Here is a 48,754-nt window from a genome sequence, read left to right as displayed (position 1 = left end):
GCACCGACACCTGGTGCGCCGGCGGCGGCCAGAACGACCCGAACTTCTGCGACTCCAATCCCGACAACGTTCGCGCCGTCGTGCAGCGAACCGTGCACGGCAACGTGTTCGCGCGTGCGACCGTCGACGGCGCACCGGTTGCGCTCACGCAGCAGCGCGCGAGCTTCTTCAAGGAAGGCCAGAACGCGCTCGCGTTCGAGAAGATCAACAAGAATACCGCGTCGCCGACCAAGTTCCTCAAGTCGATCAGCAAGGCGCCGGGCAGCTTCAACTGGCTCTACGTGAACAAGAGCGATCTCTTCTACTACCACTCCGGACTGCTCCCGATCCGCGCGGCCGGCGTCGACTACAACCTGCCGAGCTGGGGAACCGGCGAGTGGGAATGGGCGGCCGGCGAGTTCGTACCGACCGAAGCGCATCCGCAGGAGCTCAATCCTCCCAAGGGCTACGCCACGTCGTGGAACAACAAGCCGGCGCACGACTGGCATGCGGCCGACAACAACTACGGCTACACATCCACCTATCGCGTCGCAATGCTCGACAAGGCGATCGAGGAAGCTCTCGTCAGCGCACCGCTCGACGCCGGCGACGTGGTCGAGGTGATGGCCACGGCCGGATACACCGACCTTCGCGGCCAGGAGATCCTGCCGCTCGCGCTCGACATGATCGGCACCGAGCCGGGCCTCGAGACCGTGCTCGACGTGCTCAACGACTGGGTCACCGCCGGCACGCAGCGGCGCGACCGCAATCACGACGGCGAGTACGACAACGCCAGTGCCGTCGCGATCATGGATGCGTGGTTCGAGCCGATGATCGACGCGACGCTCGGCCCGCAGCTGTCCCCGTACTACGGCGACATTCCGATGGGGTTCGACAACAAGCCGTCGGAGATCGGCTCGGCATACCAGTCGGGCTACTACGGCCTGCTCAAGAAGACGTTCAAGATGGCGCTCGGCGAGCCGGTGACGACTCCGTACAGCGTGCTCAAATGTGCGGACGGTACCGAGGCCGGATGCCGTGCGGCGCTGGTCGCGAGCCTTCAGGATGCGGTCGCCGCGCTGACGGCGCAGTTCTCGTCTTCGGATCCCGCCGACTGGACGGTCGACCCGACGGCCGAAGACATCGAGTTCCGTCCGTTCGGCCTCGCCGAGGTCGATCCGATGCCGTGGGTGAACCGTCCGACGTTCCAGCAGGTCGTGCAGGTCCGCTAGAAGCCTGCCCGCTTACGATCGCCGCGCAGCCGCCACAGTCGGCTGCGCGGCGCATCGCTCAGCGCCGCAGCGATTCCAGCCGCGCCATCGTGGCTTCGAGATCGCCGAGCCCGCTCTCGTGTCCTTCGCCTTTCAGCACCGTCAGCGGATCGCGAAGATCGTCGACATAACCGAGCGCGTAACTGCCGCGCTGGTAGCCCATCACGCGCAGCAGCTCGTCCGGCAGCGTGCGCGCAATGTCCTGCGGCACGGCGAGATACTGGTTCTCTTCCTGGCGCAGCCAGCTCAGCGCGTACGTGATGTTGACGCCGTAGCGCACGGCATCCGAGCGATTCGCTCCGCCGCCGTGATACGTCGAGCCGGTGTAGAACAGCACCGACCCCACCGGCATTTCGGTAGCTTCGGTCTGCTCGGGCGTGAACTCGAGCCGGTCCTCGAACTTGTTGCTGCCGGGAATCACGCGCGTGCCGCCGTTGGCCTCGGTGAAATCGCTCATCGCCCACATCGTGTTGCACTGGACTTCGAAACCCGGCGGGAACGGGAAGAAATCGAATCCCCACTGGTCGCGATGGATCACCTGGCCTGCTTCGCCGGGACCGATCGCGATGACCTGCGTCAGGTGAAGCTGCCAGCTCGTCGCGTGCGAGAGCACGCCCGAGACGACGTCCGTGACCTTCGGATGCATGACGAGATCGCGGCACGCGGCCGAGCGCCCGATGAGGCCGCCGGTGCGCCGCGTATGAAATCCGGAAAACGAATCCGGACCGATATCGGTCGCTTCGAGCCACGGCGAAAGCTCTTCGCGTGCGGCAGCCATGTCGCGCTCGGAGACGAGGCGTTCGACGATCGCGCAGCCGAATTCGGCGATGGCGTCGCGGATCGCGGAGGCGTCGGCCGTTGCCTGGAATCTCGGTATCGTCATGGAACGGCCCTCCTCGGGTGCGGGCAGATTGCTCCGCCACCGCCGGGCACTTCATCGGCCGCGCCCGCGGCCTATGCAACCGGCCGCGGGCGCGGCCTATCGCAACCGGCCGCGGTCCGTCGGGCAACGGCATCCCCTTGCCAGACGCCGCGGTCACAGACATGACTGGCGGGGATGGGCCTGTACTCGCGCTACGTGCTGCCGCGGCTTCTGGATTTCGCGATGCGCGACAAACCGATCATGCGCCAGCGCGCGAAGGTGGTCCCGCTCGCCCACGGGCGCGTGCTCGAAGTCGGCATCGGCTCGGGCCTGAACCTTTCGTTCTACGACAAGAGCAAGGTCGACAAGGTGCTCGGGCTCGATCCGTCGCCCGAGCTCAACGTGTGGGCGCGCCAGCGCGCGGCCGAAGCGGGGATCGACGTCGACTGGCTCGCGCTTTCGAGCGAACGCATTCCGCTTCCCGACGACAGCGTCGACAGCATCGTGATCACGTACACGATGTGCACGATTCCCGACGTGCATTCGGCGCTTCTCGAGATGCGTCGCGTGCTGCGGCCCGGGGCGAGCATGTATTTCAGCGAGCACGGCGTCGCTCCCGATGCATCGGTTCGCAAGTGGCAGAACCGGCTCAATCCGCTGTGGGGCAAGCTCGCGGGCGGCTGCAACATCAATCGCAACGTGCCGAAGCTGCTCGAAGACGCCGGACTTCATCTCGACGAGATCGAGACGATGTATCTGCCCGGCCCGCGACCGCTGACTTTCAACTACTGGGGAAGCGCCTCGAAGGCGTAACCCGCTCCGGAGGACGACAACATCATGGGCATCGCTGTTGGTGACAAGGCTCCCGACTTCAAGCTGCGCGACCAGAACGGCAAGGACGTCTCGCTTGCCGATTTTCGCGGGAAGAAAGCCGTGGTGCTCTATTTCTATCCGAAGGATGAGACGCCGGGCTGCACCAAGGAAGCGTGCAGCTTCCGCGATTCGTACGAGGATTTCGTCAAGGCCGGCGCCGAGGTGATCGGCGTCAGCGGCGATTCGGTCGACAAGCACCAGTCGTTCGCCACCCATCACCGGCTGCCGTTCACGCTGCTCGCGGACGAGGGCAACAGGCTGCGCAAGACGTACGGCGTGCCGGCCACGCTGTGGATTCTTCCGGGGCGCGTCACGTACGTGATCGACAAGCAGGGGACGGTGCGCCACGTGTTCGATTCGCAGCTGCAGGCGACGAAACACATCGACGAGGCGCTCGGGGTCATCAAGTCGCTGCCGAACTGACCGATCGGCCGGGCTCGCTTGCGCACGGAGACGCCGGCCGCACCAGCCCGCGAAAACACACAGGTATTTTAAATGTACCTGTCCCCTTTTTCAGTCGGGGAGGCCGAGGATGCGTTTGGCGACGACGCCGAGCTGGATCTCGCTGGTTCCGCCTTCGATCGAGTTGCCGCGCGAGCGCAGCCAGTCGCGCGTAGCCTCGAGCTCGTCGTCGTCGAAGCCTTCGCCTTCCCAGCCGAGAGCCTGCGGGCCGGCGATCGACGTCAGCAGATGATTTCGCCGCATGTTGAACTCGGACGCATACCACTTGAGCAGCGAGCTTTCGGCGCCCGGTTTCTCTCCGGGAGCGCGCTGTCCGGCCAACCTTCGAATGGTGAGCTCGAAGCAGCGCCGGTCCATCTCGCTCTGCGCGATCTCGCTGCGGACCTGGGGCGAACGGATGCGGCCGTCTTCGGTTCCGATGTAACGACGTGCGGCGACGACCAGCGGGCTTTCCTCGGACGTGCCGGCCGTGCTGAAGACCTCTCCGTGCGTCGAACGCTCGAACTCGAGCACGGCCTTGCCGACCGTCCATCCGTTGTTGATGCCGCCGACGACGTTGCGCACGGGGATTCGCACCCCGTCGAAGAACGTCTCGCAGAACGGTGATTTGCCGCTGATCAGCTGCGTCGGGCGGATGCTGACGCCCGGCGATGCGAGATCGAGCAGCAGGAACGTGATTCCGGATTGCTTCTTTGCGGCGGGGTCGGTGCGCGCGAGCAGGAACATCCAGTCCGACTCGTCGGCATGCGACGTCCAGCACTTCTGGCCTTCGACGATGAACTCGTCGCCGTCGCGAACCGCCGACGTGCGCAGGCCGGCAAGGTCCGAGCCGGCGCCGGGCTCGCTGTAACCCTGGCACCAGCGGACGCGTCCCGACGTGATCGCCGGAAGATGCTCGCGCTTCTGCTCGTCGGTTCCGAACGCGAGCAGCGCCGGTCCGATCATTGTAAGCCCGAAGCCGACGAGCGGCGGAGGAATGCCCGCGCGTGCCATCTCTTCGCGCAGGATGCGCGCACGGTCTTCGTCGAGATCGCCGCCGCCGAATTCGGACGGCCATCTCGGCGCGGTCCAGCCGCGCGCGGCCATGCGCTCGAGCCAGAGCTTTTCGTCCGGCTCCCAGTCGTAGCGGCTGCCGCCCCAGCAGCCGTCGAACGGCGTCGTCTCGCGGCCGACGAGGGACCGCGGACAGTTCTCGGCGAGCCAGCGGCGCGTGCCTTCGCGAAAGTCTTCGAGGTCGTTCATCAGCTTCTGTTCTGCATTCCGCGCTACTCGCGCAGGTCCGCGTGAAAAGACAGAGGAATTTTAAATGTACCTGTCCCCTTTTTCAGCTTTCGCGATCGACGCCGAGGCCGGCGCGCAGCGCGGCCACCGCATCGGAGAACGCGCGGCGCGCTTCGCGCACGACGCCGGACATCGAGATGAAACCGTGGATCAGGCTGTCGTAGTTGCGGTACTCGACGTCGACGCCGGCGTCGAGCAGCTTCTGCGCATAGGCCTTGCCTTCGTCGCGAAGCGGATCGTAACCGGCGGTCATCAGGAACGTCGACGGGAGACCCTGGAGCTTTTCCGCGCGAAGCGGTGACATGCGCGGGTCGATGCGCGAGCCGTCGCCGGCGTAGTGGCCTGCGAACCATCGCATCGAGCCGCGCGTCAGGTAGAAGCCGTCGGCGAACAGCTCGTACGACTCGGCTTCTTCGCCGAGATCGGTGACGGGATAGATCAGCAGCTGGAAGTCCGGGCAGCGCACGCCGCGTGCGAGCGTCTGCTGCGCGACCACTGCCGAAAGATTTCCGCCGGCACTGTCGCCGCCGACGGCGAGACGGTCCGGATCGCCTCCGAGCTCCGCAGCGTGCTCCGCGACCCAGGCAAACGCAGCCAGCGCGTCGTCGACGGCGGCGGGAAAGCGGTTCTCGGGTCCCATGCGGTAGTCGACCGAGACGACGATGCATTCGGCCTGGTCGGCGAACGCGCGCGCAACCGCATCGTGCGTGTCGAGCGAGCCGATCGTCCAGCCGCCGCCGTGATAGTAGACCAGGATCGGATGCGGCGATTTTCCCGAGCGCGGCACGTAGATGCGCAGCGGAAGCTCTCCGTCCGGCGTGGGAATTTTCCGATCCGTCACGCGGGCCATCTCGCCGGAGGTCGCGGCCAGCGTGCCCGCCGAATCTTCGAAGTACTTGCGCGCAGCGGCCGGCTCCATCGATTCGAGCCGCGGCAGCCCGGCCGCAGCCAGCAGTCTCAGCAGGAGCTGAAGCTGCGGATCGAGCGTCTGGCCATCGCGCACCTCGGGCCTGCCGGCCAGCAGCGTAACGACCGGATCGGGCAGTCCGACCAGGAAAACGACGACGGAGTTGAGCGCAGTTTCGACCAGGGAAGGCATCGGGCCGGATCTCTGTCGCGATCCGGCACCTTGCGCAACTGACGAGGCCGGCGCGACGCGGCTTGCCGCGCGCTTGCGCAAAAACCAAAGTTCGCGCGACCGGGCTCAGTGGCCGGCTTGCACAGATTGCGCAGCGTGACCGGTCAGAAGAACCAGCCGCGGCGCCGCGGCATCAGCTCCTGCTCGCAGCGCGAAAGCTGCAGGTCGTAGCGGGCTGCTCGCGTCGCCACGCGTTCGGCCGTGCCGAGAAGCCATTTCTTGTTGCGGTGCGTGCCGCGCCGGTATCCCACCGGTCCTTCGTGGTACGCAAGGTAGAGCCGGAACGCATCGTCTTTGGCGATGCCGCACATCTTCGACGTGCGCGCGTTGTACCAGCCGATGAAATCGACGGCGTCGGCGAACTCGTCGCGGTCGGCACCTCGCGCGCCGACCGCCTTGCGGTATTCGTCCCACGTCGATTCGAGCGCCTGCGCGTAGCCGTGCGCGTTCGACGGACGCGAACCCGGAATGAAGCCGAGGATCATGTGCCGTGGCGGCCGTGCATCACCGTCGAACGACGACTCCTGGCGGATGAACGCGAGCTGGATCGGGATCGAGATGCCCCAGCGCTTGCGCGCTTCGAGCGCGTCGCTGTACCAGTCTTTCTTCTCGCGGAAGATCGCGCACGCATCGTCGATGCGGTGCGGTGGTTTGGTGGCGGAGCAGCCGGCGACGAGAATCGGGATAAGCGCCGTAAGCAGCGCGAGCCGGGGACCGGAGCACGCCGCTGCGCGAACGGAAACGAGCCGGCTCGGCACCCTCCTCCACCTCCTCCGCTGCATCCACCGCATACCGCTCCACCTCATCCACCGCGTACCGCGGCACCTCATGCACCGCGTGCCGCTCCACCGGTTGCACCGCGTACCGCGGCACCTCATCCACCGCAGAGCTTAGCGTCCCGATGCCCGGCGTTCCACTCATTCGCGGCGTACCGGCGAAACCTTCCGGGCGATCGCCGGGAATCGGCGACAAACGGTCGCGATCCGCTTCAGGATTTGCGCGCGCGCATCGTCGCGGCGATCGCGTCCGCCGAGAGTCCCGCTTCGCGAAGGACTTCCTCGGTGTGCGCGCCGACGGGCGGTACCGGTCCGAGCCGCGCCGGCGGAAATCGCTCGCCACCGTCGCGAAAACCGACCGGCGAAGCGATCGCACGGAAATCGTTCGCGTCCGCGCCGGTTCCGGCAACGTCGCAGACCGCGCCGTTGGCAAGAGCCTGCGCATCGCAGACGGCTTCGGCCGGCGACTGCACCGGAACCCACCAGACGCCTTCGCGATCGAAGCTGTCTGCCCAGACGTCGCGCGCACGTTCGCGAAAGATGCCGTCGAGCGTGCGGATGAGCTCCCTGCGATTGATGCGGCGCGCCTTCGGCGACGAGAAGCGTTCGTCGGAGGGCAGCTCCGGCCGCTCGATCGCCTTGCACAGGATCGGAAAATGGCGGTCGCCCTCGAGGCCGATCAACCAGAACCACGCGCCGCAGCCGGCCTGGTAGCAGTTGACCATCGGGTTGTCGCTCTCGGTTCGCGGAAGCGTTCCGCGCAGCTTGTCGTAGACGAGCTGGATGCCGAGATCCCAGCCGATGCAGTACATCCCGGTTCGCATCAGTGACGTCTCGACGAGACGCCCGCGTCCGGTTTTCGCGCGCTCGAGCAGCGCACCGAGAATTCCGGCAACGGTCGCGATGCCGGTGACGTGATCGCCGAAGCCCCCGCGCAGCGCGAGCGGCGGCTCGCCGCCGACGCGGAACAGGTCGGCCACGCCGGTGCGCGCCCAGAATGCACCGACGTCGTAGCCGGCGCGGTCCTTCTCGCTGCCTTCGAGGCCGTAACCGGTCACGCTCGCGTAGACGAGGCGGGGATAGCGCGACAGCAGCGACTCGTGATCGAGCCCGAGACGCGCGAGCGCGCCGGGGCGCATGTTCGAGACGAACACGTCGGCAGTTTCGAGAATGGCGCCGAGGGCGGCCTTGCCCGCATCGGTCTGGAGGTCGAGAACCACGCTGCGCTTGCCGCGGTTGTCGAGGTCAAACGGAGGATTGTGGGCGGCGTCCGATCCGATGGCCGACTGGAAGAACCCTCGCATCGGGTCTCCGGCCGGAGGCTCGACCTTGATCACGTCCGCCCCCCAGTCCGCCAGGATTCCACCGGCCGCCGGACCGGCCACCCAGACCCCGAGCTCTACTACCCGCACGCCATCGAGCATGAATTTCCCTTCTTCTTCCGTCGCCCGTGCGGCAGACGGCACGGATTTGCGACAGTCGCTATGCCGGCACTTGCGCCGGACCCGCCGCATTCCATAAACCGTGCTGACGATGCCGAGTCGAACCGATGCGTTTTCGAGCGCGACCTATCCTCGACTGCGGGGGTATGGTAAGGATTCCGCGTTCGGAGGCTCGGGCTCCCGCGGAGCCCGGTACGCCTTGCTTTCGCGCGCGAAGTTTCGCTTCGCGATGCCTGTCAAAACCGGTTCCGAAAGCGAAGGAGACGCCCTTTGAACGTCGACCGCCAGCCGATCGTGATCCTCATCGCCGACGACGATGAAGAAGATCAGATGCTCACCCGTGAAACTTTCGAAGACCGGCGCCTGGCCAACGAGCTGCGCTTCGTCAAGAACGGCCAGGAAGTCATGGACTACCTGCGCCGTCAGGGTCGCTTCGCCGAGCCGTGGACGTCACCGCGGCCGGGCCTGATCCTTCTCGACCTCAACATGCCGCGCAAGGACGGGCGCGAGGTGCTTGCCGAGATCAAGGCGGATCCGTCGTTCCGCGACATCCCGATCTTCGTGCTGACGACGTCGCGGGCCGAGGAGGACGTGCACCAGACCTACGAGCTCGGCGGAAGCTCGTTCATCAGCAAGCCCGTCACGTTCGACGCGTTCATGGAGCTCGTCACCACCGTGACCGGATATCGCGTCGAGATCATCACCGGCGCGTAATGGCCCGCGTCCTCATCCCGCTGCCTCGCCGCGACTTCGATCCGACCGAAGCGGCCGTGAGCTGGAAAGTTCTTCGCAGGCTCGGCCACGAGGTGTCGTTTGCGACGCCCGATGGTCGTGCGGCCGTTGCCGACGACGTGATGGTTACCGGCGAAGGACTCGATCCGTGGGGACGAATCCCGCTGCTAAAGAAGCTGAGGCTCGTCGGCGCAGTTCTTCGCGCCGACTCCGAAGGCCGGGCTGCTTACGCCGCGATGACGGCCGACCCTGCGTATGCGGCGCCGCTTCGATGGGATTCGCTCGACGCGAACGCATTCGACGGGCTGATCCTGCCCGGCGGCCACCGCGCCCGCGGAATGCGCGAGTATCTCGAAAGCGACGTTCTCCAGCGACTCGTCGCCGCATTTTTCGCAGCTGGAAAACCGGTGGGTGCGATCTGCCACGGTGTCGTGCTTGCGGCGCGCAGCATCGATGCGCGCTCGGGAAGGTCCGTGCTGTTCGGCAGAAAGACGACGGCGCTGACGTGGGCGCTCGAAAATGCAGGCTGGAAGGTCGGCCGCATCGCCCGTTTCTGGGATCCGAACTACTACCGGACGTACATGGAGAATCCCGGCGAAGCGCCCGGATACCGGAGCGTCGAGGCCGAAGTCACGCGCGTGCTGTCGTCGCCGTCCGACTTCCTCGACGTCGCCCCGAACGACCCCGATGCGAAGCGGAAAACCGGCGGCACCAGCCGCGATCGTTTCGACGACGAACGGCCGGCGTTCGTCGTGCGCGACGGAAACTATGTTTCCGCGCGCTGGCCGGGCGACACGCATACGTTCGCGAAGACGTTTGCGGCGCTGCTCGGCTGACTGCTTTCCAGCTTCACGCTCAGGGCGGCGGCACCTACGGGAGGACGCAGTCCCCGTTGTTGTCGCAAGCCGTTACGGAACAGGTCCCGCACGTTCCATCGGGTAGTCCTGTCAACTCCAGGATGCACGCACCGCAGCTACCGTCGCACGCGGTCCTGCAGCAGACTTCGCTGACACAGTGGCTGCTGCTGCACTCGCTGTTTGCTGAGCAACCCTCGCCGATGTCGAGCAGTGTGACCGTCGTCGTCGTAACCGTCGTCGTCGTGGTCGTACTGACCGTCACGACTGCTGCCGGATGGGTGAGGTCGCACGACGCACCGTTCGCCAGCGTGCAGCTCGTGGTGGTGATGTCGAAGTCGGTTTCGCTGGCACTGCCCTGGAAGCGGCAGAACGCCAGCGCCGAGCCCGAAGGAATCCCGTTCGGGTTGGAGATGTGGATGGTCAGCTGACCGCCGTCCGAGTTCGAATCGAATTCGGGCTTTCCGCTGCCGATCGTCGTCGTGGTCGAAGACGTGCTGGCGGTCGTGTTGGTGGTGTGCGTCGTCGTCGTCGTGCTGGTCGTGGTCGTGGGCTCTTCGGTCGACGTGGAAGAGGAGCTGGCCGCAACGAGCCCACTGGAAGTCGCTACGGCAACCGTCGCCGCCGAAGACGATCCGGCAATCACGATGTTCGTGCCGGCCGCCGCATTGCTCGGATCGCAACCTCCGTCGGATTTCGTGAAGTTTCCCGACGAAGCGTTGACCTTGAAATCGATGCTCTTGATGCGACCCACGTTGCGGTCGAGCACGAACCCGACGGTCTCGGTTGCATCGCTCGGCCCGCACTGCGGAAGCAGCACGCCAATGCCCAGGATAGCCAGCGGAAGAGAAAGCCGCGCGGCGGCGGCCAGACGACTCACGAATGCGTTTCGATTCACTGCGATACCCCTTCCGTGCGTCGCGCCCGCCCGACGGACCCGGGCCACTACGGCGCGGCAGATTGCCTCATCCACCGAAGAACGCCACCGATCGCGACGCGAACGACACCAGTGCGTCCGGCCACAGCCCGATGCCGATCGTCCCCGCCAGCAGCAGCGCGATCAGCAGCATCGCGTCGGCGTCGAGCTCGACGGGGCGCTGTCGCCGACGGCCAGGGTCCGCGTCCTCTGCGCCGGTTCGCTCGAACAGCATGGCGCTGACGCGCACGCTGCAGACGAGGCCCAGCACGCTGTTGAGACCGCCGATCGCGGCAAGCAGCAGGTCGTTCGAACCGAACACCGCGGTGAACAGCCGCGCCTTGCCCGCAAATCCGGCCAGCGGTGGCACAGCCGCGAGCGACAGGAAGAATACGACGAGCGCGGCCGACAGCATCCGGCAGCTTCCTCCACGCCGCGCAAGACCGCGCAGCACGTCGATGTCCGGTCCGCCTGCGTGCCCGACCTGCTCGAGCACCGGCGCCAGGCACGCGAGCGCTCCCATCAGCATCAGCGCGTACACGACACCGTGCGTGAGCATGGCCTCGAGGCCGCGATCGCTCGCGGCCGCCAGTCCCATCATCAGGTAGCCGGACTGCGCAACCGACAGCCATGCGATCATGCGGCGCAGATTGTCGGCGCGAACGGCGGCCAGGTTGCCCATCGTCATCGTCACCATGGCCGCGACCGAGATCACGTGCGGCCAGCGGATTCCGGGAAGTGCGATCCAGTAGCCGCTTGCGAACGACGCGACCAGCGTGGCGCGCAGGAAGCGCGCGATCATCGCGAGCACGGCGATCGTGCCGGCCGTCTCGAGCCACGCCGATACCGCGAGCGGTGCATTCTCCGTCAGATCGGCCCGCCATGGCTGCCAAGCGACGACCGCGATCCGTGATGCGAACCCGGCCAGCACCAGAACCAGGCCCGTGTAGAGCACTGCCCTGCCGCCGGGCATGGCGAGCGCGAGCGGCAGCCTCGAGCCGAGGCCCGCGTATTCGAGCGTGCCGGTCAGCCCGTAGAGCAGCGCGAAGCCGAGCAGCGCCGTCGCGGATGCCGCCACGGCCTGCAGCAGGGCTGCGGCCGCTTCGGCGAGCGCGGCGCCGCGCTGCGTGCCGATCCACAGCGCCCACGCCATGCTCACCATTTCGAATCCCAGCCATGCCGTAACGACGTTGGCCGCGCTGACCATCGTGAACATTCCAAGCAGCGATGCGGCAAGCGCCGTTGCCGACCAGCGCGACGTTCCCGCCGGCTCCGCACGCGAGCGCGCGGCCAGCCATACCTCTGCCATCGCCATCATCGACAGCGTGAATTGGAAGAACGACCCGAACGGATCGACGACGAGCATTCGTGGAACCGCCCAGCCCGGCTGCGCGTCCATCGATGCGACCGACGCGACGGCGGTCGCCGCGAAGACGAGCAGCGCAACGTCCGCGCTGCGCGCGCGAAGCGAGACGACCTGCGCGCACACCACCAGCGCAAGAATGCCCGCGCACAGAACGAGGTCGGCGAGCAGCGGCTGCAGGGTTTGCGGAACGCCGGTGATCACCACGTGTCCGTCAGAAGAGCGATGGTGATTCCGACGAGGGCTCCGGCCAGGCCATTGGCGAATCGCCCGGCCGCCTTCGCATCGAGATCGAGGCTGCCGAGCCGGATGGCCACGAGCGGCGCAACCGACGACATCACGACCACGAGCGCTGCCAGAAGCCGTCCGTCGCCCGCACCGCCGACGAACCGCGCGACGGCGGCAATGGCCAGCACCGACGCGCCGCTCATCAATCCCACTCCGATCCATGCCGCGCGCGCGGTGCGCTGGAGCACGATCGCGAGCATCCCGATCGTGAACAGCAGCAGGCTGACAAAAACGTAGTGCGAGAGACTCACGTGCTGCGGGCCGGCCGCCGCGCTCATCGGATCGAGCGGCCAGCGCGCAATCAGGAGCGCGTGGGCTGCAAGGGCGAAGAATGCGAGCACGAGCGCGACACTGCCCAGGCTTCGCGCGCGCGGCGTTTCCGCGTCGTCCCGAAGCATGGGGACATTCGTCGACTCGACGGCGTTCGCGTCCGCACGCCGCTGCAGCGCAGCGGCAGCCAGGACGACAAAGGCCTGCAGCGCGGCGGCTGCGAACGCGCCGAGCGCCGCCAGCATCGCGGCGAGCGTGAGCCCGCATGCATAAACGGCATTCGCTCCGCGCCGAGTGTCCGCAACGAACGTCGCCGCCAGGGCCGCGCCCACGAGAGCGGCTGCAAGGATGGCGAACGCGACGTCGGCGGCGTTCATTCGGACGATTCCCGTTGCCGCCCGCCTTCGGCTGCACGAGCCATGCCTCGACGCAGCGGAAGCACATTCAGGTGGCCCGTCAGATGATTGCGGTCGACGTAAACGTCGGTATCGAAAACGGCTCGCACGTTCGCGTATGTGATCACGTCGTCCGGCGCGCCGTACGCGAAGATGCGTCCGTCGCGGATCATCGCGACGTCCTCGAAATAGAGCGCCGCGAGATTGAGATCATGCAGCACGGAGACGACGGTCAGTCCGGCCGCGCGGCTGCGCTCGAGCAACACGTCGTAGAGCTCGATCTGGTGCTTGATGTCGAGGAACGCACCGGGCTCGTCGAGCAGCAGCAGCTCCGGCTGCTGCGCGAGCGCGCGCGCAACCGCCGCACGCTGGCGCTCGCCGCTCGAAAGGCTGTCGAAGATCCGGTGGGAGAGATGCGCGACGTCGAGCGCCGTCATCGCGTCGCGCGCAATCGCCACGTCCTCGTCCGACTCGAGCCCGTAGCCTTCGACCCACGGCGCGCGCCCCATCAGCACGACTTCCTCGACCGTATACCCGAAGCCGACCGACGCGTGCGCTGCAACGACTGCGATGCGCCGGGCCATCTCGCGGCGCGGCGCCCGCGACGGATCGAGCCCGCAGATCTCGATGCGGCCCGACGCGGCCTTGATCTCTCCCGCCGCGAGCCGCAGCAGCGTGGTCTTGCCGGATCCGTTCGGTCCGACGATGGCAAGGCTTCGACTTGGCTCGACGGACAAGCGGATGTCCGAAAGGCACGGCGGCGCTCCGCCGCGCCTCTGCGCTTCGTGCGAGTAGCAGACAGCATCAAAGTGCAGCCTGCCGCGCGTCATCGGGGATCGCTCCCGGCCATCGGAACGCTGCGAACATTGGACGCAGCGTGGCTCATGCCAGGCCTCCGTGCTTCTCACGGCCGCGACGCAGCAGGTAGACGAAGAACGGCGCACCGGCGAGCGCCGTGATTGCGCCGACCGGCAGCTCGGCCGGCGCGGCGACCCATCGCGCAAGCGCATCGCATGCGACGAGAAACGCAGCGCCGCCGAAGAACGATGCGGGAAGCAGCAGGCGGTTGTCGCTTCCGAGCAGGCGGCGCAGCACGTGCGGAACGACGAGCCCCGCGAACGTGATGATGCCGCAAAGCGAGACGACCGCACCAACCAGCAGCGACGATGCCAGGAACACGCGCCGGCGCACCGAATCGGCGTCGGCGCCGAGCGAACGCGCGGCTTCGTCGCCGAGCGCCAGCAGGTCGAGCGAGCGGGCGTCGCGCAGCAGCGCAAACGTCGCTGCTGCGACCAGCGCAGCCGCGAGCGCGACCACCGGATACGGCTCGATCGCGATGCCGCCCATCATCCAGAACACGATCGAGTGGGAGCGTTTGAGATCGACGAGCGCGTGCACGAGCAGGATCAGCGCCGCCGCGAACGTATTGAACGTCACGCCGACAAGCACCTGCGTGTACGGGTCGAGCCGTCCGCGCACGTGCGCGAGCTGGAACACGAGCAGGCTCGATGCCGTTGCACCGGCGAACGCGATGACCGGCACGAGGCCGTTCGACATCGCTCCGGCCGGAAGAAACGCCAGCGCAAGCACCGCAGCGATTGCGGCTCCGCCGGAGACGCCGATGATCTCCGGGCTCGCGAGCGGATTGCGCAGGGTCGGCTGCAGCGCTGCGCCGGATACGGCCAGCGCTGCGCCGACGATCGCCGCGAGCAGCACGCGCGGAAGCCGCAGGTCGAAGAAAATCGTGCGCATGCCGGGATCGCCCGCGACGAGCGCGTGAAAGTCGACGGGCACGCTCCCGACCGTGAGCGCGATCGCGATTGCAACGGCCGCTCCGAGCGCCGTCGCCGCCACACCGCTCGCAAGCCTTGTCGGGGTCAGACGGCCGGGCATCCGGTCAGCGTCCTGCCGTGTCGCCGGATGCGTCGGGAACGGGTGCAGAGGTTCCAGGCATCGTCGCTGCGTCGCTTCGCAAAGCGGGATGCAACGCCGCGAACAGCGTGTCGGCCGCATCGGCCATCCGCGGGCCCGGGCGCAGCATCATCGAATCGCGCTCCGTTATGATGCGGCCGTTGGCCACCGCGGGAACGGACCCGAGCTCGAGCCATGATGCCGCGGGATTTTGTGCGGTGGCGTCTGTTTCCGCGGCTTCGCTGTTCTTCGCGGTTTCGCTGGTCCTTGCAGCTGCGGTCTCCTTCAGAGCTCCGCCCATCGCCGAGGTCAGATCGATCAGCACGTCGGGTCTGGCTGCGACCAGGAACTCCATTCCGACGCGCGGCCAGCGACCCCCGATTGCTGCCGCGACATTGACGCCGCCGGCAAGCTCGACAAGCTCGCCGAGGTAGCTCGCCGGACCCGCCAGCACGAGCGGCTCGCGGCCGATCACTACGGCAGCACGCAGGTGCGGAAGATCGCGCGCGCGGGCCTTCAGTGCCGCGAGACGCGCGTCGAGCTCGGCAACGAGGCGGTTGCCTTCGTCGATCGCGCCGACGTTGCGCGCAATGTCGAGCATGGCGCTGCGTGCTTCGGCAATTGCTCCTTCACTCTGCACCACCGCCACGCGTACGCCGGTGCGCTCGATGGCGCGCACGGCAGTTTCGTTTCCGGGGCTCGGAGAAGTCAGAACCAGATCGGGGTGGAGCGCGACGATGACTTCGGCGACCGGCTCGGTAAACGTTCCGACCTTCGGAAGCGCGGCTGCGTCCGGCGGATAATCGCAGTACGTCGAGACACCGACCACCCGGGCGCCGAGACCGAGCGCGAACAGCGTCTCGGTAATCGCGGGCGCGAGCGAGATGATCCGCTTCGGCGCGGCCCCCTCAGCGGCGCGGGCGCATGTCACGGCTGCAAGATTCCACGTGACGACTGCAGCAGAAGCGAGAGCGGCCGCGGTCACCGCACGCGTCGTAAAACCCCGAAAAGCCGGGAAAACTGCACGCTCGCGGCGCGGCGTCGTCGAAAAAATCGTTTCTGTCATCGAATGAAGCCCTGCTGCTCCCGTCTACGTTCCCGAAGCCGGACGAGTGGGAGTTTCCCCTCCTTTATCTTCCACCGACCGGCACTGAGAACGGCGTCCCCGCACGCCGTTCTTCGACCGGGAAAAAAGGCCGTTGGGAGGGTCCCTCCCCCTCACCCACGGTCTCCGGTTGCCAAGCCGGGCAGTTGTCTTCCCCCCAGCAACTGCCCGGCTTTTTTATTTGCGGACGCCGCCCGGCACGCATCGTCCGCCACAGCCCGTCTTGCTGCTCAACTTTCCGGTCGCGCCGGCCGCCCGACGTGGCTCTGCCTCGAATCGTCACGCAGGATTTTGCGCGGCGCGCAGACGGATTTCCGATTCGACCTGGTGAATCCGGTCCTGGCCCCACGTGCAGAAATCCGCATGGCCGGCGGGGCCGCGCAGGCGATAGCTCGGCACGCCCCACAGGCCCATCGCGAGCATCTCTTCGCGGTTCGTTTCGAGCTCGGCGCGCCAGCCGTCCTGGTCGGCGTGGCGCATGGCATCGGCCCACGGCAGGCCGGCTCCTTCGATCACGTGCCGGAGTCCTTCATCGGTGCCGGTCGCCACGCCTTCGGCGAACGCTGCGCGGCAGAACGAGTGGAGGTATTCGGCGGCGCGCCCTTTCGACGCAGCGTACGGATAGAGCGAGAACGCGCGCTCGACCGGACGTCCCACGGGATCGGCGATCCTTCCGAACGGAACGCCGATCGAATCGGCTTCGCGCTTGGAGTCGAGCGTGATGTACCAGCGTTTGGCCGCGGGAACGGCGAGCCCGCGCATGACCATCGGAAGCACCGGCCGGAGCTTCAGCTCGACGCCGGTCCTCGCCGCCAGCGCATACGTGCGCGGCATCGAGATGTAGCTGTACGGGCTGCGCAGCGAGACGAAATATTCAAGCGTCATCGCCGCGCCGCCGGCGCCGATGGTATCGCCCGTGACGTCGATGCGCGGTGCGAGCAGCAGCGCGTTCGCATCGCGCGCGGCGCCGAGGCCGACGAGCCGGTTCTCGAGATACCCGAGCCGGTCGACACCCCAGTACGATTCCCCGCCGTAACAGAACACCGCGCCCAGATAGTGCCCGAGACTGGTCCGAAGCTGCTCGCCGGCAGCGAGGACCGACCGGACGTCCACCGACGCTGCGCGAGGCTGATCGCGGACGAGCGCGTGGAGCGTCTCGTCGTCGTGATCCCACAGCGCTTCGCCGACCTTGGGGGCAAGCGCCGCGAACGCCCGCGGCGACGGCGCTGTCGCCAGCAGGCGCGTTGCAAGCATGACGAGAGCATCGGCCGGCTGCGCGCCCGGATCGCGAAACACGAGGCCGCGTTCCGCGGCGACGCGCGAGGCGTCCACGCGGGAATACTCGACGAGACGCTCGCGATCGGGAGCTGCCGCATCAGCCGGAGGACCGACCAGGTGCACGTCGAGCTCGACGTCGTACCGTTCGAGAAACGGCTCGAGGAGCTGTGCGGCAAGATGGCTGTACGGATCGTCGACCTGGTGAAAATAGTGGACGCGGTGCCGGCCGCCGCCAAGGTAACGGCGGAGCTCGACGGCACGGCGCCGCAGGTCGCGCGTGCGCGTGCTCGTGATCATCCCGGCGACGCGAGGCGCGATGGTCGACTTCAAAGACATGCTCGCTCCGGTTTACAGCGCCGTGCCTTCCACGTCGACCCGGCTGCGCGGTCAGTCGGTGACGATCGCATCGACTTCGATCTCGACCACATACTCCGGAGCGACGAGGCGCGACACTTCCACGGCCGTCGCTGCGGGATCGATGCCGGAGAACACTTCGCGGTGGGCGCGTGCGAACTCGTCGAAGCGCGACAGGTCGGTAAGGAAGCATCGGGTGCGGACGACGTCGCTCATGCCGGCGCCGAGCTCAGCGAGCGCCCGTTCGATCTTCGCCAGGGCGTAGAGCGTCTGGGCATGGACGTCGCCCGGCGCGACTGCGTTGCCGTGCTCGTCGGCGGCGACGGTACCGGAGACCGCGATGAAGCTTCCGACGCGCTTTGCGCGGCAGTATGCAACCAGCGGCTCCCACCGGGTTCCGGAATAGACGCTGCGGCGTTCGGTCATGGCCGCGGCAGACTAGCGGGTTCCGAATCCGGTGCGACCGGTTCGGGCGCGACGTCCGCTTGGCCGCCCGTCCGCCCACCGCTATGCACCGCCAGCCGACCTGCGCAGCGCCGTCCCGGCGCGCGCATCCGTCGCAGAGGACGTCATGGAACAGAAGGCTCGTCTTTCGAAGCTCAGCCGCTCGGTCGCGGGAAAAATTGCGCTGGTTACCGGCGCTGCATCCGGCATGGGGCGGGCCACCGCGCACCTGTTTGCCGACGAAGGCGCGCATGTGATCGTGACCGATGTCGGCAGCGACCGCGTAGCAGCCGTTGTCCGCGAGATCTCGTCTGCGGGCGGTTCGGCGAGGGGCTGGGAGATGGACGTCACCGACAGCGCGGCCGTCGCGAAGGTCGTCGGCGAGGGCGCGGCACATTTCGGCGGCCTCGACATCGTCGTCAACAATGCCGGCGCCGTCTGGATGACGCCGATCGATGCGACCGATTTCGAAGAGAACTGGGCGAAGTCGCTCGACGTGTTGCTGACCGGCCAGACCCGCGTCGTGCGCGCGGCGCTTCCGTTCCTGCGCAAGTCGGCGACCCCGCGCATCGTCAACATCGCGTCGACCGAAGGCTTCGGCGCGACCAAATATGGAGCCGCGTACACCGCCGCCAAGCACGGCGTGATCGGCCTGACGCGATCGCTTGCGGTCGAGCTCGGAAGCGAGGCGATCACCGTCAACTGCATCGCGCCCGGCCCGATCCGCACCGGCATGACCGATGCAATCCCGGACGAAGCCAAGATGATCTTTGCGAAAAGGCGCACGGCGCTCGGACGTTACGGCGAGCCGGAAGAGGTTGCGCACGCAACGCTCAACTTCTGCCTGCCGGCGATGACGTTCGTGACAGGCTCCGTGCTCGTCGTCGACGGCGGCGTGCTGATCCGCAACGCGTAGCTCGGTCCGGGCGCGTCTGTTTCCGTGCGCGACGCGAACAGCCGGCGGACCGCTCAGTGCGCCGCCGGTTTCACCTCGACCGTGACCTTGTCGATCCTGCCGGTAAACGCGCTGTCCTTCGCGTAGGTTTCGACGACCGGTGTCGCATCATCCACGCCGACGTCGGCGGTCTCATCGGCGGAAAAAATCACCGCCTGCGTGCGTTCGAGTCGCTTCTGGCCGACCGGCTTGCCGTTGACCGAAAGCGAAGCCATGCCGCCCTTGCCGAGTCCGCCGCCGTCGTACGCGAAGTCGAAGCGCACCGTGGACTTACCTGCACCGAGGACCGCGGGCGCCTGCACGGTGGAACGCTCCAGGCCGAGATAGTTGTACGTGTAGGTCGGCTTGCCATTGTCGAGGTAAAGGCTCCAGCCGCCAAAACGTCCGCCTTGGGCGATAATGACGCCGTTCGCCTTGCCGCGCGGCACCTCCACCTCGGCGGTGATCGTATGCGAGGTGTCCTTGACGTTGATGAAGACGTTCTCGGACATTCCCTTCATGCCGGCATGAAGCGTCAGGGTAGTGCGGCCGTCCATGAGGTCCGGGCGTCCGGCGAGCTTCGCCACACCGCGCTCCATGGTGCGGTCGTCGAGCGGCAGCACGCGGTATTTCTCGGCCTCCTTGAGAAACAGCTTCTCGAGCTCCTTCGCCTTGCCGGGATTCTCCGCCGCCACGTCATGCGACAGGCTGAAATCGCTGCGGGTGTCGTACAGGGCCCATGTGTCGTTCTCGAGAGTGGCCCGCGGTTTCATCTCCCATGGCGCGCGGTGGATCACGCGTGCAAACCAGCCGTCGGAGTAGATCGCGCGATTTCCGAACATTTCGAAATATTGCGTATGCCGCTTTGACGCCGCGCCGGCGTCGTCGAACGAGTAGACCATGCTGACGCCTTCGATCGGCGACTGCCTGGTGCCGTTGACCGATTTCGGCTCGGGAAGAGAGGCGGCTTCGAGGATCGTCGGCGCGATGTCGATCACGTGGTGGAACTGGCTGCGGATCTCGCCTTTGGCCTTGATGCGGCTCGGCCAGCTCATGACCATGCCGTTGCGCGTTCCGCCGAAGTCCGATGCGACCTGCTTCGCCCACGTAAACGGCGTATCGCCGGCGATCGCCCAGCCCGCCGCCATGTGGGGATACGTCATCGGGCCTCCCCACTGGTCATAATACTTGAGCTGATCGGCGACGGTCTCGGCAACGCCGTTGAAATACGTGTACTCGTTGAACACGCCGTCCATGCCGCCTTCGGCGCTCGTCCCGTTGTCGCCGACGATGTAGACGATCAGCGTGTTGTCATACTCACCGGTCTCCTTGATCGCATCGACGAGACGGCCGGCTTCGGTATCCGCGTACTCGGCAAAGCCGGCGAACGTTTCCATCTGGCGCGTAAACAGCTTCTTTTCGTCGGCATTCAGCGTGTCCCAGTCCTTGATGCCGGGCGGCTTGGGCGCGAGCCTGGTATCCGCCGGGACGATGCCGAGACGGATCTGACGGGCAAGCGTCTCTTCGCGCATCTTGTCCCAGCCGCCGTCGAACTTGCCCTTGTATTTTTCGATCCACGACTTCGGCACGTGGTGCGGGGCGTGCGTCGCTCCCGGCGCGAAATACAGGAAGAACGGCTTGTCCGGCGTCAGCGCCTTCTGGAACTGCATCCAGGCGATCGCCTTGTCGGTCATGTCGGTCATGAAGTTGTAGTTCGCGGTATGCGGCGTCTCGATCTGCGTCAGGCCGTCGTAGAGCATCGGCGCCCACTGGTTGGTTTCGCCGCCAATGAAGCCGTAGAACTTGTCGAAGCCGGAACGCGTCGGCCAGCGGTCGGTCGGACCCGACGGGCTGACTTCCCACGCCGCGGTCTCATGATTCTTGCCGAAGAAACCGGTGCTGTAGCCATTCAGGCGCAGCATCTCGGCAAGCGGCGCGACGTCGTTCGGCCGCTGTCCCGTGTAGCCGGGGAAACCACTCGCGAATTCGGTGATCACGCCCATGTTGTTCATGTGGTGATTGCGTCCGCTGAGCAGCGCGGTGCGCGTCGGCGAGCACAGCGACGTCGTGTGAAACTGGTTGTACCGCAGACCCTCGGCGGCCAGATGCTCGACCGTCGGCATGTGGAGCGGGCCGCCGAACGCGCCCGACATGCCGAAGCCCATGTCGTCGATCAGCACGATGAGGACGTTGGGAGCTCCCGCCGGCGCCTTGACCTGAAAGCGAGGCGGCATTTTTGCATTTCGCGCATCGAAAACGTCGCTGTGCGGGTAGTCCGGCTCGGCGATCGGGAGAACCGTGCGATCCAGCTTCGGATCGGCAGCGTGCGCAGTCGCAGCGGACAACACGAGAGCGACCAGCGTTGCCTGCGTGATGAACGCGGCAAACACGTGCAGAATGGACTTGGTTTTCATGCTTCCCCCGGACCCGGTGCGGGTCCTGATCGATTGAGCGCGATACTTCTGGTTGCCGCGAACGATGTCCATCGCGGACGCGCGCATTCGACGCGGTTGTCCTATTCCGGCCGTTGTCAGACCGGCAAACCCGGATGCAGCGGGAAACGTCAGTTCGCGGAGTCTCCGGCCGCGGCGAGCTCGGCCACATCGCTCGCGAATGGCCGGAGAAGCTCGATCCTGCTCAGCTCGTTCGCAGCAGCGGCAAGTTGGGCGACGAACGGCCGGTAGACGGCTGCATTGAAATCGTCAGCAAAACGAGTCCTCGCAGCGCGATTCGCGCGCGAAAGCGCCAGCATCGCGTCGACGGCTTCGCGCCGGATGCGCGGATCCTTCGATTCGTATCCGAGGATCGCCCACGCGGCGCCGCGCATGTCCCCGCCGTCGCGCAGTGCTCGAAGAAGAAGCAGCGCGCCATGCCGGTCTTCAGGAAGTGCAGCCGCCTGCGCTTCTTCCGGCGTCATCGATTCCATCCATCGCCACGCGGCCTGGCGGCGCCGTTCGAGGTTCGGCTGGATGACGCTGTCGCGACCCGAGGCGGTTCCCGCGGGCATCGGTGAAATGTCAGGCAGCGAAGCATCGCCACCGATCACGTCGCGCCTGCCGAGAATGTCGTAGCGCCCGTAACGCGCGGCCAGCCCATATTCGCGCACCACGAAGGCTCGAAGCTGCGAGAAATACGCGGGCGACTCGTCGAGGAAATTCCATCCCTTGTTCAGCGTGACGATGAAGCGCGGACGCGCGATCGCGAGCAGCCCGAGCACGCGCGCCTCCTCGGCCCGGTCGGGGCGGCCGGGGTACCAGTAATCGTGAGGCGCGACGTTTGCCCGGCCGGCCGCGAACAAGAGCCCGCTCGTCGCCGGGAACGACCACAGCGCCTCGCCTTCGTCGGTTCGGGCACGAAGGAACGCGACGGTCGATGCGATCGACTCGACTTCGTCGCCGGCGGCGGCTTCGACGCGAACGTCGAGTCGCGCAGGCATCGGCGTTACCGGCGCGGCGCGCATCATCGACTGGATCGGCCCGCCGAGATTGTCGACGAAACCGATGGCGACGGTCGCGGCCGCAGCCGTGAGCACCTTGAGCCGCACGATGAATTCCGCGTTCCAGCGGTTCGGCCAGTGGCCGCGGCTCCACCACGCCGCCGTCCGGTCGAGAAGGCCGCATGCGACAACCATCGTCAGCGGCACCGACGTGATCTGGTGCATGAAATCGCTGCGCGGGAACATCTGCATGTACATCGCCGTCGCGATCGGCGTCAGCACCAGCAGCGCGCGCGTGCGCGGCGAGCGCCCGAGCTCGTCGGCGCCGACCCGCCACAGCCAGCCGGCGGCGCCGAAGCTGGTGACCGCGGCAAGCCAGAACGACGCGTTCTCGAGTTGCGCGACGATCGAATGAACGAGGCCTTCCGGAGCGAGACCCTCGCGGAATACGACCAGCTTCGTGATTGCGCCGACGGCTGCAACCGTGAGCAGAATCGGCAGCGGCCGTACGCGTCGCGCGGCGACGAAACGGCCGCCGACCGCGACTGCGATCAGCGTCGCCACGATCAGCAGAGCGTACGGCTCGGCCGGCGGATGCGGTTTGTAGTACAGCGTCTGGTAGTCCGCGCCGACGAGAAAGACTTCGTACAGGAAACGGTCGCGGCCGAGCGACAGCCACAATGGGAGCGCCCACGCCAGAGTCGGGATCGCGAACGCCGCACCGAGGCAGGCCAGCGATGCCGCTGTGCCGGCTGTATCCCGGCGTGGAAGTCGCCGCGCCACCGGACCCGCGAGCAGCGCAGCGATGGCAAACATCGGCACCAGGTGGACGAGCGCGTCCATCCCCGCCACGCGAAATTCGAACGTGTACCAGACGCCGGCCGCCATGAACACCGCTGCCAGCGGCGCGGCAATCCGGTCGAGCAACGAACGTCGCGAGCTTGCTGCAACGACGAGCCACGTCGCGGCGGCGAGCGCGAACGCGCCCGAGTTCGGGCGGAACCACATCGCGAGCGCCGCGGCTGCGCCGGCGCCGACGAGCAGCGCGGCCTGGCGAGACTCGATCCACGCGAGCATGGCAAATGCGAGCAGAGCCCATGCGAACGTGACCGCCCACGTCGGATAGGGGACGTTGAACGCCGCGAACTCCCCGGTGAAGACCGGCACGAACGCGAGCCACAGCAGCGGCGGTACCCACGCGATCCACGATCCGGTGATACGGCGCGTAAGCTCGGCCATGCCGGCCGCTGTCAAAGCGTTGACGACCGCCAGCACCGCGCGAAGTGCCGTCGCCGACTCGCCGAACAGCGAGAACACCGCCTTGCCGAACGCGAAGAAGCCGGGCGTGTAGCCGGTGTGGAAGTCGACGTACGGCTGCTGGCCGCGCATGACGCGGTCGAACCAGAACAGGTGCGTGCCTTCGTCCTCGAGCTGGAATCCGTAGGGACGCAGAACGAGAAGATACGCGAGCGCGACCAGGAAGACGCCGGCGGCCGGGGCAAGGTCACGACGGGAGGTCACGTGCGACTGCTATGGCTCGGCAGGATCTAATGCCATCGCCGTCGTCGGCGCGGCAGGGCCTACCCTGCCAGCACGTTCTTGAACACGCGCGCCACCGCTCCGAGGATTCCCGCCGGCACGACGCCGGCGACGACCGTGACGACGGTCGCGACCGAAACCACGGCGCACGCCAGCACCGACGGCCTGGCAAGCACGTTGCCTTCGGCCGGCGCTTCGAAATACATCGTGCGCACCACGCCGAGGTAGTACGCCGCCGACAGCACGCTGTTGAAGCATGCCACGACGACCAGCACGACGAGGCCGTGCGCAAGCGCGGTCTGGAACAGGTAGAGCTTTCCGACGAAGCCGAACAGCGGCGGCATGCCGGTCAGCGACAGCATCGAGATCGTCATCGCCGCGGCGAGCATCGGATGCGCCTTCGAGAGCCCGGCGTAGTCGGATATCTTCTCGGCCGACCGGGGCCCATTGGCGAGCGCGATCATCACGCCGAACGCGATCATGTTCATCGCGCCGTACGCGACCAGGTAGAAGAGGACAGCTTCCGCACCCGCGGACGTGCCGGCGACGACGCCCATCAGCAGGTATCCGGTGTGCGCGATCGACGAGTACGCGAGCATGCGCTTGAGGCTCTGCTGGCGAAGCGCGATCAGGTTGCCGGCCGTCATCGTGATCGCCGACAGCGCCCACAGCACGCCTTCGAGATCCGGATGCAGCGGCGCGAGGCCGACCATCGCCGTGCGGAGCAGCGCCGCGAAACCGCCCGCCTTGACCGCAGTGGCCATGAACGCGGTAACCGACGTGGGCGCGCCCTCGTAGACGTCCGGCGTCCACAGGTGGAACGGCACGGCGGCGATCTTGAAGCCGAGCCCGACCAGCACGAAGCCGGCGCCGAGAACCATCACGAGGTGGTCGTTCGGCGAGATGCCGGGACGGGCGAGAGACGCCGAGATGTCCGCCAGCGTCGTCGAGCCGGTCATCGCGAACAGCGTCGCGATTCCGTAGAGAAGAATCGCCGACGCGAAAGCCCCGAGCAGGAAGTACTTGAGCGAGGCCTCGTTCGAGCGCACGTCGTTGCGCAGGATGCCGGCCAGCACGTAGACCGCCATCGACATCGTCTCGAGCCCGACGAACATCACGATCAGGTCGGTGGCCGCAGCCATGATCACGACGCCGAGCACGGCGAACAGCATCAGCGGATAATATTCGCCCTTGTTGATGCCGGCCGCTGGAAGATAGTCGATCGACAGCACCATCGCCCCGATTCCGAACGCGCACGTCAGCACGGTGAAGAACGTCGTATAACTGTCGTAGGCAAGCGCGTTTACATAGACGCCCGGCGGATACGGCTGCAGCGCCAGCGCGGCGATTCCGACCAGGCCGAGGATCGACAGCCACGCGACGCCGGTGAACCGCCGGGACGTCGAAAACATCTCGACGACGAGCACGAGCATGGCCCACGCGCTTCCCGCAAGCAGCGGAAGCACGGGCAGAAGCGACTGGAATGACATCGGCTGCGGCATGTTACTCCGTTGCTCCGGCGGCGTGCCCGGCGCCCGACGGCGCTTCGTACGTCACGGATGTGGGCGTGCCCGGCAGGCGCACTTTTGCAGGACGTGCATCGCCGACGTGTCCGGCCGCGGCCATCGCCGCCGGCGGAATGCGGTGGATCGCCGTCGCCACCGACGCATGCATCGTGTCGAAGAACGGCTTCGGGTAAACGCCCATCACGAACGCGAGCACGATCAGCGGGACGATCACGGCGAGCTCACGCCCACTCATGTCCTTCATCGCCAGGTTCTTCTCGTTGGTGACCTCGCCGAACATCACGCGCTGGTACATCCACAGCATGTAGGCTGCGCCGAGCACGACGCCGCTGGCGGCGATCGCGCCGAGCACGTGGTCGAAGCGGAACCCGCCGAGCAGGATCAGGAACTCGCCGACGAATCCGTTCATGCCCGGAAGCCCGATCGACGACAGCATGATCAGCAGAAAGCAGACGGCGTAGACCGGGAGCGGCTTCCACAGGCCGCCGTACTCGGAGATCAGGCGCGTGTGTCGCCTTTCGTAGACGACGCCGACGAGAAGGAAGAGTGCTCCGGTCGAGACGCCGTGGTTCAGCATCTGGTAGACCGCGCCTTCGACGCCGGGCGTGTTCAGCGACGCGATCCCGAGCATCACGAAGCCGAGGTGACTCACCGAAGAGTACGCCACGAGCTTCTTCATGTCGGGCTGGACCATCGCGACCAGCGCGCCGTAGACGATGCCGATGACGGCCAGCACCGCGATCCAGGTCGCCGAAGCTGCCATCACGTTCGGGAACAGCGGGATCACGAAGCGCAGGAACCCGTACGTGCCCATCTTGAGCAGCACGCCGGCGAGGATCACCGAGCCGCCGGTCGGAGCCTCCACGTGCGCGTCGGGGAGCCACGTGTGCAGCGGAAACATCGGCACCTTGACCGCGAACGCGAGGAAGAACGCAAGGAAGCACAGCGTAGCCGCCGACGTCGGCATCGCCGTGCCGTAAAGGTCGGTGAGCGCGAAGCTCGGCACCCCGGCCGCCTGCGTATGCGCGAAGACGAGGTAAAGGATCGCGGCCAGCATCGGCAGCGACCCGACCATCGTGAACAGCAGGAACTTGATCGACGCGTACATGCGCCGCTCGCCGCCCCAGACGCCGATGATCAGGAACATCGGCACCAGCATCAGCTCCCAGAACACGTAGAACAGCAGCAGGTCGAGCGCGACGAGCGTGCCGAGCATCGTGGTCTCGAGCAGCAGCATCGCGACCAGGTAGCCTTTGACCTTGGTGTGGACGGTGTCCATCGCCGAAACCAGCACGAGCGGCGTCAGGAACACGGTCAGTGCAACCAGCAGCAGCGAGATGCCGTCGATGCCGACGAAGTAGGACGCTCCGATCCCCGGCAGCCAGCCGAAATGCTCGACGAACTGGAAATCGCCGTACTTGCGGTCGAACAGGTTCCACAGCTCGAACGCGAAGAACGCGGGGACGAGCGAGACGGCGACGGCCAGCCAGCTCATCAGCGCGCGCGAGCGGTTCGGTACCAGCGCGACCAGAAGCGCGCCAATGGCCGGGGTGAACACCAGAAGCGTCAGCAGATGCCTGGTCACTGGCCACCTGCCATCGAAAGCGCGAACACGGCGATCGCAAGACCGACGAGCACCGTCAGCATGTAGTGCTGCACGTTGCCGGTCGACCAGCGGCGCAGCACGCCGCCGAAGCCGACCGCGGCGGCAGCGGTACCGTTGGCCGCGCCGTCGATCACCGCGACGTCGACATCCTGCCACAGCGCTTCGCTGCCGCGCATGACCGGCTGGACGACGACGTGGTCGTAGAGCGCGTCGACATCGTATGCGCGCTGCACGCGCGGATAGACGCTGCGAAGCGAGCGCGCCATGCCGCGGTCGGCGCGCGGATCGCGCGAGTACATGATCCAGGCCGTGCCCATGCCGAGCAGCGCCGCACCCACCGAGACGGCCATCAGCAGCCATTCGGTTTCGTGCGAAAGCCCGAGCTCGTGGTGGCCGACCGACGGCGCGAGGTAGCTGGCGAACGCATCGTGGCCGCCGAGCGAGGCCGGAAGACCGACGTATCCGCCGACGACCGACAGCACCGCGAGGACGATGAGCGGCAGCGTCATCACGCGCGGGCTCTCGTGCGCGTGCGACCACGTGTGATGGTCGCCGCGGAACTCCCCGCGGAACGTCAGCACGTACAGCCGCGTCATGTAGAACGCGGTCAGCATCGCGCCCACCACGCCGCAGATCCACAGGTTGGTGTGGCCGGTCGCGAACGCGGACGCGAGGATCTCGTCCTTCGAGAAGAAGCCGGCAAAGCCGGGGATGCCGGAGATCGCGAGCACGCCGATCGCGAACGTCCAGTGCGTGGTCGGCATCTTTTCCATCACGCCGCCCATGCGGCGGATGTCCTGCTCCTCGTGCAGGCCGTGGATCACGCTGCCGGCGCCGAGGAACATCAGGGCCTTGAAGAACGCGTGCGTCATCACGTGGAAGATGCCCGCACCGAACGCTCCGACGCCGAGCGCGAGGAACATGTAGCCGAGCTGGGAGACCGTGGAATACGCGAGGACTTTCTTGATGTCGTTCTGCGTGACGCCGATCGTCGCGGCCATCAGTGCCGTGGTCGCACCGATCCCACCGACGATTTCGAGCGCGAACGGCGAGGCTTCGAACAGGCCGTGGAGCCGCGCGACCATGTAGACGCCGGCGGTGACCATCGTGGCCGCGTGGATCAGTGCGGAAACCGGCGTCGGGCCGGCCATCGCGTCCGGCAGCCAGACGTAGAGCGGAATCTGCGCGGACTTGCCCGTTGCGCCGACGAACAGCAGCAGCGCGGCCGCGGTCGCGATGCCGGGGCTGAGGGATGCGGCCGATGCATTGATCGTCTCGAACGAAAGGCTCGCCGAACCCATGTCGGCCAGCGACCAGAACAGCGTGAACATGCCGAGCAGGAAGCCCGCGTCCCCGATGCGGTTGACGAGGAACGCTTTCTTGCCGGCCGACGCCTTGTCCGGATCGGTGTACCAGAAGCCGATCAGTAGGTAGCTGCACAGGCCCACGCCTTCCCAGCCGACGAACATGACCGGAAGGTTGCCGGCCAGCACCAGCACGAGCATCGCGGCCATGAACAGGTTGAGGTACGCAAAAAAGCGCGCGTAGTCCTCGTCGTGCGCCATGTAGCCGGTCGAATAGATGTGGATCAGCAGGCCGACGCCCGTGACGATCATGACCATCACCGACGAGAGCGCGTCGACGCGGAAGCTCATGTTGACGGCGAGGTCGCCCGAACGCAGCCATTCGTAGCCGGGATCGAACAGCGCAAGCCCGGCCGGCCCGTTGAACACCGCGAGGAATGCGGTGGCCGCGAGCACGAAGCTCGCGAGCACGCTGGCGCACGCGACCAGCCCGACCGCGCGGCGGCCGAGGCGATTTCCGAGCGCGACATGGAACAGCACGCCCACAAGAGGCGCCAGCGGAATGTAGCGGAGGTAGGTCGCGGCTTGCGCGACGGGTGCGGCGGCTTCTGCGTGCATTCCGGAATACCTGTCAGCTCACCACTTGAGCAGGGCGATTTCGTCGGCGGCGATGGTCTGGCGATTGCGGAACAGCGCGAGGATCACGGCGAGGCCGACGGCCGCTTCCGCGGCTGCGACCGTCATCACGAAGAAGACGATCGACTGTCCGTTCATCGCCCCGGTGTTGTGGGCCGCGGCCACGAACGCGAGGTTGGCCGCGTTCAGCATCAGCTCGACCGACATGAAGATGATCAGCACGTTCCTGCGCACGACGACGCCGATGGCGCCGATCGCCATCAGGATTGCCGACAGCACCAGCCAGTGCGTGAGTCCGATGGTACCGGCGGCGCTCAATGTCCCGTGACCTCCTCGGCATTCTCGGCCGCGCTGCGCTTGGCGAGCACGACCGATCCGACGACGGCAACCAGCAGCAGCAGCGACGTGAGCTCGAACGCAACGAGGTAGCGCCCGAACATCTGCCGCGCGAGCACGACGGTGGTGCCGAATTCGGCCGGCAGCAGCGCTCCGGCCGGCTGGACGACGCGCGCCATCGCGAGTGCGAGCCCGCCGGCAATGATCGCGCCGGCGGCGAAGCCCGCCGCCGTGACCTTCGGCTTCTCGCCGATGCCGTGGTCGGACTCGAGGTTGAGCAGCGTGATCACGAATAGGAACAGCACCATCACGGCGCCGGCGTAGACGATGATCTGCAGCGCGGCCAGCAGATGGGCCTGCAGGAACGCGAAGAAGACCGCCAGCAGCGACATCACCGCCACCAGCGCGAGCGCGCTGCGCACGGGGCTTTTCGCGAGCACGACGGCAAGTGCGAAAATGACCGAGGCGGTCGCCATCGGATAGAAGAGGAACGGGCTCATACCGGTTTCTCGAAATAGAGGATGAGCGCGGCGGTCAGGATCAGGTTGGCGATCGCGATGGGGACCATGCCCTGCCAGCCGAGGCGCATGAGCTGGTCGTAGCGGAAGCGCGGGATCGTCCAGCGGATCAGGATCTGCAGCCAGCAGAAGAACAGCACCTTCAGCATGAACGCGCCGACCTGCAGCAGCGTCACCGCCAGCGCCGGAACCGCAAGCGTCGCCATGCCGGGAAGCGCGAGGCCGGCCTTCGAGAGGTACGGGACCTGCCAGCCGCCGAAGAACAGCGTCGTCACCAGCCCGGCGACCATCACGCTCTCGGCGAAGTCGGACAGCATGAACGAGGCCTGCTTGCCGCCCGAATATTCGGTGAAGTAGCCGGCGATCAGCTCGGACTCGCACTCGGGCAGATCGAACGGCACGCGCTTCGACTCGGCGATGCCGGCGACGAAGATGATCAGGAACGCGACCGGCTGGTAGAAGATTCCCCAGTTCGGGAGAAACCCGAGAAACAGCCCGCCCTGCTGGCGCACCATCGCCTGAAGATCGAGCGACCCGTAGAACAGGATCATGCTGACCAGCGCGACCCCCATCGCGAGCTCGTACGAGATCATCTGCGCGCTGCCGCGGATGCTTCCGAGAAGCGCCCAGCGGTTGTTCGACGCCCAGCCGGCAAGCGCGACGCCGTAGACGCCCATCGACACCAGCGCCGAGACGTACAGCACGCCGACGTCGAGGCGCACCGCCTGCAGCTCCACCGTCCTGCCGAAGATCTCCGCGGTGTCGCCGAATGGAACCGCGACCATCGTCACGACCGCCGGAAACAGCGCGAGGAACGGCGCAATCGCGTGCACGAACTTGTCGGCACCTTCCGGCACGAACTCTTCCTTGGTGAAGAGCTTCATCGGATCGGCGATCAGCGTGTTCACGAAGCCGAGATTGAACGGCATGATGCCGAGGATGCTGGCGCGGTTGGCGCCGACGCGGTTCTGGATGAGCGCGCTGCCCTTGCGCTCGATCCACAGCAGCATCGCCGCCAGGTTGAGCACCATGAAGATCACGATGAACGACTTGGCGCCCGGAATGATCCAGTCGAAGAGGAGGGTGTCGCTCACGCTGCTATTTCCCGCCTCTATCCAGTTTGTCGATCAGCGCGACGGCGCTCTCGACCGTGAGGTTCTCGACGTAGCGGTCGTTGTTGAGCTGCAGCATCGGCGCGGTGTCGCACGATCCGAGGCACTCGGCGCGCTCGATCGACCATTTGCCGTCTGCCGAAACTTCGCCCGCGGCAACGCCGGTGCGCCGGCAGACCGCGTCATAGATGTCTTCGGCGCCGCGCAGGTAGCACGACAGGTTGGTGCAGATCGCGATGTGCGAGCGTCCCATCGGGCGCCGCCAGTACATCGTGTAGAAGCTGACCACGCCTTCGACCCAGGCCTGCGGCAGATCCATCAGGCCGGCCACGTACGTCTGTACGGATGGGCTGATCCAGCCGAACTCGCGCTGCGCGAGCCACAGCACCGGCATCAGCGCGGCGCGGCGCTCGGGATACCGGGTGAGGATCTCGTTGTACTCCGCCATCGCCCTCGGGCCGAAGGAGACCGGGCCCGTGTCCACGGCGGCGTCGGTTGTCGAATGCTGAGCCATCGGTTGTCCGTTCGATCCGCGACGCGCGTCAGCGGTCGCATTCCCCGCCGATCATGTTGACGAGTCCGAAGATCGCCGTGAGGTCCGAGACCATGTGGCCGCGGCACATCTCTTCGAGCGCGGCCATTCCGTACCAGCACGGAGGACGCACACGCACGCGATACGGGCGCCCGCTGCCGTCGCTGACGATGTAGAAGCCGAGCTCGCCGTTGGCGCCTTCGCCCGCGAAGTAGATCTCACCGGCGGGCACGCGCACGCCCTCGATGACGATCTTGAAGTGGTTCATCAGGCCTTCGATGTTCTCGTAGACGTCTTTCTTGTCGGGCAGCACGTAGCGCGGGTCGTCCACGCTGACGCGTCCCGCCGGCATCTGCTTGAAGGCCTGGTCGATGATGCGGATCGACTGCTTCATCTCCTCGAAACGGACCGAGAAGCGGTCAAAGTTGTCGCCCTTGGTGCCGACCGGAACCTCGAAGTCGAAGCGGTCGTAGAGCATGTACGGTGCGGCCTTGCGCACGTCGTAGGAAACGCCGGTCGCGCGCAGCAGCGGGCCGGTCAGGCCGTACGACAGCGCTTGCTCGCTGGTGAGCACGCCGATGTTGTTCATGCGGTCGGCGAAGATGCGGTTGCGCTCGAGCAGCTTCTCGCTGTCGATGAGCACTTCCTCGGTGCGCTTGATCGCCGCGCGCACTTCCTGCTCGAAGTTCGGCGGCACGTCGCGCGTCAGGCCGCCGACGCGCCCGTAGCTGACCGTAACGCGCGCACCGGTCACGTGCGCGTTCAGGTTGTAGTACATCTCGCGCGCTTCGTTCATGTAGAAGCCGGCCGAGATCGCGCCGAGCTCGGTCACCGACATGCCGAGGCAGGTCAGGTGATCGGCGATGCGCGAGCATTCCGACAGGATCACGCGGATGTACTGCGCGCGCTCGGGAGCCTGGATTCCGCAGAGGCGCTCGACGCCCTCGCAGAAGATCATGTTGTTGATCTGCGGCGACGCGTAGTTGAGACGGTCGGTGTACGGGATCGCCTGCGTCCACGTGCCCTGCTCGCACATCTTCTCGAAGCCGCGGTGCAGGTAGCCGAGCGTCGTGTCCATCGAAATAATGTTCTCGCCGTCGAGGCGAAGGTCGAACTTGACGGTCCCGTGGCATGCCGGATGCGAAGGGCCCATCTGCAGCTCCATGATCTCCGACAGCGGGTCGGAGGCCATGGCGAGATTCTTTCGGGTTTCTTCGGTGCTCATCGTTCGCGCTCAGTGATCTCGCGTGCCGTCACTGTTTTCTGGGCCACGGATTGGCCAGCGGATCGCGCTCGGGCGTGAGCGGCTGGCGCTTCTGGTACGGGTAGCTCTTGCGAAGCGGATGGCCCTCGAACTCCGGGTACATCAGGATGCGACGCGGATCCGGGTGGCCTTCGAAGACGACGCCGAACATGTCCCAGATCTCGCGCTCGGCCCAGTTGACGCCGGCGTACACGTGGGAGGACGTCGGCATGACCGCCTCGGCCGCATCGACGACGGTCTTGACCACGACCATGGCCGACCAGTCGCTGATCGACCGCACGATGTAGACGACTTCGAGAAGGCCCTGCGGGGCCTCGCGGTCGATCGCGGTCGCATCGACGAACAGCTTGAACTCGAGGCCGGGGGCGTCGCGAAGGTACCGGAGGACTTCGGGCATCTCCGTCGAGCCGACGAGAATCATCGGCATGAGCGATCCTTCGACCGCACGGGCGTCGCTGGCAGGAACGGCGGCGGCCACCTTCGCGGCCAGATCCTGGACGTCTAGCGCCATTCGAGCGCTCCCTTGCGCCACGCGTAGGCGTAACCCACGAGCAGGATCGCGACGAACGTCATCATTTCGACGAAGCCGAACATCCCGAGCTCCCGGTAGATGACCGCCCACGGGTACATGAACACGACCTCCACATCGAAAACGATGAAGAGGATGGCCACCATGTAGAACTTGATCGAAAAACGCCCCCACCCCGGCCCGGTCGGCTCGTTTCCGCATTCGAAGGCCGCGCTTTTGATGTCGGTCGGACGTTTCGGGCCGAGCAGGCGATTGAGGTTCGTCATCGCACCGACGATGACGCCGCCGATGATGAGCGAAATCAGTACCGGGATGTAGTCGGTCATCATTGCGATCGGGTACCAGTGGAAAAGCGGGCAGTTGTGCCCCCTTTCGACCGGCGGCAACCCGGCCTTATCGCCAGCCCGTGACACGATGTCAAAAAAGCCGGGGCGCCATCCGAACCGGCGAGGATTGCGCAGAACACAGGCTTGCCGCGCCGGAGGTGGCTGTGTACGAAACCCGCGAGATGCCTGCCAAGATGGTTCCCAGAATGCCGCCCAGCATGCCTCCCAGTATGCCTCCCGCGACGCCTCCGATCATCGCTCCGGTCGCCGGCCTCGAAGACGCGAGGGAGTTCTGCGACCGCGTCGCCCGGCAGACGTGGCCGGGAGCCCGAGTCGCATCGATCGCTCCGATGCGCGGGGATGCATCGACGCGAAGCTACGCCCGCGCCCACCTCGCGGGCGGCGCCGCGCCCCACAGCGTGGTCGTGATGATTCTTCAGGATGCTGCGGTCGCGCTTTCGTCCGAGGAGCTCGGCGTTTTCGGCAAGGATGGCCCGAAGGAGCTCGCGTTCGTCAACGTCGGCCGTTTTCTGGCGGGCCGGACCGAGGCCGTCCCCGCGATTCATGCCCTTTCGCAGGATCGGCGATTCCTCGTACTGGAAGACGTCGGCGATGTTCCGCTCTGGGACGCGGCCGGCAGTGATCCGAAGCGCACCGAAGAGCTCTTCGCGAGCGCGCTCGACCTGCTCGCCGATCTGCAGGCACGCGCCGTGGACGACGGCAGCGGCTGCTATGCCTTCGCACAGTCCTTCGACGAGCGGCTCTTCGCGTGGGAGTTCGAGCATTTCCTCGAGTACGGCATCGACAGGGACGCACCGCAGGCACTGGTCGCGGCGAGCCGGCAGGAGCTTGCCGCCGTCGCGGCGCGCCTCGCCGCGCTGCCGCAGGTGTTCTCGCACCGCGACTATCATGCGTGGAACATCCACGTGCACGGCGGAAAGCTTCGGCTGATCGATTTCCAGGATGCGCTGCTCGCGCCCGCGCTCTACGACGTGGCGTCGCTGCTGACCGATCGCATCACGCCCGAGCGCATCACGCCCGATCTCGAAGAGACGCTGCTCGCGCGCTACTTCTCCCGCCAGCAGGCGGGACGGCTCGCGAGCATCGATGCGACGCGCGCCGCGTACCGCCTCGTCGCGCTTCAGCGCGTGCTCAAGGTCGTCGGTCGCTTTCACTATCTGAACGAAGTGAAGGGCAAGCCGCACTATCTCGGTTTTCTACCGGCGGTCTGCCGGACAGCGCGCCGCCTGCTTGCAACCAGCGAAGGCGTCGGTGCGACGGCCGAGCTCTTCGAGATCGCCGGACGCGATCCCGCGCGCACGCCGGACCAGCCGCGCACCGCCGCCGGAAAACGGATCTAGGTTGGCCGCACGCAGCAACGGCAAAAGCGGCAATGCCGACGAAACCGGCGGGCTTCGCGCGATGATCCTGGCGGCCGGGCGCGGCGAACGGCTTCGCCCGCTTACCGACACGACGCCGAAACCGCTCGTGGTCGTCGGCGGAAAACCGCTCATCGAATATGCGCTCGATTCCGTGCAGCGCGCCGGAATCGACGAGGTCGTGATCAATCTTCATCATCTCGGTGAGCAGATCCGCGCGCACGTCGGCGACGGGTCGCGTTTCGGCGTTCGCGTACATTACAGCCAGGAAGACATCCTGCAGGACACCGGCGGCGGAATTCGTGACGCACGCCGTTATCTCGACGGCAGCACTTTCGTCACGATGAATTCGGATACGATCGTGGACGTCGACCTCACGGAGATCGTGCGCGTTCACCGTGCGAGCGGCGCAATCGCAACGATGCTCCTGCGCAAGGACCCCAGGATGGAATCGTTCGGTATCATCGAAACCGAGAGCGACGGACGTGTCGGACGATTTCTCGGACGCGCGCGGCAGGGAATGCAGGCGCCGCTCGAGCCGTGGATGTACACCGGTGTCCAGGTGCTCGAACCGGCGGTTTTTCGATATCTCGACTACGAAGGTCCGTTTTCGATCACGAAACTTTCCTATCCGGCCATGCTCGATGCCGGAGAGAAGATTACCGGCCTGCCGTTCGACGGCGCATGGATCACGGTCGGAACTCCGGCCGAGCTCGAACAGGCGGCAAAACGGATCGGTGCAATGCAAAAACGGTCGCTGGACAACGCGTAGCGTCGAACGTTAAGATCAACGCTCAGGTTGGGGGTTTGGGCACGCGATCGGGACGAAGGGGGCCAAATGGGAATCACGATCATTCAGAAGAGTGACCTGTCCACCCGAAAGAAGAATCCGAAAGTTGCGCTGGTGCTGGCAGGGGGTGCCGTCACCGGTGGAGCATTCAAGCTCGGCGGACTGAAAGCGCTCGACGATTTCCTCATCAATCGCAAGACGACGGATTTCGATCTTTACGTCGGACTGAGCGCAGGCGCGCTTCTTTCCGCGCCGCTCGCGGCCGGCGTGCCGCCTTCCGAAACACTGCGCGCGCTCGACGGATCGTCGTCGATCGTCTCGCAGTTCATGCCGCGCCACTTCTACAATCCGAACTACGAAGAGCTTCTGAGAAAGCCGGCCGAATTCATCGCCGACCTTGCGCTGTTCATGCCGCGCACGCTGCAGAAGATGATTTCGCGCTCGCCGCACCTCGTCGACCGCCTGCGTCCGGCGCTGCGCGTGTTTCAGAAACAGCCGTCGCTTTCGACGCTTCAGGATGTCGCCGCGCCGATCGTCCGCGAGATCCTCGCCAACCGCATCCCGATGCCGCAGGACTACCTGCCGTCGGGCCTGTTCGACAACTCGACGATCGAGCACTACCTGCGCGACAATTTCGAGCGCAACGGCATCCCGAACGACTTCAAGCAGTTCCACGATCGCATCGGCAAAGAGCTCTATATCTGCGCGATGAACCTCGACACCGCCGAGCGCGTCGTCTTCGGCCACAACCAGGACGCATCGGCGAAGATCTCCGAGGCCATCCAGGCGTCGACCGCCCTGCCCGGCTTCTACAAGCCGGCGCGCATCAACGGCACCGACTACGTCGACGGCGGAGTGCGGCACACCGCCAACATCGACGTTGCCATCGAGCAGGGTGCGGATCTCGTCATCTGCTACAACCCGTTCCGCCCGTTCAACAACCGCGTGCACCGCAGGTTCGACATGGAAACCGGCCAGTGGGTCACCGAAGGTACGCCGATCGCCGACAGCGGCATGACGGGCGTGATCAACCAGGTGTTCCGCACGCTGCTGCACACGCGCCTGCAGTACGGCATCCGCCAGTACCAGGAAGATCCCAAGTTCCGCGGCGACATCATCCTGATCGAGCCGGCGGAGACCGACGTGCACATGTTCTCGATGAATCCGCTCGCGCTGTGGGACGGCCCGCGCGCCGGCCGCTACGGCTACTCGTCGGTCACGCAGACGATCGACACGCACTACGACATCGTCAAGCAGATCCTCGGCTCCTACGGCATCCTGATGACCCGCCGCGAAGTGCGCGCAGGCCTCGAGAAGATGAACAAGGGAAGCTTCGGGGAAACGACGGTCGAGGTGCTGCTGCGCGACGTGCCGCGGCGGAGTCTGGGCGTCGCGTAATACCGGCGTAGCGCATCCGGGCTTCCTTGCCTTGCTGCCACCGCCCGCTAAACTCCGCCCGCTTTGCGAATCCTCGTCACAGGCTCGAGCGGTCTGATCGGCTCGGAAGCCGTGCTGTGGTGCGACGGCCAGGGCCACACCGTCCACGGCATCGACAACAACATGCGTCGCGACTTCTTCGGCGAGAAGGGCGACACACGCTGGATGCTCGCGAGACTGCGCGAGAACACGAAGCGCTTCACCCATGTCGACGCCGACATCCGCGACCGCTCGCGCATGATGGACCTTTGGCGTGAGATCCGCCCGGAGCTCGTGATCCACTGCGCGTCGCAGCCGAGCCACGATCTCGCTGCGACGCGTCCGCTCGACGACTTCGACGTCAATGCGGTCGGCACGATCAACCTTCTCGAAGCCACGCGCCTTTGCGCGCCGGAGGCCGTCTTCGTGCTGATGAGCACGAACAAGGTCTACGGCGACAGCCCCAACACCCTGCCGCTCGTCGAGACCGAGACCCGCTACGACTACGCCGATCCGGCCGACTACGACGGCATCCGCGAAACCCAGTCGATCGACCAGAACCTGCACAGCGTGTTCGGCGCCAGCAAGGTCGCGGCCGACGTGATGACGCAGGAGTACGGCCGCTACTTCGGGCTGCGCACCGGAACGTTTCGCGGCGGCTGCCTGACCGGCCCCTCGCATTCCGGCGTCGAGCTGCACGGCTTCCTCAACTACCTCGCGAAGGTCGCCGTGGCGGGCGAGCACTACCGGATCTTCGGCTACAAGGGCAAGCAGGTCCGCGACCAGATCCACAGTTACGACGTGATGCAGGCGATCTGGGCATTCGCGGAGAATCCGCGGCCCGGCGAGGTCTACAATCTCGGCGGCGGCCGCGACAACGCGGCGAGCGTGCTCGAGTGCATCGCAAAGATCGAAGCGATGCTCGGCCGCCGGATGGACACGAGCTACCACGACGAGGCGCGCAAGGGCGACCACATCTGCTACATCTCGGACCTGTCGAAATTCCGCCGCGACTATCCGTCGTGGCAGCTCACGCGCAGCTTCGACCGCATCCTCGAGGAGCTGGTCCCCGCCGTTTACGATGCTGCCAAAGTCTCGTGACCGCCACCGGTAGCGACACGTGAAGCTGTCGGTCATCATTCCGGTCTACAACGAAGAGAAGAACCTGCCGGGGACGCTCGATGCGTTTCTTCCGGTGCTGCGCGGTGAACGGATCGACTTCGAGCTCGTCGTCGTCAACGACAACAGCCACGACCAGACCGAAGACATCGTCCTCGAGCGCATGAAGACCGATCCGGAGATCGTGCTCGTCAACAACCTTCCGCCGAACGGGTTCGGCCGTGCAATCCGCGCCGGTCTCGAGAACTTCTCCGGCGACGCGGTCGCGATCGTCATGGCCGACCGGTCGGACGAGCCGGCAGACCTCGTGCGCTGCTTTCGCGAGCTCGAAAAAGGCTACGACTGCGTGTTCGGTTCGCGCTTCCGTCAGGGCAGCACGGTGGTCGCCTACCCGCCGGTCAAGCTGGCGGTCAACCGCATCGTCAACCGCGCGCTCCAGGTAATGTTCCTGACGCGCTTCAACGACCTGACCAATGCATTCAAGGTCTACCGCCGCGAAGCGATCGAAGGGCTCGGCCCGCTGCAGGCGTGCCATTTCAACATCACCATCGAGCTGTCGCTCGGCTGCGTGATCCGCGGCTACCGGATCTCGGAGATCCCGATCAGCTGGTCGGGCCGGACATGGGGAGTCTCCAATTTGCGGCTACGTCAGATGGGACGAAAGTATCTCGCGACGCTGCTCAAGGTCTGGCTCGAACGCCTGCTGATCGCCGACGACATCCACGCCGAGATGGTGAAGGGCCGCACGCGCACGAGGCGCCACGGATGACCGACATCTCGAAGCTCTACAGCGAGCGCTTTCCCGAATCGGATCACGCCGGCCGACAGAGGATCTGGCAGGCACTGTGCGAAGGCTTTTTCGATGATCTCGTCGGTGCCGATGCGACCGTCCTCGACATCGCGTGCGGATACGGCGAGTTCATCAACGCGGTCCGCTGCCGCGAGCGCATTGCCATCGACATCAATCCCGACGCGAAGAAGTTCCTGCGGCCCGACGTCACGTTCTTCAACCAGTCGTGCCTCCGGATGGATTCGATCGCGGACGAATCGGTCGACGTCGCATTCGAATCGAACTTCTTCGAGCATCTCGCAAGCAAGGACGAGGTCCGCAGCGTGGTCGAAGAAGTCCGGCGCAAGCTTCGTCCCGGGGGACGCTTCATCATGCTGCAGCCGAACGTCCGCTACGTGGGCGGCGCGTACTGGGACTTCTGGGATCACCTGGTCCCGATGACCGAGCGGAGCCTTGCCGAGCTGCTGGTCAACTCGGGCTTCCGCATCCACAAGATGATTCCGAGATTCCTGCCCTACACGACGAGGAGCCGCATTCCGCAGCATCCGTGGCTGGTGCGTCTGTACCTCAAGGTGCCGGCGGTCTGGAAAATCCTCGGCAAGCAGTTCCTCGTGGTTGCCGAGAAGTAGAAACGATGCGGCCGGCGACCATCGTCGTGACCGGCGGCGCCGGGTTCGTGGGATCGGCGCTCGCGCTCGATCGCAAGCAGAGCGACCCCGCCGCGCGCGTGATCGCGTTCGACAACCTCCGGCGCAAAGGCTCGGAGCTGAACCTTCCGCGCCTCGAGGCCGCCGGTGTCGAATTCGTCCGTGGTGACGTGCGCAGCACCGACGACATCGCGGCGCTTCCAGCGTGCGACCTGCTGATCGAATGTGCTGCCGAGCCATCGGTTCTTGCGAGCTACGGGCCGGACCTGCGCTACGTGCTCGACACCAACCTGGTCGGCACGCTGAACCTGCTCGAGTACTGCCGCGAGCACGGCTCGAAAATGCTCTTCCTGTCGACGAGCCGGGTCTATCCGGTGGCCACGCTGTCCGGACTTCGGCTCGTCGAAACCGCGACGCGCTTCGAGCTCGACGGCGAGCAGACGATCGCCGGAGCGTCGGCTCGCGGCATTTCGGAGGAGTTTCCGCTCGGCGGCGTGCGCTCGATCTACGGCGCGACCAAGCTCGCGTCGGAAATGTTCATCGAGGAATACGCGGCGGCCCACGGCCTCGATGCCATCGTCGATCGCTGCGGGGTCCTTTCGGGTCCGTGGCAGATGGGAAAGATCGATCAGGGCGTCGTCGTGCTCTGGGTAGCCCGCCACGTCTACGGCGGCAGGCTCGACTACATCGGTTACGGCGGAACCGGCAAGCAGGTGCGCGACGTGCTGCACATCGACGATCTCTGCGATCTGGTCGAGATCCAGCTCGCGCGCTTCGAGTCGCTGCGCGGAGGCGTGTTCGCCGTCGGCGGAGGCCGCAGCTGCTCGACCTCGCTGGTCGAGCTGACCGATCTTTGCCGGCGCATCACCGGACGCACGATCGAGATCGGATCAACGGCCGAGAACCGTCCCGCGGATGTGCCGGTCTACATCACCGACAACTCGCGCATTCGTTCGGCGACCGGCTGGACGCCGGCGCGCTCGATGGAACAGATCGTCACCGATGTGCACGACTGGATTCTCTCGGCGAAGGACGAGCTGGCGCCGGTTCTGGGCGGCTGACCTTTCTTTTCGGGATCAGCTTGGAAAAAGCCTTCTTGATGTCGACCGACTTGCCGGTGATCGACTTGCCCGATCCCGGGCGTGTTTTCTTCGACGGTGGATTCCGCACCTCCGCCCCCTTCGCAGACGCCGCCGCCCTGGCGGCCGCGGCGAGCTCCGGATTGCCGCCGGTGTGGTCTTTGAGGAAGGCCGCGCAGCCGTTGTCGTCCTTGTCGCCGATGCCGATATCGAAAGGCGTCAGCAGCCCGACGATCGGCGCGAGCAGGTAATCGACCTTCTCCATGAAGCCGCCGACCGGCCCGAGCCGGAGCGGATCGGGATAGTAATCGAGATTGGCAAGCCGGCCCTCGACGCGAAGACGCTGGCGAAGCGCCAGCAGGCTGATGTCCTTCGGATGCGGCGAGATCGACATGTCGAGCTTCTCGGTCGCAAGGTTCAGGTGCACGTCGGCCGTGATGTTGGTGTCGTCGGTATCGATGACGAACATGTTGCTGCGGACGTCGCCGTCCTTTGCGGTCAGGTCGAAGGCGGCACAGCGAACCGGGATCGGCTCGTCGCCGCGGAAAACCACACCGAGCGACTGCATCACGTCGAGCCCGGCCAGCTCAACCAGAAGATGGCTGACGCGTGCGTCGGCGAGTGCCAGGCGGATGCTGCCGTCGGCGGTGGCAGCCATCTCGCGCACCGATCGGCCGCGCATGGCGAGCTTGATCTGTCCGCCGAGCGACCCGTGCGTCTCGTCGGTAAACGGCGTGTCTCCGAGGATGCGGGCGATGCGTACGCCGCGCGCGCTGAGGTCGCCTTCGACGCGCGGCTGGCCGCCGTCGGCATGCAGGGTTGCGTTGAGCTCCACGCGGCCATTGGCGACGTCGAACGTCGCCGGCGCTGCTTGCAGGACCCCGTCCTTCAGAAGGAATTTGAGGTCGAGCTTGTCGATCGGCAGATGGTTCGGCGGATTGACGTGATCGGCACGCAGCCGTGCATCGATATCCATGGCCTGCAGTCGCGGCACGTCGATCGACGTGTCGGGCAGCACGAGGCCCGAACGCACCTGCTGGGCAACCTCGGCCTTCTGCTCGGCCGATGCCGTCTCGCCCGGCTTCGCGCTCGGAGGCGCGCCGACGAGTCCGGCAAGGTCGTCGAAGTCGAGATTCTTCGACCGGAAGTCGGCGGTCATGATCGGCCGCTTGCCGCCGAGCGCGACCGCGAGATCTCCCGACAGATCGCTGTCGCCCATTTTTCCGTTGAAGTCCCGGTAGCGCCACGTGCTGGTCTCGTGCTCGAGCCGGCCGGCGAGGCTGTACGGCGGAGAATCCGGGAGCACCACGCCGATCAGCGGAAACAGCTTCGCCATCGAGCTGCCCTTGATGTTCATCTGCACGTCGAGACCGCCCTGGTCGAGCGGTCCGCGGAGATGTCCCTTGATGGTCGCCGACGTGTCGCCGGCCGTAATCGAAACGTCGAGCGGATACGGCGTCTTCTCGTCGTGCAGCGCGGCGATCGAGCCGGCATTGAGCACCAGCCTCGCGTCCATTTTCTGGTAGCGCCCGCGGGCATCGAGCCTCACGTTGGCTGCCACCGTGCCCCTGGCCTGGCTGAGCTGGAGGTCGATGTCCGACTCGGGCGCACCTTGACGAAAGTACGTCAGGTGCGCGCTGCGGATCATCACGTTCTTGATCGCCGGTACTTCGGTGCGGTCATCCGGCGTCGCCGCTTTGGTCGGCCATAGCGTCCAGTTATTGGTTCCGTCCTTCTGCGCTTCGAGGCGGACGATTGCGCGGTCCAGCATGAGGCGCGGGAAGACGATGTCGCCGTGCAGCAGGCGGCGAAGCGCGAGCCCGATCCGGAAGCGGCCGACCTCGACCATTTCCTTCTGCTTGCTCCACGGAGCGTTGCCGAACGTGACGTCTTCGAGCACGAGGTGAGGATGCCAGGTCAGGATGCGCAGGTGCCCGGGCCCGCGAATTACGAACTCCCGTCCGGTGGTCGACGTGATCAGATACGGAAGGGCACGTTTCCAGTTGGCTGCGAGTGCGATGACAACGACGAGCACAGCGGTGAAGAGAACACCGAAGATTCCAAGAACGACGCGCAGGGCGCGCGATCGCCCGCTGCGGTTGCCGGCAGGCATCGAACAGTACGACGCCTCGCGATCGGGGCTGTTCGACGCGGTGGTGGATTGAGCGCATGCGCGCGACGAATAGATCGCAGCCGGGGCGCGTAGCGGCGCAGGTGCCCGCAGAGCTGCGCTACGGAGTCGACAGATCTCCGCAGCGAGCTTCTATGACCGCTGCCTAGCGACCGACGTCGGCATTGTTTGTCGTGCCAAGTCGCCGGCCGACATCCGCGTTGGTCGTCGTACCGAGATGCCGGCCGGGATCAGGGCTGGTGGTGCCGAGACGCCGTCCAAGATCGGAGTTGGTCGTTGCACCAGGAGGATTCTGCATGCCGGGTGCGGTGCCGGACAGTCCCGGAGTCGCTCCGAGCGGCGGAGGCGCGCCGAGCTGGCCCGGAGCGCTGTTTGGCGCAGTTCCGAGCTGTCCGGGAGCGCCTCCGGGTGCTGTTCCCATCGTGCCGGGGGCACTGCCCATGGAACCGGTGCTGCCGGCACCGGATGCTCCGCCGCCCGTCGTCTGCGCAAATGCGGCGGAGCCGGTCGCGAGAACGCCCGCGAACGCCGCGGCCAGAATTCTGCGTTGGTGAAGATGCGTCATGGGGACCTCCGTGCGCCGTAATGTTCAGGAGGGACGCCCGTCAAGAAACGGCCATTCAAGAAGCCCGGCGCAGCGGAGCGCAAAAAAAGGGAGCTTCCTTCGAAGCTCCCTTTCTTTGCTTGCTGTCCCGATTGCCGGCGCGCCGAGCGGTGCGCCGCAAACAGTCGGTTGTCAGGCGTTCGGGAAGATCTGCTGCATTTTGAGCGCGAGGCTCATGTCGCCCTTGATCTTCAGCTTTCCGCCCATGAATGCCATCTGCGGATTGAGCTTGCCCGTGATCATGTCGAGGTAATCGCTCGCCGCCATCGTGATCGTGATGTTCGGCTTGTCGTTCGGCGTGCCCTGCGCGACGTTGCAGGTGCCGTTGGCAACTGCGACCTGCCAGGTTCCACCGTTATCGCCGGTGAGGTCGAACTGGTACGTGGCGTTCACGCCGGACGCCGCCGCCGCGTTGAAACGCGAGGGCATCATGTCGAAAACTTGCTGAGCGCTGGTAGGTACGTCTGCCATGGTATCTCCTGATCCTCCGAAGGGGTCGAATTTCCGGCTTTCCTAGGGGACGCTTCGGATCTTGTCAAAGCGGGAAGTAGAACTTCCGATGAACGGGCGTCCCGGCATGCCATGACAGGAAGCCGGATTGAGGCGATTTTCACTCCCGCTGCCCCAACAAAAAGCCCCCCGGGGTTCCGGGGGGCTTCTTGCGAACCCTTTACGGGTTCGGTGTTCGCCTGTGAGGGTGTTTGGCGGTGGTACGAACCGGGCGGACGTACCTTTTTTGTTAACGGATCAGGTCGTTGTTCTTTCGGACCAAGTCCTACTTGCGGGACTTCGCTTTCTTGCGGCGCTTCGGGGCAGCACCCTCGGCAGCGGGTGCAGCGGCCTTCTTCGCCCTGCGCTTGCCGGCCTTCTTCTTGCCGGCCTTCTTCTTGGTGGCCTTTTTCTTGCCAGCCTTCTTCTTGGTCGCCTTCTTCTTGCCGGCCTTTTTCTTGCCAGCCTTCTTCTTCGATGCCTTCTTTCTTCCAGCCATTGGTTTGCCTCCTTCAGCTGTTATCCGCGATCACCCTCGCAGGCGAAGCATCGAACGCGTATGCACTCCCGTGCATACAAAACGAATTATAGTGAGCCTGTGACAAGGTAGTCAACAAAAACACACCCGAGAACGTGCATTCGTGCACGTGCATGACGATTCCCGGATGTGATGTGCGCAAAGATGACGTCATGCGAAGGCGTCGCGACCCGGATAAACCGCTCGCTTCCCGAGTGCCTGCTCGATCCGCAGAAGCTGGTTGTACTTTGCCGTTCTCTCACCGCGTGAAAGCGATCCGGTCTTGATCTGACCGGCTCCGACAGCCACCGCGAGATCGGCGATCGTGGCATCTTCGGTCTCGCCCGACCTGTGCGAAATCATCGATGTATACCGGGCTTTTTTAGCAGTCTGGATTGTCTCGAGCGTCTCGGTGAGCGAGCCGATCTGATTCACTTTGATCAGGATCGAGTTGGCCGCGCCGGCCTCGATGCCGCGTTCGAGACGCTCCCGATTGGTCACGAAAAGGTCGTCGCCGACGACCTGGACCTTGCGTCCGATCTTCTTCGTGAGCTCGATCCAGCCGTCCCAGTCGTCCTCGGCGAGACCGTCTTCGATCGACAGGATCGGATATCGGCCGACCAGTTTTTCGTACAGCTTGACCATCTGGGATGACGTCAGGCGGGCTCCGGTCGACTTGTGGAAGACGTAACGTCCGTCCTTCCAGAGCTCGGTGGCCGCCGCATCGAGAGCGAGGGAAATGTGCTTTCCAGGCTTATATCCGGCCTTTTCGACCGCCTCGAGGACGACGCCGATGGCGGCGTCGTTGCTCGCGAGGTCGGGCGCGAAGCCGCCCTCGTCACCGACGTTGGTGCTCTGTTTGCGCCCCTTGAGAACCGCCTTGAGCGCGTGGAATACCTCGGCGCCCATCCGGAGCGCGTCGGCGAACGTCCGCGCGCCGTGCGGCACGATCATGAACTCCTGGAAGTCGAGCCGGTTGTCCGCATGGGCACCGCCGTTGACGATGTTCATGAGCGGAACGGGCAGGATCCTCGCCTTCGCGCCGCCGATCGAGCGGAACAGCGGCTGCCCGGTCGCGGCTGCGGCCGCGTGCGCCGCGGCAAGCGAGACGCCGAGGATCGCATTGGCGCCGATACGGCCTTTGTTCGGCGTACCGTCGAGGTCGATCATCTTGCGATCGATCGCCCGCTGGTCGCGCACGTCCATGCCTTTGACTGCCGGGGCGAGAATCTTCGAGACGTTCGTGACCGCCTTGAGGACACCCTTTCCGCCGTAGCGCTTCTTGTCGCCGTCGCGAAGCTCGAGCGCTTCGTGGGCACCGGTCGATGCGCCCGACGGGACACATGCGCGCCCGACGAATCCACCGGCGACGCGGACCTCGGCTTCGACGGTCGGGTTTCCGCGCGAATCGAGAATCTCACGCGCCGTTACGGACTCAATCTTCATCTTTCGCTGGTCTCCTTGTGTGGGCGCGGCTCGCAGACATTGAACATGGAGGCGGCCGCACGCTATCTTGAGCGTCCCGCAGCCGCCCGACGGGTCGCGGGCGAAACCGATGCGCTCGTCTCACACATTCTTTCTCTGGATGGTTCGCGCCCTTGGCGTTTTCGCGATGGTTCTCGCTTATTCCCTGTTTCTCGGCCCGTTCGGCTTTCGCGGCCTGCGTGCCCAGCAGGGAAGCGTCGCCGAGAGATCCACACGCGTGTTCGAGCGCGTTCAGGCCAACCGCGACCTCGAGAAGCGTCTGGACGCGCTTCAGAACGACCCGCGCGCGCTCGATTCGGAGCTGCGCGCTTCCCAGAACTGGGTCCGTCCCGGCGAGGTCATGATCGTGCTCCCGTCGGACGGGAGCACGACCGCGGCCCGCTAGCCTGCCGTCTTCCGCGCGTCGCTCTTACGATTCCCCTGCACGTTCGCCCATCGGCGATTGCTTACGAGCAACCGCTGGTGGCTCCGCAGTTGTGGCACTTATAGCAGGCGCCGTTGCGGATCATGATCGAGCCGCAGTCCGAGCACGTCGGCGCATCGCTCTGCGACAGGATGAAGTCCGTCGGTTTGCCCTGCTGTCCGCCTTCGAGAAGCTCGAGCTTCGGGCGCGCCGGCGCAGCCGCCTGACGGGCCTGCGCAGCGTGAGCCACTGCCGTTTCCGCCGCGACTGCTGCCGCCGCCGTCGCCGCGCCGGCCTCTCCACCGAAACGCGTACCGAGGAAGCGGAAGATGTAGTCCGTCAGCGACTTCGCGACCGGGATGTCCGGGTTCTTGGTGAAACCCGACGGCTCGAAGCGGACGTGGGCGAACTTGTTGACGAGCGCCTCGAGCGGCACGCCGTACTGCATCGACATCGACGTCAGCGTCGCGATCGTGTCCATCAGGCCCGAGATCGTGCTGCCTTCCTTGGCCATCTTGATGAAGATCTCGCCAGGCGCGCCGTCGTCGAAGAAGCCGACGTGGATGTAGCCTTCGTGCCCGGCCACATCGAATTTGTGCCGGATCGAGCGGCAATCGGCCGGCAGGCGCCGCCGCTGCGGCCTTACCGCCTCGTCGGCCGCGGCCTTTTCGGCGGTCGCGCCGGTGTTGAGCGGCTGGCTCTTCTTGCAGCCGTCGCGATAGATCGCGACCGCCTTGAGCCCGAGCTTCCACGACTCCAGGTAGATGCGGCTGACGTCTTCGACGGTCGCCTCGGGCGGCATGTTGACGGTCTTGCTGATGGCGCCGGACAGGAACGGCTGGACCGCGCCCATCATGCGGACGTGGCCGCCGGGCTCGATCGAGCGCACGCCGGAGCGCGGCTTGAACGCGCAGTCGAAGACCGCGAGGTGCTCGGCCTTCAGATGCGGGGCGCCTTCGATCGTGTCGTTCTCGTCGATGTGCTCGAGGATGTCGGCGACCTCGCGGGTCTCGTAGCCGAGCTTGCGAAGCGCGCGCGTGACCGTCGTGTTGACGAACTTGAGCATCCCGCCGCCGACGAGCTTCTTGTACTTGACCAGCGCGATGTCGGGCTCCACGCCGGTGGTGTCGCAATCCATCATGAACGCGATCGTGCCGGTCGGCGCGAGCACCGTGACCTGGGAATTGCGCACGCCGTGCTCGCGGCCCATCGTCGCAGCTTCGTCCCACACTTCCCGGCTGGCCGACAGCAGGTCGAGCGGCACGTAGGCCGAGTCGATCGCGCGCGACTTCTCGCGGTGCTTGTCGAGGACGCGGATCTGCGGCTCGCGGTTGGCGGCGAAGCCGGCGTAGGGGCCGAGCGCACCGGCGATCCGCGCCGACTGCACGTACGCCTCGCCGCACATCAGCGACGTGACGGCCGCCGAGAACGTGCGGCCCGCGTCGGAATCGTACGGAAGACCCATCGACATGAGCAGCGCGCCGAGGTTTGCATAGCCGAGGCCGAGCTGGCGGTACTCGTGCGAGGTTTTCTCGATTTCCGGCGTCGGATAGCTGGATTTCGCGACCACGATGTCCTGGGCCGTAATGATGACGTCGACCGCGTGCTTGAAGCCGTCGACATCGAAGCGGCCGCTCGGGTCGGTGAACTTCATGAGGTTCAGCGACGCCAGATTGCAGGCCGAGTTGTCGAGATGCATGTACTCGCTGCACGGATTGGATGCGTTGATGCGTCCCGTGTTCGGGCACGTGTGCCAGTCGTTGATGGTGGTATCGAACTGCAGTCCGGGATCGCCGCAGAAATGCGCCTGCTCGGCGATCAGCTGCCACAGCTGCCGGGCCCGGATCGCTGCGTTCGGCTTGCCGTCGGTCACGTTCTTCGTGTGCCAGTTGGCGTCGTTCTCGACGGCCTTCATGAACTCGTCGGTGACGCGCACCGAGTTGTTCGCGTTCTGGAAGAACACCGACCCGTACGCTTCGCCGTCGATCGCGCCGTTATAGCCCGCGTCGATCAGCGCCCAGGCCTTCTTCTCCTCGTCGCCCTTGCAGCGGATGAAGTCCTCGATGTCGGGATGATCGATGTTGAGAACGACCATCTTCGCCGCGCGGCGGGTTTTGCCGCCCGACTTGATGACGCCGGCAGAGGCATCGGCTGCGCGCATGAACGAAACCGGACCGGAAGCCGTTCCGCCGCCGACCAGCGGCTCACGCGACGAGCGGATGTTCGAAAGGTTCACGCCCGAGCCGGAGCCGCCTTTGAAGATGACGCCTTCCTTGCGGTACCAGTCCAGGATCGACTCCATCGTATCGTCGA

Annotated in this window: 45 protein-coding genes; 14 read left to right on the top strand and 31 right to left on the bottom strand. The window is 65.9% G+C overall.

The genetic code is table 11. The features are described from left to right. The coding region (locus VN634_09530) for a penicillin acylase family protein (protein ID HXC51111.1) at window positions 1–1,211 on the top strand (1,211 nt) is incomplete at its 5' end. Window positions 1,212–1,269: 58 nt separating this feature from the next. On the opposite strand, the gene VN634_09525 is transcribed toward VN634_09530, so the two are convergent. Then, on the bottom strand, window positions 1,270–2,133 hold the full coding sequence (locus VN634_09525) for a phytanoyl-CoA dioxygenase family protein (protein ID HXC51110.1): 864 nt from the start codon (window positions 2,131–2,133) through the stop codon (window positions 1,270–1,272). A gap of 174 nt (window positions 2,134–2,307) precedes the next feature. Between VN634_09525 and VN634_09520 the strand changes: the two genes are divergently transcribed. Both VN634_09520 and VN634_09515 read left to right on the top strand, forming a co-directional pair. Next, window positions 2,308–2,925, top strand: coding sequence for a class I SAM-dependent methyltransferase (locus VN634_09520; protein HXC51109.1), 618 nt, complete (start codon window positions 2,308–2,310; stop codon window positions 2,923–2,925). A 24-nt stretch (window positions 2,926–2,949) separates the two neighbouring features. After that, complete coding sequence (locus tag VN634_09515; GenBank protein HXC51108.1) at window positions 2,950–3,408, top strand: peroxiredoxin; 459 nt, start codon at window positions 2,950–2,952, stop codon at window positions 3,406–3,408. 90 nt (window positions 3,409–3,498) lie between these two features. On the opposite strand, the gene VN634_09510 is transcribed toward VN634_09515, so the two are convergent. The 4 genes from VN634_09510 to VN634_09495 form a co-directional block, all read right to left on the bottom strand. Further along, window positions 3,499–4,689, bottom strand: coding sequence for an acyl-CoA dehydrogenase family protein (locus VN634_09510; GenBank protein ID HXC51107.1), 1,191 nt, complete (start codon window positions 4,687–4,689; stop codon window positions 3,499–3,501). 82 nt (window positions 4,690–4,771) lie between these two features. After that, window positions 4,772–5,827, bottom strand: coding sequence for an alpha/beta hydrolase (locus tag VN634_09505; protein HXC51106.1), 1,056 nt, complete (start codon window positions 5,825–5,827; stop codon window positions 4,772–4,774). Between the two features lie 143 nt (window positions 5,828–5,970). After that, a complete protein-coding gene (locus VN634_09500; GenBank protein ID HXC51105.1) occupies window positions 5,971–6,624 on the bottom strand; it encodes a hypothetical protein in 654 nt (217 codons plus the stop codon). Between the two features lie 230 nt (window positions 6,625–6,854). After that, window positions 6,855–8,066 carry a CoA transferase gene (locus VN634_09495; GenBank protein HXC51104.1) on the bottom strand — a complete coding sequence of 404 codons (1,212 nt, stop codon included), beginning with the start codon at window positions 8,064–8,066 and terminating at the stop codon, window positions 6,855–6,857. A gap of 288 nt (window positions 8,067–8,354) precedes the next feature. Between VN634_09495 and VN634_09490 the strand changes: the two genes are divergently transcribed. Together VN634_09490 and VN634_09485 are read left to right on the top strand one after the other, a co-directional pair. Further along, window positions 8,355–8,798 carry a response regulator gene (locus VN634_09490; protein ID HXC51103.1) on the top strand — a complete coding sequence of 148 codons (444 nt, stop codon included), beginning with the start codon at window positions 8,355–8,357 and terminating at the stop codon, window positions 8,796–8,798. After that, window positions 8,798–9,652 carry a DJ-1/PfpI family protein gene (locus VN634_09485; GenBank protein ID HXC51102.1) on the top strand — a complete coding sequence of 285 codons (855 nt, stop codon included), beginning with the start codon at window positions 8,798–8,800 and terminating at the stop codon, window positions 9,650–9,652. Before VN634_09490 ends, VN634_09485 begins: the two co-directional genes overlap by 1 nt. A 34-nt stretch (window positions 9,653–9,686) precedes the next feature. On the opposite strand, the gene VN634_09480 is transcribed toward VN634_09485, so the two are convergent. The 8 genes from VN634_09480 to VN634_09445 form a co-directional block, all read right to left on the bottom strand. Next, on the bottom strand, window positions 9,687–10,568 hold the full coding sequence (locus VN634_09480) for a hypothetical protein (GenBank protein HXC51101.1): 882 nt from the start codon (window positions 10,566–10,568) through the stop codon (window positions 9,687–9,689). A 67-nt stretch (window positions 10,569–10,635) separates the two neighbouring features. Next, on the bottom strand, window positions 10,636–12,153 hold the full coding sequence (locus VN634_09475) for a proton-conducting transporter membrane subunit (GenBank protein HXC51100.1): 1,518 nt from the start codon (window positions 12,151–12,153) through the stop codon (window positions 10,636–10,638). Beyond that, the gene (locus tag VN634_09470) at window positions 12,150–12,884 is read right to left on the bottom strand and encodes a hypothetical protein (protein ID HXC51099.1); all 735 of its coding nucleotides are present in this window, start codon (window positions 12,882–12,884) and stop codon (window positions 12,150–12,152) included. The genes VN634_09475 and VN634_09470 overlap by 4 nt, the downstream gene beginning before the upstream one ends. Then, window positions 12,881–13,732, bottom strand: coding sequence for an ABC transporter ATP-binding protein (locus VN634_09465; GenBank protein HXC51098.1), 852 nt, complete (start codon window positions 13,730–13,732; stop codon window positions 12,881–12,883). Before VN634_09465 ends, VN634_09470 begins: the two co-directional genes overlap by 4 nt. Before the next feature lie 52 nt (window positions 13,733–13,784). Beyond that, window positions 13,785–14,795: an iron ABC transporter permease gene (locus tag VN634_09460; GenBank protein HXC51097.1), complete on the bottom strand. Its 1,011-nt coding sequence runs from the start codon at window positions 14,793–14,795 to the stop codon at window positions 13,785–13,787. A 4-nt stretch (window positions 14,796–14,799) separates the two neighbouring features. Next, window positions 14,800–15,879 (bottom strand): helical backbone metal receptor, encoded by a 1,080-nt coding sequence (locus tag VN634_09455; GenBank protein ID HXC51096.1) that lies wholly within the window; start codon window positions 15,877–15,879, stop codon window positions 14,800–14,802. A gap of 318 nt (window positions 15,880–16,197) precedes the next feature. Further along, window positions 16,198–17,532, bottom strand: a complete 1,335-nt coding sequence (locus tag VN634_09450; GenBank protein HXC51095.1) for a DsbA family protein — start codon at window positions 17,530–17,532, stop codon at window positions 16,198–16,200. A gap of 51 nt (window positions 17,533–17,583) precedes the next feature. Then, window positions 17,584–17,976 carry a RidA family protein gene (locus VN634_09445; GenBank protein ID HXC51094.1) on the bottom strand — a complete coding sequence of 131 codons (393 nt, stop codon included), beginning with the start codon at window positions 17,974–17,976 and terminating at the stop codon, window positions 17,584–17,586. A 145-nt stretch (window positions 17,977–18,121) separates the two neighbouring features. Between VN634_09445 and VN634_09440 the strand changes: the two genes are divergently transcribed. After that, window positions 18,122–18,910, top strand: a complete 789-nt coding sequence (locus VN634_09440; GenBank protein ID HXC51093.1) for an SDR family NAD(P)-dependent oxidoreductase — start codon at window positions 18,122–18,124, stop codon at window positions 18,908–18,910. 53 nt (window positions 18,911–18,963) lie between these two features. Here VN634_09440 and VN634_09435 read toward each other — a convergent pair whose 3' ends face one another. The 12 genes from VN634_09435 to VN634_09380 form a co-directional block, all read right to left on the bottom strand. Then, window positions 18,964–21,342, bottom strand: coding sequence for an arylsulfatase (locus VN634_09435; protein HXC51092.1), 2,379 nt, complete (start codon window positions 21,340–21,342; stop codon window positions 18,964–18,966). Window positions 21,343–21,491: 149 nt separating this feature from the next. Then, on the bottom strand, window positions 21,492–23,885 hold the full coding sequence (locus tag VN634_09430; protein ID HXC51091.1) for a glycosyltransferase family 39 protein: 2,394 nt from the start codon (window positions 23,883–23,885) through the stop codon (window positions 21,492–21,494). A gap of 59 nt (window positions 23,886–23,944) precedes the next feature. Continuing rightward, the gene (locus tag VN634_09425; protein ID HXC51090.1) at window positions 23,945–25,405 is read right to left on the bottom strand and encodes an NADH-quinone oxidoreductase subunit N; all 1,461 of its coding nucleotides are present in this window, start codon (window positions 25,403–25,405) and stop codon (window positions 23,945–23,947) included. Window position 25,406: 1 nt separating this feature from the next. Next, on the bottom strand, window positions 25,407–27,014 hold the full coding sequence (locus VN634_09420) for an NADH-quinone oxidoreductase subunit M (GenBank protein ID HXC51089.1): 1,608 nt from the start codon (window positions 27,012–27,014) through the stop codon (window positions 25,407–25,409). Next, window positions 27,011–28,957, bottom strand: a complete 1,947-nt coding sequence (gene nuoL, locus VN634_09415) for an NADH-quinone oxidoreductase subunit L (protein ID HXC51088.1) — start codon at window positions 28,955–28,957, stop codon at window positions 27,011–27,013. The genes VN634_09420 and nuoL overlap by 4 nt, the downstream gene beginning before the upstream one ends. Window positions 28,958–28,975: 18 nt before the next feature. Next, window positions 28,976–29,293: an NADH-quinone oxidoreductase subunit NuoK gene (gene nuoK / locus VN634_09410; GenBank protein ID HXC51087.1), complete on the bottom strand. Its 318-nt coding sequence runs from the start codon at window positions 29,291–29,293 to the stop codon at window positions 28,976–28,978. Next, the gene (locus tag VN634_09405; GenBank protein HXC51086.1) at window positions 29,290–29,811 is read right to left on the bottom strand and encodes an NADH-quinone oxidoreductase subunit J; all 522 of its coding nucleotides are present in this window, start codon (window positions 29,809–29,811) and stop codon (window positions 29,290–29,292) included. The genes nuoK and VN634_09405 overlap by 4 nt, the downstream gene beginning before the upstream one ends. Further along, window positions 29,808–30,923, bottom strand: coding sequence for a complex I subunit 1 family protein (locus tag VN634_09400; GenBank protein ID HXC51085.1), 1,116 nt, complete (start codon window positions 30,921–30,923; stop codon window positions 29,808–29,810). Before VN634_09400 ends, VN634_09405 begins: the two co-directional genes overlap by 4 nt. Before the next feature lie 4 nt (window positions 30,924–30,927). Beyond that, entirely contained in the window at window positions 30,928–31,455 is a 528-nt protein-coding gene (locus tag VN634_09395) for an NAD(P)H-dependent oxidoreductase subunit E (protein HXC51084.1), read from the bottom strand. A 28-nt stretch (window positions 31,456–31,483) separates the two neighbouring features. Next, window positions 31,484–32,698, bottom strand: coding sequence for an NADH-quinone oxidoreductase subunit D (locus VN634_09390; protein ID HXC51083.1), 1,215 nt, complete (start codon window positions 32,696–32,698; stop codon window positions 31,484–31,486). Window positions 32,699–32,726: 28 nt separating this feature from the next. Further along, a complete protein-coding gene (locus VN634_09385) occupies window positions 32,727–33,248 on the bottom strand; it encodes an NADH-quinone oxidoreductase subunit C (GenBank protein ID HXC51082.1) in 522 nt (173 codons plus the stop codon). After that, window positions 33,239–33,595 carry an NADH-quinone oxidoreductase subunit A gene (locus tag VN634_09380; GenBank protein ID HXC51081.1) on the bottom strand — a complete coding sequence of 119 codons (357 nt, stop codon included), beginning with the start codon at window positions 33,593–33,595 and terminating at the stop codon, window positions 33,239–33,241. Before VN634_09380 ends, VN634_09385 begins: the two co-directional genes overlap by 10 nt. Window positions 33,596–33,810: 215 nt before the next feature. On the opposite strand from VN634_09380, the gene VN634_09375 reads away from it, so the two are divergent. From VN634_09375 to VN634_09345, 7 genes are all read left to right on the top strand, one after another. Next, window positions 33,811–34,953, top strand: a complete 1,143-nt coding sequence (locus VN634_09375) for a phosphotransferase (GenBank protein ID HXC51080.1) — start codon at window positions 33,811–33,813, stop codon at window positions 34,951–34,953. A gap of 1 nt (window position 34,954) precedes the next feature. Beyond that, complete coding sequence (locus VN634_09370) at window positions 34,955–35,743, top strand: nucleotidyltransferase family protein (GenBank protein HXC51079.1); 789 nt, start codon at window positions 34,955–34,957, stop codon at window positions 35,741–35,743. A 66-nt stretch (window positions 35,744–35,809) separates the two neighbouring features. Beyond that, window positions 35,810–37,159: a patatin-like phospholipase family protein gene (locus VN634_09365; GenBank protein ID HXC51078.1), complete on the top strand. Its 1,350-nt coding sequence runs from the start codon at window positions 35,810–35,812 to the stop codon at window positions 37,157–37,159. Between the two features lie 63 nt (window positions 37,160–37,222). Continuing rightward, a complete protein-coding gene (locus VN634_09360) occupies window positions 37,223–38,278 on the top strand; it encodes an NAD-dependent epimerase/dehydratase family protein (GenBank protein ID HXC51077.1) in 1,056 nt (351 codons plus the stop codon). Window positions 38,279–38,297: 19 nt separating this feature from the next. Then, entirely contained in the window at window positions 38,298–39,065 is a 768-nt protein-coding gene (locus tag VN634_09355) for a glycosyltransferase family 2 protein (GenBank protein HXC51076.1), read from the top strand. Then, window positions 39,062–39,715, top strand: coding sequence for a class I SAM-dependent methyltransferase (locus VN634_09350; protein HXC51075.1), 654 nt, complete (start codon window positions 39,062–39,064; stop codon window positions 39,713–39,715). Before VN634_09355 ends, VN634_09350 begins: the two co-directional genes overlap by 4 nt. 5 nt (window positions 39,716–39,720) lie before the next feature. Continuing rightward, window positions 39,721–40,794 (top strand): NAD-dependent epimerase/dehydratase family protein, encoded by a 1,074-nt coding sequence (locus VN634_09345; GenBank protein HXC51074.1) that lies wholly within the window; start codon window positions 39,721–39,723, stop codon window positions 40,792–40,794. On the opposite strand, the gene VN634_09340 is transcribed toward VN634_09345, so the two are convergent. The 5 genes from VN634_09340 to eno form a co-directional block, all read right to left on the bottom strand. Then, the gene (locus VN634_09340; GenBank protein HXC51073.1) at window positions 40,730–42,925 is read right to left on the bottom strand and encodes an AsmA family protein; all 2,196 of its coding nucleotides are present in this window, start codon (window positions 42,923–42,925) and stop codon (window positions 40,730–40,732) included. The two genes, VN634_09345 and VN634_09340, sit on opposite strands and share 65 nt — an antisense overlap. A 163-nt stretch (window positions 42,926–43,088) precedes the next feature. Next, window positions 43,089–43,508 carry a hypothetical protein gene (locus VN634_09335; GenBank protein HXC51072.1) on the bottom strand — a complete coding sequence of 140 codons (420 nt, stop codon included), beginning with the start codon at window positions 43,506–43,508 and terminating at the stop codon, window positions 43,089–43,091. A 171-nt stretch (window positions 43,509–43,679) separates the two neighbouring features. Continuing rightward, complete coding sequence (locus VN634_09330) at window positions 43,680–44,018, bottom strand: SCP2 sterol-binding domain-containing protein (protein HXC51071.1); 339 nt, start codon at window positions 44,016–44,018, stop codon at window positions 43,680–43,682. 304 nt (window positions 44,019–44,322) lie between these two features. Beyond that, window positions 44,323–44,535: a hypothetical protein gene (locus tag VN634_09325; GenBank protein HXC51070.1), complete on the bottom strand. Its 213-nt coding sequence runs from the start codon at window positions 44,533–44,535 to the stop codon at window positions 44,323–44,325. A gap of 189 nt (window positions 44,536–44,724) precedes the next feature. Then, complete coding sequence (gene eno, locus VN634_09320; protein HXC51069.1) at window positions 44,725–45,999, bottom strand: phosphopyruvate hydratase; 1,275 nt, start codon at window positions 45,997–45,999, stop codon at window positions 44,725–44,727. 166 nt (window positions 46,000–46,165) lie between these two features. On the opposite strand from eno, the gene VN634_09315 reads away from it, so the two are divergent. Continuing rightward, entirely contained in the window at window positions 46,166–46,423 is a 258-nt protein-coding gene (locus VN634_09315; protein ID HXC51068.1) for a hypothetical protein, read from the top strand. Window positions 46,424–46,484: 61 nt separating this feature from the next. Here the strand turns inward: VN634_09315 and VN634_09310 are convergent. Next, window positions 46,485–48,754: vitamin B12-dependent ribonucleotide reductase (locus VN634_09310; protein HXC51067.1), on the bottom strand; the 2,270-nt coding region annotated here is incomplete at its 5' end.

It is taken from the genome of Candidatus Limnocylindrales bacterium (assembly GCA_035571835.1).
Lineage (GTDB): Bacteria > Desulfobacterota > Binatia > UBA1149 > CAITLU01 > DATNBU01.
This window is presented reverse-complemented; position numbering and strand designations above follow the sequence as displayed.

Coding starts and splice junctions, on each gene's coding strand:
- VN634_09525 (HXC51110.1), bottom strand. CDS start 2,133: ATGACGATACCGAGATTCCAGGCAACGGCCGACGCCTCCGCGATCCGC.
- VN634_09520 (HXC51109.1), top strand. CDS start 2,308: ATGGGCCTGTACTCGCGCTACGTGCTGCCGCGGCTTCTGGATTTCGCG.
- VN634_09515 (HXC51108.1), top strand. CDS start 2,950: ATGGGCATCGCTGTTGGTGACAAGGCTCCCGACTTCAAGCTGCGCGAC.
- VN634_09510 (HXC51107.1), bottom strand. CDS start 4,689: ATGAACGACCTCGAAGACTTTCGCGAAGGCACGCGCCGCTGGCTCGCC.
- VN634_09505 (HXC51106.1), bottom strand. CDS start 5,827: ATGCCTTCCCTGGTCGAAACTGCGCTCAACTCCGTCGTCGTTTTCCTG.
- VN634_09495 (HXC51104.1), bottom strand. CDS start 8,066: ATGCTCGATGGCGTGCGGGTAGTAGAGCTCGGGGTCTGGGTGGCCGGT.
- VN634_09485 (HXC51102.1), top strand. CDS start 8,798: ATGGCCCGCGTCCTCATCCCGCTGCCTCGCCGCGACTTCGATCCGACC.
- VN634_09470 (HXC51099.1), bottom strand. CDS start 12,884: ATGAACGCCGCCGACGTCGCGTTCGCCATCCTTGCAGCCGCTCTCGTG.
- VN634_09465 (HXC51098.1), bottom strand. CDS start 13,732: ATGACGCGCGGCAGGCTGCACTTTGATGCTGTCTGCTACTCGCACGAA.
- VN634_09460 (HXC51097.1), bottom strand. CDS start 14,795: ATGCCCGGCCGTCTGACCCCGACAAGGCTTGCGAGCGGTGTGGCGGCG.
- VN634_09455 (HXC51096.1), bottom strand. CDS start 15,879: ATGACAGAAACGATTTTTTCGACGACGCCGCGCCGCGAGCGTGCAGTT.
- VN634_09450 (HXC51095.1), bottom strand. CDS start 17,532: ATGTCTTTGAAGTCGACCATCGCGCCTCGCGTCGCCGGGATGATCACG.
- VN634_09445 (HXC51094.1), bottom strand. CDS start 17,976: ATGACCGAACGCCGCAGCGTCTATTCCGGAACCCGGTGGGAGCCGCTG.
- VN634_09440 (HXC51093.1), top strand. CDS start 18,122: ATGGAACAGAAGGCTCGTCTTTCGAAGCTCAGCCGCTCGGTCGCGGGA.
- VN634_09435 (HXC51092.1), bottom strand. CDS start 21,342: ATGAAAACCAAGTCCATTCTGCACGTGTTTGCCGCGTTCATCACGCAG.
- VN634_09425 (HXC51090.1), bottom strand. CDS start 25,405: ATGCCGCAGCCGATGTCATTCCAGTCGCTTCTGCCCGTGCTTCCGCTG.
- nuoL (HXC51088.1), bottom strand. CDS start 28,957: ATGCACGCAGAAGCCGCCGCACCCGTCGCGCAAGCCGCGACCTACCTC.
- VN634_09405 (HXC51086.1), bottom strand. CDS start 29,811: ATGAGCCCGTTCCTCTTCTATCCGATGGCGACCGCCTCGGTCATTTTC.
- VN634_09395 (HXC51084.1), bottom strand. CDS start 31,455: ATGGCTCAGCATTCGACAACCGACGCCGCCGTGGACACGGGCCCGGTC.
- VN634_09390 (HXC51083.1), bottom strand. CDS start 32,698: ATGAGCACCGAAGAAACCCGAAAGAATCTCGCCATGGCCTCCGACCCG.
- VN634_09385 (HXC51082.1), bottom strand. CDS start 33,248: ATGGCGCTAGACGTCCAGGATCTGGCCGCGAAGGTGGCCGCCGCCGTT.
- VN634_09380 (HXC51081.1), bottom strand. CDS start 33,595: ATGATGACCGACTACATCCCGGTACTGATTTCGCTCATCATCGGCGGC.
- VN634_09375 (HXC51080.1), top strand. CDS start 33,811: ATGCCTCCCAGTATGCCTCCCGCGACGCCTCCGATCATCGCTCCGGTC.
- VN634_09365 (HXC51078.1), top strand. CDS start 35,810: ATGGGAATCACGATCATTCAGAAGAGTGACCTGTCCACCCGAAAGAAG.
- VN634_09350 (HXC51075.1), top strand. CDS start 39,062: ATGACCGACATCTCGAAGCTCTACAGCGAGCGCTTTCCCGAATCGGAT.
- VN634_09345 (HXC51074.1), top strand. CDS start 39,721: ATGCGGCCGGCGACCATCGTCGTGACCGGCGGCGCCGGGTTCGTGGGA.
- VN634_09340 (HXC51073.1), bottom strand. CDS start 42,925: ATGCCTGCCGGCAACCGCAGCGGGCGATCGCGCGCCCTGCGCGTCGTT.
- VN634_09335 (HXC51072.1), bottom strand. CDS start 43,508: ATGACGCATCTTCACCAACGCAGAATTCTGGCCGCGGCGTTCGCGGGC.
- VN634_09330 (HXC51071.1), bottom strand. CDS start 44,018: ATGGCAGACGTACCTACCAGCGCTCAGCAAGTTTTCGACATGATGCCC.
- VN634_09325 (HXC51070.1), bottom strand. CDS start 44,535: ATGGCTGGAAGAAAGAAGGCATCGAAGAAGAAGGCTGGCAAGAAAAAG.
- eno (HXC51069.1), bottom strand. CDS start 45,999: ATGAAGATTGAGTCCGTAACGGCGCGTGAGATTCTCGATTCGCGCGGA.
- VN634_09315 (HXC51068.1), top strand. CDS start 46,166: ATGGTTCTCGCTTATTCCCTGTTTCTCGGCCCGTTCGGCTTTCGCGGC.